A 57,671-nucleotide genomic window follows, 5' to 3' on the forward strand; every position below is an offset into this window, starting at 1 on the left:
TAATAGTCATTAATAAGCCACGCGGCATGGTAGTGCATCCGGCGGCCGGCAATTATCATGGCACACTTGTTAATGCTCTTCTCAAACATTGCGGAGATTTATCGGGCATAAACGGTGTGATTAGGCCTGGTATCGTACATCGCTTAGATAAGGATACTTCAGGTGTTATGGTTGCCGCAAAAAATGATCAGGCTCATGTAAGCTTAGCTCAGCAAATAAAGAACCGTACGGCGAGTAGACGCTATATTGCAATCGTTCATGGAAATGTTCAAGCCGATGATGGAGTAATTAATGCTCCGATTGGCCGTCATCCAATTGATCGCAAAAAAATGGCAGTAACCTTTAGTAATAGTAAGGACGCCATTACTAAATTTCATGTGCTAAAAAGGTTTGGCGACTATACTTTAATTGAATGTAAGCTTTTAACGGGAAGAACGCATCAGATTAGAGTACATATGACTCACATTGGCCACCCTCTAGTAGGCGATCCAAAGTACGGGCCTAATCGTTCGCATTTTAATATTAGCGGCCAAGCGCTGCATTCAGCCGATTTAACCTTAGAGCATCCTGAAACTAGTCAACAAATGACCTTTTCAGCGACTTTACCTAAAGATATGAAGGATATTCTTAAGGTTTTAAATAATAAATCCAGATAATATAAATACCTGAGGAGGTTTATATGGTTACATTATTTGAAAAAACATTATTAATGGATGCGCAAGCGATAAAACGCGCCTTAACACGTATCGCCCATGAGATTATTGAAAAAAACAAAGGAATAGAGAACATTGTTATAGTTGGTATTAGGACGCGTGGAGTTCCACTAGCTGAAAGACTGGCAGATGCGATTGAAAAAATCGAGGAACATAAGCTGCCTGTTGGATTTCTCGACATTACTTTGTATCGTGATGATCTGTCTACGCTAAGCTATCAACCTATCGTACACCAAACCCAAATTCCAATTGATATAAACGGTAAGACAGTAGTATTAGTTGATGATGTTCTTTACACCGGAAGAACAGTGAGAGCAGCTCTAGATGCACTAATTGATATTGGCCGCCCTAAAGCTGTTCAGTTGGCAGTATTAGTTGACAGGGGGCATCGTGAATTGCCAATACGAGCAGACTACGTAGGTAAAAATGTACCTACCTCTAGTAAAGAAGTAGTCGCAGTGCAAATTCTGCCTATCGATAAATACGAACAAGTAATCATTAAAGAAATATCCGAATAATAAACCGGAGGTTGAGATCAACCTCCGGTTTATTATTAAGGCTAGGGGGATATGCGAACCGACAGCTATTCTTTACCTATTAATGAATTAATAAACTCTTCAACAGGTGTTACATTTATAGTTTTTTGATTTGTATATATTACAAAACCAGGCTTTGCACCAGCCGGTTTCTTTACGTATCTACGTCTGGTATAATCAACTGGCACATTAGCAGAATTCTTTGCTTTACTAAAATAAGCTGCAAGCTGTGCTGCTACTAGTAAATCGGACTCTAATGGGTGCTCTTGATTAATATGCATTATAACGTGGGATCCCGGAATATTTTTTGTATGCAGCCAAAGATCGTCTGGTCCTGCCTGCTTGAAAGTAACATAATCATTCTGCTGGTTATTCTTTCCAATAAGTATGGTAACACCTTCAGGAGTGATCACTTTTAGCGGTTGAGACTTCGTACCGACTTTCATACGTTTCTTGCGTGTTTCTTTTATATAACTCTGAGAAATAAGTTCTTGACGTATTTCATTAATTTCAATCGAGGATTCAGCATTGTTTATAGAAACAAGGATACCCTCTAGATAGTCAATTTCGCTGTTGCAATAGTCGAGCTGCTCTAGAAGCATTTCGCTAGCTCTTTTTAGTTTGGCATATTTGTTGTAATAGGCTTGAACGTTTTCCACCGGAGTCCGCAGAGGATCCAATTCGATTGTGATATTTGGGCGGTTCTCACAATATAAGTCTTCAATAATAATCTGATTAGCCCGCTCTGGGATTTTATATAAGTTCGTCATTAACAAATCACCATACTTGCGAGCTACATCGGCTTTTTTTGCCTCTTCCAATTCATTGTTAAGCATTTTTCGCTTGCGGGTTAGCCGAGCGATTAATGACTCAACAAGTTTTGCAATTATTACTTTATCAGGTGGAGCAATTGGTTCTTGACATTGTTTATTAATGAACTCCATTACTTCGTTCATTGTACTAAAAACTCTTATATCATTATCTTGGCTGGCAAGATGTTCTAGTTTTATAGCAGATACTGCTATTAAGCGAGCATACTTATCTAGCACTATATTGGGCTCTATTGAACCAGTACACAGCGTACTTTTTATGGTCTCAATGCTTTTCCCAACTGATAAAAAACTGGCCTCATCCATTGAATCTACTTCAATGTTAGTCGGCAATCCTGCACGCCATATAATTTCTGATGCAATTACGGACCCAATACCTGCTGCAGTATTAATGATAGCCTTTGATAGCAGACAGTTATTTTGACTTTGGAGTACATTCAAGAAATCCTCTGTCGATATCGAAAGTATATTTAGTCGCTGTTGGCCTGGTGGTAACTGATACTTTAATCCCGGCATTATTTGTCTAAAACGACTAATATTAACTCCAACCCGTTTTATGGCATCAACTATAGTATCATTTTGGGCAAAAATGATATTGCTGCGCTTGCCCATGATTTCGATAATAAGTGCTTTTGTTGCTATCGTACCGCGTTCTTCGCGAATGTCGATCTCGATAGAAATGATTCTATCCAAGCTATGTTGATAAATTCGTGCTATTCGACCTTCCTCGAAGTGTTTACGCAAAAGCATACAAAAGGCGGGAGGAACTGCTGGGTTTTCGGGTGCTTTATCGGTAATATAAATACCAGGATTCTCAGGGTTAGCCGATATTATTAAGCAATAATCTTCTTGCATCTGACGAATCCACATAATTAATGTTGTTTTATCAACCTGATATATTTTGTCGATTCGGCCACCTGATAGTTTTTTATGCAATTCAATAACCAGTGCTGATAAAGATATTCCGTCAATCCCCATCATAACCTCCGAATTAACTTCCTAGAAATTTTTCATAAGTATACCACTATTACCAGTTCCGGTCAAACGAGGTCTAATAATGAAACTTTAAGAATACGATGGAAGAGAAGCACATATTAGCGAGGTGTCCGTCCATGAACAGTAACAAGTGGCATGCGCGTGGGTTTGAGGAAATATTGCAATTTTGGGTAACTGATGAAGTAAACGGCTTGTCTTCAAATGAAGTACAAAACCGGTTGCATAAGTTCGGTTTTAATGAAATGAAAGAAAAAAAGACTTCTCCTTGGTGGCAGAGATTTTTCGCTCAATTTCAGGACTTCATGGTCTTGGTGCTTTTAGCAGCAACGTTAATTTCCGCTTGTCTGGGAGAATATGCAGATGCAATAACCATCTTAGCTATAGTTTTTATTAATGCAATTTTAGGATTTGTTCAAGAATATCGCGCCGAGCAATCAATGCACGCATTAAAAAAGCTGGCAGCGCCAACTGCTCATGTTATTCGAAATGGAAATCTGCAGCAAGTACCGGCGCGTGAGCTAGTTCCTGGTGATATATTAGTACTTGAAGCAGGGGATAAGCTAGCTGCCGATGGCCGATTATTTGATGCCCATAATCTCGAAATCGAAGAGGCTACTTTGACAGGCGAGTCCCTACCTGTTCGAAAGGTAGCAAACCGAAAGTTTAATGAAGAAGCTCCACTGGGTGACCGAAAAAATATGGTTTATTCCGGAACAAGCGTTACACGGGGCAGAGGTAAAGCAGTAGTCTGTGCAACTGGTATGACTACCGAGGTAGGGCATATTGCAGGAATGATTCAATCCGACGAGCATGAGCCTACGCCTTTAGAGAAACGGCTTGAGCATCTTGGACGTTGGTTAGTGTGGGGTTGTTTAGTAATTTGTTTAATAGTAGTTATTACCGGTGTCGCAAAAGGCGAATCACTCTACTTAATGTGTATGTCTGGAATTAGCTTAGCTGTAGCTGCTATTCCCGAAGGTTTACCGGCGATAGTTACGGTAGCACTTGCAATCGGCGTACAAAGAATGATTAAACGAAATGCTATTGTGCGAAAACTTCCTGCCGTTGAAACACTAGGCTGCACTACTGTTATTTGTTCTGATAAGACGGGTACCTTAACTCAAAATGAAATGACAGTACGAAAAGTTTTTACTGGCTCCGCGACTTATGATATAACTGGTACTGGCTATGATATTAAAGGTAATTTTCTATCCAGTAATCAAACAGTCAACCCCTCTAACGATACTTGTCTTTATAACTGCTTATTAGTTAGCTCATTGTGCAACAATAGTGTACTAAAACGTAACAATGTCGGAATAACAGGCCTATGGCGCCGCAAAAGTAGTAATGCATGGTCAATCGAGGGGGATCCGACAGAAGGAGCATTATTGGTCGCCGCAGCTAAAGCAGGTATTTGGCGAGATGAAGTTGAGAAAATGCAGCGCCGTATTGCTGAAATTCCCTTTGAATCAGAGCGACGCCGTATGTCAGTTATTTACGAACGGAGTGACGGTACATCAGTAATGTATGTTAAAGGCGCACCCGATACAATATTAGAATTGTGTACGCACTATTTCGATACAAATAAAGAGACTCCTCTGACACCAGAAAAGCTGTCATCAATTTTCGATGCTAACGATCAAATGACGAGTGACGCTTTGCGCGTACTTGCTTTGGCTTACCGTCGAATACCTAAGGAAGATGCCTATAACCCTTCGGAGGAAACTGAAAATGGTCTAGTTTTTGTCGGCCTTATTGGTATGATTGATCCTCCACGTGAAGAAGTAAAGCCAGCAATTGCAACTTGCCGACAGGCGGGAATTAAAACTGTAATGATAACTGGCGATCATCGTAATACAGCCGTAGCCATTGCTAAGGAATTAAAAATTTATGTAGAAGGAGAACATAAGGCGCTGACCGGTTCAGAACTTGACAATTTAAGCGATACAGAACTTGCCCAAGTTGTGAATAAAACCACAGTTTATGCGCGAGTATCTCCTGCTCATAAACTAAGGATTGTAAAAGCTCTAAAACGTCATGGTCACATCGTAGCTATGACCGGTGACGGTGTAAACGATGCACCGGCTATAAAAGAGGCGGACATTGGGGTCGCTATGGGTGTTACCGGAACAGAGGTTACAAAAGAAGCTTCATCTATGATTCTAGCCGATGATAATTTCGCGACCATCGTTGCCGCAGTTGAGGAAGGTCGCGGAATTTATGATAACATTCGTAAATTTATCCGTTATCTGCTGTCTTGTAATTTAGGTGAGGTTCTTACAATGTTTATAGCAGCCTTAGCAGGCTTGCCTATACCTTTATTGCCTGTACAGATTTTGTGGGTTAACTTGGTTACCGATGGATTGCCTGCCATGGCTTTAGGCGTTGATCCAAATGATCGGGATATTATGAATCGACCTCCACGTAATCCTAGAGAGAGTGTTTTTTCACGAGGCTTAAGCCGGAAGATAATAACAAGAGGCATCCAAATTGGTTTTTCAACAGTTCTTGTCTTTGCCGCAGTCTATTTACTTAAAAATGACTTGGCTTTAGCACGAACCATGGCTTTTTGCACCTTAGTTTTTTCTCAAATGTTTCATGTGTTTGACTGCCGTTCAGAAATCTTTACTGTATTCGAAGCTGGTTTCTTCCGTAACAAGTTCTTAATCGTAGCAGCATCGATTTCAGTATGTATGCAGCTTGCAGTTATCTATTTACCGTTTTTACAGGAAATATTTGAAACTGTTCCCCTTGGTATTTATGATTGGTTAGTTATTTTAACAGTGGCGGGTTGGACCTCTATTTTGAATCTATTGCGTCATATTTTTTTACATCGTAGTATTGCACGCCCAACACTTCGCAGAGTACAATAAAATAAATTGTTATTAATGGCTTGCTGGAGGTATTTTCGTGGAATTTAAATTTAGCAAATGGCATGGTTTAGGAAATGATTTTGTAATTGTGAATGGTTTTACTGAAAACATCGAAGATTTGGCGACAGCTGCAATCAAAGTTTGCGATCGTCACTTTGGTGTTGGCGCTGATGGCTTAGTTTTGGTTCTCCCTTCCGAAATAGCAGATTTTCGCATGCGAATATTAAATTCGGACGGAAGTGAGGCTGAAATGTGCGGCAATGTTACCCGGTGCGTCGCCAGGTATGTTTACGAATCCGCCATGACAGACAAGACAAAACTTACAATCGAAACCCAAGCCGGACTTATTAGGCCGGAGTTATTGTTCGATAACGGTATTTTAAAAACAGTCCGTGTCGACATGGGCGAACCAAAATTAAAGCCATCACAGATTCCTGTATTAAGTGAATACGACTCATCTATTGTAAATTCCCCATTATGTATTGATAACCATACTTTTTATATAACCTGTGTTTCCATGGGTAACCCACATTGTGTCACATTTGTAGACGATATAGACACTATAGATTTACCGAAATTCGGCCCCCTAATTGAATCAAATTCAATGTTCCCCCGCAAAACAAATGTAGAGTTTGTTCAGGTACTCGACCCGAAAACACTAAGAATGCGTGTCTGGGAGCGTGGTGCCGGAATAACGCTGGCTTGTGGGACCGGCGCTTGTGCCACACTCGTAGCAGCAGCTATTAATGGAAAGGCCGACAAAGCAGCTACAGTTAAGCTAGACGGCGGAGACTTGTTTATCGAGTGGGGCGAAGATAACCATGTATACATGTCCGGTCCGGCAACCGAAGTCTTCTGCGGTCACTATCAGGAAAAATAAAACTTGATTGAAAAAAGGTTATGCAGTTCAAAAAAGTGTATAACCTTTTTTTGCTACAACAAAAGTGCTATATTATATAACAGGATTTTCATAATTATCAGAGAATTAGATATGTGTGATCATGGTAGGTAAGGAGGTAATGAAGTTTTGAAAACACTTTTAATTACATTAGGGTTATTGCTCTTAAACAGCAGCTTTTGCTCGGCTATTGCGCCTATAAATGATGATATCATTAAAGAGGCTCAGAGTTACGGCAAAATCAACAGCGTCAGCACTTTTACCGATTTTATATCACCATGGACTTCGTATGAAGAAAATGCACAAAAGCTTGATGATAGCACTGAATATGCTAATATATATACACCATTTTTACTGGTAGCAGCCGATGCAAGAGAAAAATCTCTTAACGGTCAAACTATTAGCCTTGTTGATAGTCAAAAAGCATTACAGCCGTATCTAGGCTATCTTACTTTTCGTGTGGTGCTATTCGGATCTACACCCCATTTTTCTGAATCGATTAAGTGCGTACTAAAAACAAACCAAAATACAATCGATTTTTACCAATCATCGCCTGCTGAGGTTACCAAAACCCCTTGGTATCCTAACCAGCCTCTATATATGTCTAAGCAGTATTTTTATTTTCTCGACAATCAAATGGACCTAGACGCTCCATCGACACTAATAGTAAATACTGCAGATAAACGTGAACATAAATTTTATTTTAACCTTCCTGACATTAGCTAGGGCTGAAAAAGCCCTTTTTAATATTGGTGAAAAAGGATTTATAGCTAGAAAGTAGAAAGTAATTTTAAATAATCGGATTAATTGTTTTTTTTCCAGTCAATAATACATACACAAAGGAAGGTGCTAAATATTGTGCTCAAAAGCATGACTGGGTTTGGACGAGGAGAATTTCTTGACAGTACGCATCGTTTAATTGTCGAAATAAAGGCTGTAAATCACCGTTTTAATGAGATTGTACTACGCATGCCTAAAAATTTAGGCTCGCTCGAAGATAAAATTCGTCGTGCTGTAGCATCGGCTCTAGCAAGAGGTCGGATAGATGTCTTTATTACGGTTGACGAATACGGTCAAAATAACAAAAAGGTAAGGGTTGACAAAGAATTAGCAATCGCTTACCATAGTGCAATGAAGGAATTGGCAGCATTATTTTCAATGCCGCTACGGGAAGATGTTTATCACATTGCTAAATATCCCGATGTTGTAAAAGTAGAAGAAGTTTCCCCTGATGTTAGTTTACTATGGCCTAAACTTGCCCAAGCTATAAATTCGGCCATAGAGAATTTAATGGCAATGCGAATAACTGAAGGTGAAAATATTCAGCATGATTTGTTATCAAGAATTCAAAAGCTCGAATACAATATAACCGAAATAGAGAAACGAGCCCCACAAATACTTGTTGAATATCGGGAAAAGCTGTTAAATCGTATGAGAGAGCTATTAGCCGCTGTTAATGTTGAGCCCGATGAGACTAGGCTGCTGCAAGAGACAGCCATCTTCGCCGATCGGACAAATTTTACTGAAGAGTTAGTTCGCCTGCGCAGCCATTTAGCTCAGTTCAGGTCTACGTTGTTTTCCGAAGATGCGGTTGGACGAAAACTTGACTTTATTGTACAGGAAATTAATCGCGAAACGAATACCATCGCATCAAAAGCAAATGACTATACTGTAGCCAATATTGTTGTTGAAATTAAAAGTGAAATAGAGAAGGTCAGAGAGCAAATCCAAAACATAGAGTAATATAGAGAATAGATTCAGATTAGCCTCTTAGAATTCGGAAGTCACTATAATAGGGGGATTGAATGTGGAAATAAAGCTTATTAATATCGGTTTCGGAAATATTGTTTCAGCAAATCGGATAGTTTCGATTGTAAGTCCGGAATCGGCGCCAATTAAAAGAATCATTCAAGAAGCGCGGGATAGAGGTATGCTAATCGATGCTACCTATGGCAGAAGAACCCGTGCAGTTATTATTGCCGACAGCGATCATGTAATTTTATCGGCTGTTCAGCCAGAAACAGTCGCGCACAGACTTATTAATAAAGAAACAAGCGATGATTCAGCAGAGTAGCAATGCAGAAAGGAGTAATAATATGACGCAGCCGGGAATTTTAATTGTCTTATCTGGTCCGTCTGGAACCGGTAAGGGAACAATTTGCCGGGAATTACTGCGCAACTATCCCAACCTTCACTATTCCATTTCAGCCACTACCCGTCAGCCTCGCGCGGGTGAGGTCAATGGTTCAAACTACTGGTTTATTAGTCACGATAAATTTAAAGAGATGATAAATGAGAACGATTTCTTAGAATGGGCTGAGGTTTACGGTAATTATTACGGAACCCCACGCACATATGTAATGGAATTATTAAATAGTGGCAAAGATGTAATTCTAGAAATTGATACTCAAGGCGCTATGCAGGTAAAGAATAAATTTCCTCAAGGGGTTTTTATCTACATTATGCCGCCATCTCTCGAAGAACTAGCAAATCGTATTCATAAACGCGGTACTGAATCTCTAGAAGCAATTAAGAATCGGTTAGGATGCGTACGTAACGAATTTTCATATGTTAACCACTATAACTACATTGTCGTTAATGACGAGGTTAATGATGCCGTTAGCAAAATTGAAAAAATAATTGGCGCCGAAAAATGCCATGTGTCCCGTAATATTCAGCTAATAGATCAGATTTATAATCTGAGTTCTCAGTAATATAGCCGAAGGAGGCATTCTATGATACACCCGTCTTTAGATGTACTGGTAAAGAAGGTTGATAGTAAGTATACTTTGGTTGTGCTTGCTGCCAAAAGAGCCCGTGAAATACTTGATGGTAATACGCCAACTGTAGAAAGCAAATCAAACAAGCAAGTGACGATTGCCCTAGAAGAAATAGCGAGTAATAATATTTCTTACGAAAGGACTAAGACAGGAATTAAGTAGGTGGCAATAAATGCTTAAAGGACGAAAAATTGTCGTAGGTGTAACTGGCGGCATCGCCTCTTATAAATCGCTTGAAGTTATTAGTCGTTTAAAAAAGGCCGGCGCCACAATCAAGGTAATAATGACAGAGTCAGCAACTAAATTTGTCACTCCGCTAACCTTTCGAGAGATTAGCGGTAACCCAACAGTTACCAGTATGTGGGGCGAACCGGCTAATTGGAATGTAGAACATATTGCATTGGCTAACTGGGCTGATTTATTTTTAATTGCGCCTGCTACCGCTAACATCATTGGAAAAATTGCAAATGGTATCGCCGACGATATGCTTTCTACTACCATCATGGCTACGAAAGCTCCGATTATTCTCGCACCAGCAATGAATTCTAACATGTATGTTAATCCCATTACTAAACAAAATATTCATAAACTAAATGCCCTCGGCTACCACTTTATTGAACCAACGTATGGAATGCTAGCTTGCGGCGTCCAAGGTCAAGGGCGACTACCTGAACCCGAGGTAATTACCGAAAAGGTTTTTTCTTTTTTTTCTAATGCTAAATCACTATGCGGGAAAAAAATTATTATAACAGCGGGCGGAACACGTGAACCTATTGATCCAGTCCGATATATTGGCAATCGATCAAGCGGTAAGATGGGGTACGCTCTAGCAGAGCAAGCTGCTATGAGGGGAGCAGAGGTTGTTCTCATTTCTGGCCCGAGCAGTCTGCCAGTGCCTAATCGGGTAGAAATTATTAAAGTTGAAACAGCACTGCAGATGAAAGAGTCAGTTCTTGAACATTTTAATGGTGCCGATATTGTTATAAAAGCAGCAGCTGTGGCTGATTACCGACCGCAGCAGGCAGCCAATCATAAAATAAAAAAGTCGGCCGACTCATTAACTATCGTATTAGAAAAGAATCCTGATATATTGCTTGAGCTTGGCAAACTAAAATCCCATCAATTTTTGGTAGGATTTGCAGCTGAAACCCAAGACTTAATTAATAATGCTAAAGAGAAGCTAACCAAGAAAAATCTAGATATGATTGTAGCTAATGACGTTACTGCGCCAGGCGCTGGTTTTAATACGGATACGAACATAGTAAAACTGCTATATCGCAGCGGACACATAGAAGATCTCCAACAAATGACAAAAATCAGCCTAGCCCAACTCATTTTAGACAAAATTAGTGAACAACTCCAAAAATAGGTTGCTTTTTTTTATTTTTTAAATTAAAATCTACAAGTAAAATAACATATACTACTCATCAAGAGTTGGTGGAGGGACTGGCCCGATGAAACCGCGGCAACCATTGGCGAGCCAAAACGGTGCCAATTCCTGCAGCAATGCTGTAAGATGGGAGAGTGAATCATACCTCCCATTAGGGAGTTTTTTTATTATTCGTTTTAGGAGGCATGCCAAAATGCAAAAAAAACGTGTTCTTTTCACGTCCGAATCGGTTACAGAAGGCCATCCTGATAAGATTGCCGACCAAATCTCAGATAGCGTACTTGATTCCATTCTAGCACAAGACCCGACCGCTAGGGTAGCTTGTGAAACCCTTGTGACTACAGGCTTAGTTCATGTTGTTGGTGAAATTACTACTAGCTGTTACGTCGATATTCCCAAAACAGTGCGTGATACTATTCGTGAAATTGGCTATACCCGTGCCAAGTACGGTTTTGATTGCGACACCTGCGGAGTAATGGTATCTATTGACGAACAATCCCCTGATATCGCTTTGGGTGTTAACAAGGCCCTCGAAGCGAAAAAAGGCGAAATGGATGAAATTGAGGCGATCGGTGCCGGCGACCAAGGCATGATGTTCGGTTATGCTACAAACGAAACACCAGAATATATGCCTTTGCCGATTTCCCTTGCTCATAAGCTTTCACGCCGCCTAAGCGAAGTAAGGAAGACCAATGAGCTTGACTACCTTCGTCCGGACGGTAAGACCCAAGTAACTGTTGAATATGAGGCTGGCAGGCCTGTACGCGTTGATACAATTGTTATCTCTACGCAACACGGCCCGGATGTAGAGCTATCTACGATTGAGAAAGATCTTATCGCCAAAGTAATAACTCCGGTTGTTCCGGCGGAGCTGCTCGACGATAAGACAAAATACTACATTAACCCAACTGGAAGGTTCGTCGTTGGCGGTCCTCAAGGAGACGCCGGCTTAACCGGCCGTAAAATTATCGTTGACACTTACGGCGGCATGGCCCGCCATGGCGGTGGCGCTTTCTCAGGTAAAGACCCAACAAAGGTTGACCGCTCAGCAGCTTATGCAGCCCGTTATGTTGCTAAAAATGTCGTTGCTGCTGGTCTTGCCGATAAATGTGAAATACAGCTTGCCTATGCAATTGGTATTGCCCGCCCAGTCTCGATATTGGTAGAAACCTTTGGTACAGCTAAAATTGACGAGACCATTATTGCTGATCTAGTAGACAAACATTTCGACCTTAGACCGGCAGGAATCATAAAAACACTGGATTTACGTCGTCCAATCTACCGCCAAACAGCTGCTTATGGGCATTTTGGCCGTACCGACATTGACCTGCCGTGGGAGCGCACAGATAAGGCTGAAATTTTACGCAAGGAAGCTAACCTCTAATTAAATAAATGGGAATGGTAATACTAACTTAGGAAAACAAATTGTCCAAGGAGGTTAGTATTACATGGCAGATCCGAATAAAGGTATTCAAAAAGCTACCTACCGGGTTGGCGGTTTAAAGGGTAACCATTGCCGGGACCGCATCGAACATACTTTGTCACATCTTCCCGGAATTTCAGCAGTTGATGTAAGTGTCAGCAGTAAGCAGGTGAGTGTCAACTATGACCCCGACGTCATTGCCAGCGGATATATCGAAGAAACTCTGCAATCCTTGGGATATTCGATACAAGGTTAATGTCATGAAGATCCGTTACCAACCTAGACGCCGGGTAATGCGCTTTTTTAAACGCCTGCCTATGGATACAGGGTTTCAATTAGACTTTATTACCAATCGAGACATTTAATCACTGCCTAGCAGGTAATTTGATAAAACTAATCGAATTCAAAAATATGAATCTTAGACGTTATTCTGAACGGCTAAATATAAAGGGGAGAATAAATATCTCCTCTTTTCTTTATTAGTAATCATGCTGGCGGTGGTAGTATGGGTAATATCGCCCAAATTATTGTTAATGTAACGGCAAAGGCTATAAATAAATCTTTTTCGTATTATATACCTGATGAATTAAGCTTTTTGGAAAAAGGTTATCGTGTTTTAGTTCCATTCGGCCCACAAAAGGTTGAAGGCTTTGTAATCGATATTATTGATGGAAATGCTTCAAACTTGAAGCCAATCATTTCGGCCTTAGACGACTACGCTTGGTTTGACGATAATATGTTAAAAACAGCCGACTGGGTCGCAAAATTTTATCTTTGCACTCAGGCTGAAGCATTGCGGCTATTTGTTCCCGGTAAAAGTGGTATAAAGACCGAATTCTCATATTCAATTCCAGACAGTTTAGACATCCAGAATGCCGCAGCATTTCTGTCTGCTAAACCGGACCTTTATTTGGAGGTTCTAGCTTTTATTGCTAAAAATGTAAATGTAAAGCTTGCCCAACTCAACAAGCAATTTGGGCAAGCTGCTTTAAAAGCGTTAAAGTATTTAGAAGCAAACAAGCTGGTATATAAGGAGATGATTGCACATTCAACAAAACGGATAAAATATCAAAATAATATTGCCCTGGCTGTACAAAAGTCGGTTGGCTTATTAAAAATGGCTGAGCTAAATCGAAGCCCTGCACAACAGCGCCTATTGACAGTGTTGCTCGAAAAAGCAAGTCTTACTCCTCAAGAGTTAAAAGAGCTTCATATTGCGCCAAACACTGTCAAAAAGCTAGTTGATGCAGGAATTGCAAAAATCATTAAAACCCAAATTCTAAGAGACAGCTATTCACACACCAATTGTAATTCACCTATATTGAGACTAACACCAGAGCAGCAAAACTGCTTAGTTTCTATAAACAGTGCACTTCATTCTGGAGATTATCAGTCATGTCTAATTCATGGTATTACTGGTAGTGGAAAAACACAAGTTTATATTGAGGCAGTAGCTGAAACAAGGCGAAATAACCGCCAAGCCATTGTACTAGTTCCCGAAATAGCCTTAACAAGCCAGATTGTAGCTCGTTTTAAAGCTTACTTCGGTGATGATGTTGTTGTAATCCATAGTAAATTATCAATTGCCGAACGTTACGACGCTTGGCAAAAGCTTCGCACAAATCAGGCTGGAATAGCTATTGGTGCACGCTCCGCCATTTTTGCCCCATTAACCAATTTGGGCCTAATAATTATTGATGAGGAACATGAGTTTACCTATAAACAGGAAGAGAGCCCTAGATACCACGCTCGACAAGTAGCGGAAATACGCTCGCGTCTTGCAAAGGCATTACTAATTTTAGGAAGCGCAACGCCCTCAATTGAAACATATTATAAATCATTGTTGGGTAAACATACCCTGCTGACAATCAACGAAAGAATCGACGGTGCAGCCTTACCTCATGTTACTGTTGTAGATATGCGTGAAGAGCTCCGGCTAGGAAGAAGAACGGTGCTATCACAACCGCTCCAACAGCTCTTAAGCGAGACTATTGAGAATGGCGAACAAGCCGTTCTGCTACTTAACCGGAGGGGTTATGCAACTTTTGTCTTATGCCGGGAATGTGGCTACGTTATGGAATGTGAACATTGTTCATCAACTTTAGTTTATCATACCTCAGGTAACACTCTGCGGTGTCATTATTGCCAATCCTCGCAAGTCCCACCTGATACCTGTCCTAATTGCAGCAGTCGTTATATTCGATATTTTGGGACAGGAACACAAAAATTAGAGGAGGAGTTATTCAAGCTCTGGCCTAATATACGTGTTATTCGAATGGATCAAGATACAACTAGTAGAAAAATGGCATACTCCCGAATTTTATCTGATTTTGCTGCTGGTCGTTATGATATACTTCTTGGAACACAGATGGTTGCAAAGGGACATGACATAAAAAATGTTACTGCTGTCGGAATCATCGCGGCAGATACAACTCTCAACCTGCCTGACTTCCGCGCTGCCGAGCGAACATTTTCGCTAATAACACAGGCAGCAGGCCGGGCGGGGCGGGGAAATAAGCCCGGTAAAGTTGTCATTCAGACTTACAACCCGGATCACTATGCGTTGCAAGCAGGCGCTAACCAAGATTACTTTTCGTTTTATCAAACAGAAATTTCTCATCGAAAAGAACTATTCTATCCCCCGTTTAGTCATATTGTTAAACTTACGATAACTAATAATGATGAAAGACAAATTCGTATACAAGCCGAAAATATAGCATCGCAACTTCGAAAGGCGCTAGCATCAGAGCCATATACTGAAGTAATCGGCCCGTTTAATGCTGCTATTTTTAAGGTAAAAGATACATTCAGAGTTAATCTTATGATTAAAACAGTTCGTTTAGCGACAATCAGACACCATATTAACAATTTAGGTTTAAGCAATGTAGCTAATATTTACATAGACATTGAACCTGTGAATGTAATGTAATAGAATTGGGTTAAGCATAACCAGCATAAGAGGAGGATAAAGTCATGGCAGTCCTAGAAATCAAAAAAGCTGGGGACGAAGTATTAAAGAAGGTTTGTACCCCAGTCACTAAAATTGACCGCAAAATAAAAAAACTTATTGAAGATATGGCAGAAACTATGTACGCCGCTAACGGTGTAGGATTAGCAGCTCCGCAAATCGGTTTACCAATCAGAGTAGTTGTTATTGATACAGGTGATGGATTAATTGAGCTAATCAATCCGGTTATTACCGAAAAAGAAGGGTGTGATAAAGACACCGAAGGATGCTTGAGTATCCCCTTCGTCTTTGGTGAAGTAGAGCGTTACAGCAAAGTTACTGTCGAAGCTCTAAATCGTAATGGTAAGACAGTAAAAGTAACCGGTACAGGCCTTCTAGCAAGAGCGCTGCAGCATGAGCTAGACCACCTTGATGGCGTACTTTTCATTGAACGGGCAAATACATTATACAAGGAGAAAGCCTAATGTCATACCCCAGAGTAATCTTTATGGGTACGCCTGACTTTGCTGTCCCATGCTTAGATATGCTTGTTGAAGAAGGCTATGAAGTTGTTGCTGCAATAACACAGCCTGACCGACCAAAAGGACGCGGTCATAAACTTACCCCATCACCGGTTAAAGCGCGAGCCTTAGAATACGGAATTGATATTCTGCAGCCTGAGAAAATTAAAAATCCTGAATTCGTAACACAATTAACCGCTCTAAAACCTGATATTATAATTGTCGTTGCATTTGGCCAGTTTTTACCAAAAAATATACTTGATTTACCGCCGCTCGGTTGTATCAATGTCCACGCCTCGTTGTTGCCTTACTACCGGGGCGCTGCCCCGATTCATTGGGCTATCATCAATGGCGAAACAAAGACCGGAGTCACGACAATGTATATGGATATTGGGATGGATACCGGCGACATGATACTGATGGCAGAAACTCCTATCGACGCAGCTGACACTACCGGCTGTCTTCATGATAAATTATCTGTATTAGGAGCTAAGGTGTTAAAAGATACAGTCCAATTAATACTAAAAGGCAATGCTCCGCGAATACCACAGCCTAACGAAGAGGCCACTTATGCACCACTATTAACAAGAGACCTGGAGAAAATTAATTGGGATTGTTCAGCTGACAAGATTCATAATCTTGTCCGTGGACTAACCCCATGGCCTGGTTCTTATTGTAAGTTCAAAGACAAGCATCTCAAAGTTTGGGAGACAAAAGTTGTGAATGCATGTGCACTTGGTCAGCCTGGGAGAATTAACCAAATAACACAAACGAGCATTATAGTTGAAACTGCCAGTGGCCTTATTGAACTCTTGACAGTCCAGCCGGAAAATAAACGTCGGATGAGCGCCCGGGATTATGCTTCCGGTTATGGGTTAAGGACCGGGGATTTTTTTAAATGAGGTGATACTGTGATTGAAGTAGCATTCAGACCTAAAAAACGCCTCTTTGTATCTTTGATTATAGCTAGCTTATGTTTAGCAATGCTCTCTATATATGGCATTTGGATTGTCAGCTTTCCTGGACTTAAAAGTATAAGTTCCTTTCTTCCGTTAATCTTAGGAACACTACTTGGATTGGTAGTAATCGCAATAGCCAGTGGTGTTGTTGGAATCATTCTAGCTATACTAGGCTTTCCAACGCCAAAGTTTTTTCAAAGCTTAGCTTGGTCGGCTATTAATCTTTTATTTCCATTAGCTACCCGTATTGGAAGACTATTTGATGTCGAAAAGGAACGTGTCGAACGCTCATTTATTGAAATGAGCAACCACCTTATTAAGCAGAAACATATCAAAGTATCTCCGGAAAAACTGTTGATACTTAGTCCGCATTGTATCCAGCAAGAATCATGCCCCCATAAGATAACCCGTGACATTAATAATTGTCGATGCTGTGGCGGCTGCCAGGTAGGGGATTTGCTAAAATTATCACGTAGCCTAGGAGTTAACGTTACTCTAGTTACCGGCGGAACCTTAGCGCGAAAAGTTATCAAAACTATTCGGCCGCATGTAGTTATTGCAATCGCATGTGAGCGCGATCTAACCAGCGGTATTCAAGATACTTTTCCATTACCAGTTATTGGTGTGCTAAATGAACGCCCGTATGGACCTTGTTGCAATACCAGAGTTAGCATTAAACAAGTTGAGAGTACTGTCAGAGAATTAATCAATATAAAACAAGGTGATGCAAATGAATGCCCGCGAGATTGCTCTGAAAATTATAAATGACGTTACAACTAACGATGCTTACGCCAATATTGCCCTAACACGTGAACTCAACAAGCATAAACTCACAGATCAGGACCGTCGTTTCGTTACAGAGTTGGTATACGGAACAATTAAGGCTGGTAAGACCCTTGATTATATAGTTAGTCACTACATAAATCGGCCAATGAAAAAAGTTCCACAAATAATTCAAGACATACTAAGAATGGGTGTATATCAAATATTTTTCCTGTCAAAAGTTCCGGTTTCCGCCGCATGTAATCAAGCAGTTGAGCTTACAAAGAAGTATGGCCATTCTGGAACGGTTAAGTTTGTCAACGCTGTACTAAGAAGCGCTGGTCGCAACCCAGATAAGGTTGCCTACCCTGATGTGAACACTAATCCTGTACAATACCTTTCTCTAAAGTACATGCATCCAGAATGGATTATCAGCAGATGGATAAAACGATTCGGTCTTGAGGCTACAGAATCTTTATGCCAAATTAATAATGTCACTCCACCATTATCGATTCGTACCAATACTTTAAAAATTACTAGATCTGCTTTGATCAACGTTTTAGAAGAAGAGGGTGTTGTCTGCGAGCCGTCTAAACTAACGCCGGAAGGAATTATCTGTCATCAGTATCCTTCACTTGGAACATTAAGACCGCTTCAGCAGGGATTTTTTCAAGTTCAGGATGAAAGCTCAATGCTGGTTGCACATATATTAAATCCTCAGCCCGGCGAATATATTATTGATGCCTGTGGAGCTCCCGGCGGAAAAAGCACTCATATTGCTGCACTTATGGAAAATAAGGGAACGGTAATCTCTACCGACATTTATGATCATAAGCTAGCATTAACAAGGGAAAATGCTGAGCGCTTAGGAATAAAAATTATTGAAACTTTAGCTATCGATGCTACAAAATTAAGCAGCCATTACTCTCTTAAAGCAGACAAGGTTCTTGTAGATGCACCATGCTCTGGTTTAGGGGTGTTAAGGAGAAAACCTGACTCACGTTGGCGCAAGACTGAATCAATGATTAATGATTTACCGAAACTCCAAAAAGCTATCTTGAATAGTGCAGCCGACTGTGTAAAACCAGGTGGTACTCTTGTATATAGCACGTGCACAATCGAACCAGAAGAAAATCAAAACGTCGTACATGCTTTTTTAAGCAGTCGAACTGATTTTAAATTGGACGACATTAGTGACTGCATTCCTGGAAAAAGTCTGTCATCAAAAATGATTCAATTGCTACCGCATGTCGACCACGTGGATGGGTTCTTTATTGCTAGGATGATTAAGAGTAGGTGATAGTTTGAAAGACAATTTGCTAGGTTTATTTGCGGATGAAATAGTTGAAAAACTTGCAGCTTATGGTTTTGAAAAGTATCGGGGACAACAAATTGCTAAGTGGATTTACCAACAGGGAGTTTTTGATTATGAACGAATGACAAATATTCCCAATGCTAAACGCCAAGTGCTAAAAAATCATTTTGAAATAAATATGCCTACCCTAACAGCTCATCAGCACTCTGGAGATAAAAAAACCAGTAAATTTTTACTCACCTTCAAAGATAATGCTTCAGTCGAAACTGTCCTTATGAAACAGCCTTACGGTAATAGTGCTTGTGTTTCCACTCAAGTTGGCTGTGGAATGGGGTGCCGATTCTGTGCATCTACCCTTCAGGGGGTAAAACGTAACTTGACGGGTGGGGAAATCCTCTCCCAAATACTCTATATAAATAGTATTCTTGCCAAGGAACGGTCTGCAGTAAATTCTATAGTAATTATGGGCTCTGGCGAGCCCCTGGCTAACTACGATAACGTACTTCGTTTTATCAGGCTATGCCATGAAAGTTACTCCTTGAACATGAGTTATCGCAATATTACTCTTTCTACTGCTGGGATTGTACCTGGTATAGAGAAACTAGCTACCGAGGGCATTCCTATAAATTTAGCCATTTCGCTCCATGCTCCCACGAACGCTATACGTTCAAGCATAATGCCAATCAATAAACAGTATGATATAGCTAGCGTTATCGATGCCGCTGATCGTTACGCTGAAAAAACTGGCCGCCGTGTCACCTATGAATACACATTAATTGAGAATATTAACGACAGTCCTGATCATGCAGCAATGTTGGCCAAATTGCTTAAAGGCAGATTAGCCAGTGTTAATTTGATCCCTGTAAATTCAGTACCCGAACGGGGATTACTGCGTCCTGCGAGAGATCAGATTCTGAAATTCCTACACATCCTGCAATCACTCCATATCGTCGTAACTCTCAGAAAGGAAATGGGTGCTGATATTCAGGCCGCCTGCGGTCAATTGAGAAGAAAAGTAATCGAAAAAGAAGAGAGTGCTTGTCTAGAGTAGATTGGCTTTAGCAAGTAACTCTCTTTTATAATGCATTGCATTTTTTTGTGTATATTGGTAATAATTAGGTAATGACTATGGTTTATTTTGACTCGATTTACAATTTAGACTATAATATTTTCATATACTCACGCGCATTGGAGTGCATAAGATGAAGATTGTTCGAAATCTTGAAAATTTCTTTGAAAAATATATAGAAGGTTTCTTTAATAAGAAATTTGAGAGCGGCCTTCAGCCTGTCGAAATAGCCAAACATTTACTGCGAGAAATGGAAGCAGAGCGGTTCGTGGGCGTTTCTCGCATTTATATACCTAATTTATATAATGTCTATCTAAACAAAGATGATTATGATCATCTATTGCCTTATAGCCAAGCTATCCGAGATGAATTAGCGCAATATGTTAACAATGAAGCACGTGAGCGAGGCTATACAATAGTAGGTAAGCCTATCATTGAGCTTCTTTCTGTTGGCGACCAAAATACTGAGAAAATTAGAGTAGACTGCAGTTTTACTGAACCACTGCCAATTGATCAATCTTCAGATAGCCCTCCTGAAGGACTTTCTGACACTAGAGTATTTAATAAAGTAACGTCAGAGCCTAACTGGCCGAAACAAAATATAGAAGCAGCTTTAACAGTAATAGAAGGTCTTGATGCTGGCGAGAAATATATTATTGGTAATAACCGAGTTAATATAGGACGTCGCAAGAGTAACGAGCTGCCTTTAGCAGATATGAATACCTCTAGGTTACATTCATATATAGTGATTGAGGACAATAATCATATTCTTTACGATGCCAAGAGCCTTAATGGTACATATGTTAACGGGCACCGTGTTGCTCGCTGGCGTCTAAGATCCGGCGATAAAATAAAGCTCGGTAACACCATAATTTTATACGAGGTGAAATAATTGCCGGCTAAAGTAATGGTGTTGAATATTATCAGTGTTATTCTTCAATATTGCTTAATCGCGTTGGTCTACTATTTTTTATTTATGATTATCAAAGCTATTTATCGCGATTTAGCCTCATCAAAGCATAATATCGAATTAACTAAAACCATTCATACTGAGTCCCAACCATTAGATGTTAGTAAATCACGCTTGGTAGTTATTGATAGTAAGCACATTGCTTTACAATCTAATAGCTTTAATCTTGATGAAACTACCTCCATAGGACGAGGTGGTACCAATGATATCGTTATTGATGATAAGTTTGTTTCCTACGAACATGCCTGTATAACTTACTATAAGAACGGCCACTGGCTAAGCGATCTGAATAGCACCAATCACACCTACCTAAACGGAAAGGCAATAGCTGGAGAAATTCTCCTCAAGGACGGGGATGTGCTAAAAATTGGTGCTGTTACTTTTAAATATGTGAGGTGATATGAATTGCTGGCTTACGTTAAATCAGATGTCGGACTAGTTCGCGAAACTAATGAAGACAGTTATGAATTTTTGCCCCCGCACCTATTCGTCGTAGCCGACGGAATGGGAGGGCATGCTGCAGGAGAAATTGCAAGCAATATAGCGGTACGGACTCTAAAAGAGTTTGTCACGCAAAACATGTTACCAACAGTAAATCCTAATAGTATTCTAGAACAAGCAATAGCTAGGGCAAATACGCTAGTATATGAAATGGCTATGTCTAAAACTGAATGTACTGGCATGGGCACAACGCTAACGGCTGTTTATGTAACTGACACCGAAATATATTGGGGTCATGTAGGCGACAGTCGTATTTACTTGATCCATGAAAATAGACTGCGCCAGCTTACCAGTGACCACTCATTAGTTTGGGAATTGGTCCAAAATGGAAATATTACAAAAGAAGAAGCCAACACGCACCCTCAGCGCAATTTGCTTACTCGCGCAGTGGGTACCAGTAGTAGTATTAAAATTGATACCGGGATCACTAGCTGGAATACTGGTGATATTCTATTGCTATGTACAGACGGATTAACAAATATGGTGAGTGAGCAAGACATTTTTACTCTAATAAGTATGGAACCTTTAGGAAATTCGGTAACTGATATGCTTGTTGAGCAAGCTAAGCAGGCTGGCGGCCTAGATAATATTACTGTTATCTTAGTACGAAATGGAGATTGAATAGGTCTATGGCTGAAGCTCGCTGCGAGTTTAAATTACTTATAATTGCTAGCTTAATCGGTTGTTTGGGAATATTGGCTGTCAGTACAGCAACGCTGACTTTAAACATAACTATTCTAATTGTTGCTGCCGGCATGCTTATCCTACCGCCGATTGCTTTTAGACTCCGAAACCAAGCAAACTGCATTACCACCGATCCGCTTTTACTACCTCTAGCCATTGCTTTAACCGGGCTTGGATTGGTAATAATTCTTCGCCTTAAACCTAACTTATTTCCATTGCAAGCTACTTGGGCGGCTATTGGATTGCTATGTTTTGTTGGATCGACCAAGTTGTTTCGTAATTTAGAAAAAATTGCACAATATAAATATCTCTGTGGGATAATTGGCATCGGTCTGTTATTTACAGCTATTATTTTTGGGGTCGACATTGGCGGAAATAAAAATTGGGTTATCATTGGACCGGTAAGATTTCAGCCCTCCGAATTCGCTAAAATTTTCATTGTTCTCTTTTTAGCTGCCTATCTAGCTGAGCGGCATGATCTACTTGCGTTGACAACTAACCGTTACGGCCCACTTGAACTTCCTCATCCGCGTTTTATCGCGCCGTTACTAGCAATTTGGGGACTAGCTATGGTAATGTTAGTACTTCAGCGAGATCTAGGCTCCGCGCTGCTTTTTTTTGGGGTAACTATATTAATGACTTATATGGCGAGCGGGAGATTTAGTTATGTTGTATTAGGCCTAACCCTTTTTTTACTCGGCTCGATAATATGTTATCAGCTTTACCCTCATGTTAGGGTTAGAGTAGATATTTGGCTTAATCCTTGGAGTGACCCTAGCGGTAAGGCCTTTCAAATTGTTCAATCACTATTTGCTTTAGGCTCTGGAGGGGTTCTCGGAAGCGGCCTTACCTATGGATTCCCGCACTTAATACCTGAAGTTCATACTGACTTTGTATTTGCAGCTATTGGTGAAGAACTAGGTTTACTTGGTACTGCTGCTGTCCTACTTTTGTATATAACGCTTATTTATCGGTCGTTCAAGATAGCCCTAACATGCCGAAAACCATTTAGTACCTTAGTTGCTGCCGGATTGGCTATAGCAACCGGCTTACAAGTGTTTATTATTATCGGCGGGGTAACAAAATTCTTCCCTCTTACCGGAATAACTTTGCCATTCATAAGTTATGGCGGCAGTTCTATGATAGCTAACTTTATCTTACTGGGAATACTGTCGGCAGTATCTGAAATGAGGGCTAAAAATGCATAAAGGTGATTCGAATAAGTTTAATTTATCTATACGTCGAGTTGCCTTTTCAATAATATTCCTACTGCTTCTGCTATTTGTACATGTTTCCTATATACAAACATTTCAAAGCAATGCTTTGGCAACTCATGCTCTCAACCGTCGTAACATAGAGGCAGCACACAAAGTGGAACAGGGCCAAATATTAGATAGAAACAACAATAAACTGGCACTCAGTGTGCCCGACGATGATGGTGTTTATAATAGGCAGTATCCATATGGAGCTATAACTTCCCATGTTATAGGATACTCGAGTATCGAGTATGGCAAAAGTGGTCTAGAGAGTCGTTATACAAGCTATCTTACCGGCAGCGGTAATCCAGAAAGAAACCTTGGCCCGATTGCACATCTCTGGGATACAAAAAAGGGTAATAATCTTGTAACAACACTTGACGCAGATTTGCAAGAGATAGCTTATAAAGCCTTGGGTAATCGACGTGGCGCGGTTGTAGCCCTATCGCCCCGTACCGGTGAGATTATTATCATGGCCAGCAAGCCTGGTTTCGACCCTAATAATATTGAAAAAGACTGGCAAACAATTTCACAATCTGATGATAGTCCATTGCTTAACCGATCGGTTCAGGGGCTTTATCCTCCGGGGTCGATAATAAAAGTAATGATTGCTGAGGCGGCACTAACTGAAAAGACAGTTAAGCTTAATAACATATATTCCTGCGAAGGGGCACTAAAAATTGGACCAGATTATACGCTTTATGAAAGCAATAGTGTAGCCCATGGTAAAGTTGATTTGGAAGATGCTTTAGCTGTGTCCTGTAATGTCACCTTTGGGAAATTAGCCCTTCAGCTAGGCAGCAAGAAGATGGAGAAAACGTTTGCCCGTTATGGTTACTCTCAAAATGTTGACGATGTACTGGCTGAGTCCTCCTGCCACATACCAGATTTCCGAAAGCTATCTGATGGCGACATTGCACAAGCAGGCATTGGACAAGGGAGTTTACTGGTAACACCTCTCAGGATGGCTATGTTAGCTAGTTGTTTCGCAAATAGTGGAACGATGATGAAACCCTATTTGATCAGCAAAATAATTTCACCAGACGGTGCAATTATCGAACAGACTAGTCCTCAAGAATGGCTACGTCCTGTAAGTCCAGAAGTTGCGAATGAAATTAGAAAGATGATGATTTCCGTTGTTAATAATGGTACAGGAAATTCAGCTAAAATATCTGGATTACCTGTAGCAGGAAAGACTGGAACAGCAGAAAATCCTAGTGGTTCTCCTCATGCTTGGTTTATAGGATTTGCCCCTGCAGATGACCCACAAATTGCGATAGCAGTTATTGTAGAAAATGGCGGGTCAGGCGGTCAAGTTGCAGCACCTATAGCTCGTTCGATATTCCAACGGGCACTACGTTAAGGAGGTGATTTTATAATGATAAATAGAACACTAGATAGACGTTATACGATTTTAGAACATATCGGCGGCGGCGGCATGGCCGATGTATATCGCGCCCACGACCAACTACTTGATCGTTCTGTTGCAGTAAAGGTTTTACGGTCACAATTTACCAACGACGAGGATTTTATTTCTCGTTTTTGGCGCGAGGCTCAAGCAGCTGCCCGTTTATCACATCCAAACATTGTCAATATATATGATGTTGGTAATGATGACGGTACATATTATATCGTTATGGAATACATATCGGGTGAAACCCTTAAGGACCGTATCGTACGAGACAAAGTATTACCGGTCGAAGTTGCTTCGAGAATAGCATTAGAAATTGCCGAGGCTCTTGAACACGCCCATCAAAACAACCTAGTTCACTGTGATATTAAGCCTCATAATATTCTAATCACTAGCTCTGGCCGTATTAAAGTTACTGACTTTGGTATTGCCCGGGCTGTAACAACAGCCACAATGACGCATACAGGTACAGTACTCGGTTCAGTGCATTATTTTTCTCCCGAACAGGCCAAGGGCGGAGCTATTAGTGCTAAATCAGACATTTATTCTTTAGGCGTTGTTCTATATGAGCTACTTACCGGGCAACTTCCTTTTAACGGTGAAACACCTATTAGTATTGCTCTAAAACATTTACAAGAGCATCCCCGGTCAGTTCGTGAACTTAACCCAGAAATCCCGCCTTTAGTAGAGGCAATTGTCATGAAAGCAATGGCAAAAGACATTTCGGCACGCTTTGATAGCATTACCGATTTGATTAAAGACCTAAGGCATGCGCAAAACTATCTTCGCGATGATCATACCCGACGCCTGTCACGTGATGACTTTCCTACACAGATACTACCACGCTTGGATGACCCGACGGTGGGAACCGATAAGGACGATAATTTTGATTATCAAGACCCACCACGTAAATCCAAGCGTTGGATATGGGGATTATTACTAATCCTCTTACTGGGTTTTTTAACCGGGGCATTTTTGGCATTCGGTAAGTTCTGGAGCTCAAATGAGGTAAGCGTTCCAAATGTTGTCGGCAAGCCCCAAGATACCGCCCAGAATATTATTGAAAGTCAAAATTTACGGGTTAGTATATCAGATACCTTCAATGATAAAGTTCCATCTGGGTATGTTATTTCACAATATCCAGAGCCAGGTTCAATAGTTAAAGAACAAAGAACAATCACGCTTGTAGTAAGCAAGGGTAGCGAGATAACAGTAGTACCAAATCTAAAAGGGCTCAGCCGGCGAGATGCTGAGCTAACACTTAAAAACGCTGGCTTGGCAATTGGCAATATTGAGGAACAATATACCACTGATGCAGCCGCTGACATTGTCATAAGTCAAAATCCTCGGCCGCCTGCTCAGGTTAATAAAAACACACCTATTGATTTTGTTGTTAGTAAAGGGGCAGGACCTAAGAAACTTCCATTACCTGATTTCCGCGGCACACCTCTTAGTACAGTTAATTCACAAATTGAAAGTCTTAAATTGAAGGTTGGCAAAGTAACTGAAGAAATCAATGATAAATATCCGTCAGGCATAATCAGCGGTCAAAATCCAGCTCCTGGTTATGAAGTAGCAGAGGGGACTGTAATAGATTTGACTGTTTCAAAAGGAACAATATCTGCCGTTAAACGGGCTGTGGTTCAAGTAAACGTTCCGGAAGGACCTTCTCGTCAAGCTGTCCAAATTGTGGTTACCGATTCGGCGGGGCGCAATATAATATATGAAAACGTCCATAAGCCTGGTGATAAGATTGAAAAGCCAGTTGAAGGAGTAGGACAAGTTAGAATACAGGTCTATATTAATGGCGCGTTGCTACAAGAGCAAACACTATAGCGGGAGGCATAGTTGTGCTGCATGGAGTTGTCATAAAGGCGTACAATAGCTACTACTATGTACAGACAGATAGTAAACTAACTATGTGTACACTACGCGGGAGATTTAAGAAAGAACGTTATTCCCTATTAGTTGGAGACGAGGTAGAGTACGAGCTATCCGGGCAGCAGAAGGGCGTTATTGAGAAGATATTGCCAAGACGCACTATGCTCAAACGCCCTATGGTTGCTAATGTCGATCAGGTCATTTTAACTTTCGCTGCCGTCAATCCTGATTTTAATTCGGTACTGGTTGATCGGTTTTTAGTATTAGCTGAGTTATCCAATCTCGATATAGTAATCTGTATTAATAAGATTGATTTAGCAAATATTGATGATCTACAACCTACCATTGATCTTTACCGTCAGATTGGGTATATTGTTATCCCCATCTCGGCCAAAACCGAGCTTGGAATTGAAGAGTTTCGTAATCTACTGCATAACAAAATAACGGTTTTTGCAGGTCCTTCCGGGGTAGGCAAATCTACCATCCTTAATTCATTAGAACCTAAGCTTGAACTCGTTACTGGCCAAGTCAGCGATAAGATTGGAAGGGGGAAACATACTACGAGGTTTGCCCAGCTACTTCCGCTTTCAGGAGGTGGTTTTGTCGTTGACACCCCAGGATTCAGCGCAACTGATTTTTCTGATATACAGGAAAGTCAATTGATGGATTGCTTTCCTGAAATCTCGAGATTAGTTTCTGATTGTAAATATAATACCTGCCTACATTATAAGGAGCCTCAATGTGCTGTAAAACAAGCTGTTGCTGAACAAACAATCAACGAAAAAAGATATAATTCCTATATCGAAATACTTGAGGATATTAGGGAAAAAAGGAAAGGATTTTATAATGGTTAAAATTGCACCTTCAATTTTATCAGCTGATTTTTCCATGCTAGCCGATGAAATTCGAAAAGTAGAACAAGCTGAAGCAGACATGATTCATATCGATGTTATGGACGGCCACTTTGTTCCTAATCTGACATTTGGCCCCCCGGTAGTCGCTGCTATTCGTAAGGTTACCAAGCTACCGTTTGATGTTCATCTTATGGTTACCAATCCACAAGATTTAATCGATTCATTTATAAATGCCGGTGCTGATATTATTACAATTCATGCTGAAACAGCACCTCACCTTCACCGTCTGCTGCAGACTATTAAAGATAAGGGAGTAAAGACTGGGGTTTCATTGAACCCATCAACCCCTTTATGTTGCGTAAAGGAAGTTCTGAGCAATACTGATATGGTTCTCCTGATGAGCGTAAATCCAGGCTTCGGTGGCCAAAAGTTCATTCCTGAGACGGTTGATAAAATTAAACGGCTAAAGCAAATAATAGATCAACATAACTATCGAGTAGATATTGAAATTGATGGCGGTATAAATCAAACCACAGCTGCTGAGGTTATTGCCGCCGGAGCTAATATTCTAGTAGCCGGTTCAGCTGTTTATGGCGCACCTGATATTGCCGAAGCAATACGAACAATCCGCAGGGCTTGATTATTTCTGCGATTAGTGCTAAATTATATGTAGACCAATTTGAATATTGTAGCCTTTGGGGTAAGGTGAAAAAGAGCAATCTTTTAATTCCTGACCGGCGGTATAGCCCGCGAGCTTAACAGCTGATCTGGTGAAATTCCGGAGCCGACAGTACAGTCTGGATGGGAAAAGGCTGGTTAAGAGGACATTTAAGTGTACTCTATGCCTCTTATTGCCATCCTTAGGCTGTTATAAGCATTGCTTAAAACAGCCTTTTTTGTTCTACGGAATTATAAGTATATAATTACGATAGCATAAAGCATCATTTTCTTTAATATTCGCCAAAGGCTCGGCGTAAGCCGGGTTTTCTCATTTTTTTATTGCCGGGGGTATATACATATGGACACGTTTTATATGCGTCAAGCCCTTATGCTGGCCAAAAATTCGCTGGGACGAACAAGCCCTAATCCATTAGTTGGCGCGGTGATTATCCGCGATGGTGAGGTTGTCGGTACTGGTTGGCACAAAAAGGCAGGTACTCCACATGCTGAAATTCATGCGCTAAATCAGGCAGGTAGCTTAGCAAAGGACGCTACAATTTATGTTACACTTGAACCTTGCTGCCATCATGGACGAACAGGACCTTGTACAGAGGCTTTAATAAAGGCTGGCATCAAAAAAGCTGTTATTGCAATGACCGACCCAAATCCAAAAGTCGCAGGGTGCGGCATTGCCAAACTCCGCGAATCAGGTATAGAAGTAGTGGAAGGGGTCTTAGCGGCAGAGGCAGCAAAACTAAACGAAGTGTTTATTAAGTGGATAGCCACTAAAATGCCCTTTGGTGTTCTAAAAACTGCCATGACTCTTGATGGAAAAATTGCAACATATACTGGTCATTCTAAGTGGATTACCGGTAGCCAAGCCCGCTTAAGAGTTCATGAGCTAAGGAATACTTATGATGCCATCATGGTTGGCATAGGAACAGTCTTAGCTGATAATCCTGAATTGACGACTCGTCTCCCTAATGGCGGAAGAAATCCGGTACGTATAGTGGTTGATAGCATGGCACGCACTCCGCTATCGTCTAAAATTATTACCGATGGCCTAGCTAGAACAATTATCTGTGTATCTGAGAATGCTCCAGTTGATAAAATAGCATCACTAAAATCCTGCGGAGCTGAAATTCTTATTATTCACCGTAATGAACTAGGTCTTGATTTGCGTGAACTTTTTATCGAATTAGGCAATAAGAACATTACCAGTGTTTTGATTGAAGGCGGTGCTAGCATTAATGGATCGGCTTTACAGGCTAACATTGTTGATAAGATCGAATGGTTTATTGCCCCGAAAATTGTTGGTGGAATAGGAGCGCCTGGATCTGTCGGAAGTATCGGCGCAGCTACCCTAGACAACGCGCATCTTTTGGAAGATATAAACACTAATTTTATTGGAGAAGATATACTAATAAGTGCGTATTTACGCAATCGGGAGGGTAGAGATGTTTACAGGACTTGTGGAAGAATTGGGTAAGGTCAAAGCTATTAACCGTGGTCCTAAATCGGTTCGCCTGACATTAGCAGCAAAAAAAGTCCTTTCTGACGTCAAAATAGGTGATAGCATTGCTGTAAATGGCACCTGCCTAACCGTAGTCGATTTTGGCGATGACTGGTTTACAGCAGATGTTATGCCGGAAACCGTTGAACGAACGGTGCTAGCTAAATTTAAGCTAGGTGATATTGTTAATTTAGAGCGAACATTAGCACTTGGCGACCGTTTCGGCGGCCATATTGTCAGCGGCCATATCGATGGCGTAGGCGTTATTCGCAGTATGCAAAGAGATGATAACGCTGTTATAATAAGGATCGAAACTGGTCCGGAAGTTATGCGCTACATTATAAAGAAAGGTTCTATTGCTATTGATGGGATTAGTCTCACGGTGGTGGACTATGGTGAAGACTGGTTTACTGTATCATTAATTCCGCACACTGCCGCCATGACAACTCTTGGTATTAAGTCAACCGGGTCATTAGTTAATTTAGAAACTGACATTATAGGAAAATATGTTGAAAAGATGCTTGGTCTCGCCACAAAAGAACCGCAAAATACTTCTAAAATTACAGCAGACTTTTTGCGTAATTATGGCTTTGATTTATAAAATTTATTAAATGGAGGTCCATTATGAAATTCAATACAATACCTGAGGCTATTGAGGATATTAAAAGCGGTAAAATGATTGTCGTAGTAGATGATGAGGATCGCGAAAATGAAGGCGACTTGCTAATGGCAGCTGAGAAAGTAACACCCGAAGCGATTAATTTTATGGCAACATATGCTCGCGGTTTAATTTGTATGCCCGTAATCGGTTCAAGACTTGATGAGCTCAATATTGGTGCAATGGTTGAAAAGAACACTGATAACCATTGTACAGCATTTACCGTTTCAATCGATGCTGTTTCTACGACAACAGGTATTTCGGCTCATGAACGTTCCGAAACTATCCAAGCAGTATTAGCACCTCAAACCAAACCTGAGGATTTAAGACGGCCTGGTCATATATTCCCGCTGCGGTATGTTGAGGGCGGTGTACTGCGCCGTGCCGGTCATACTGAAACTGCCGTAGATATGGCTAAATTAGCTGGACTATATCCTGCCGGCGTAATATGTGAAATTATGAATGACGATGGTACTATGGCTAGAGTACCACAATTGATGGAGTTTGCAGCCAAGCACAATCTAAAAATTGTTACTGTTGCTGATCTTATAAAATTTCGCAAAAGCACTGAGAAGTACATAACACGGGCTGCAGAAACAAAGCTCCCCACTAAATATGGCGAATTTCGTCTTATTGCGTACGAAAATAGTCTCGATAAAAAATGTCATGTTGCCCTTGTAAAAGGTGATGTAGCAGGCAAAGAAAACATCCTCGTCCGTGTACACTCGGAATGCCTTACCGGCGATGTTCTAGGCTCATTACGCTGTGACTGCGGTGAACAGTTAGCCACCGCACTCAAACGAATTGAAGCCGAGGGTACTGGTGTTTTACTTTACATGCGCCAAGAAGGTCGAGGAATCGGATTAGCGAATAAAATTCGTGCATACGCTTTGCAGGACAATGGTAAAGATACCGTTGAGGCCAATGAATTACTCGGTTTCGCTCCAGATCTAAGAGATTACGGTATTGGAGCGCAAATCCTCTCGGATTTAGGTTTGTCGAGTATCAGACTTCTAACTAATAATCCCCGCAAACGGGCAGGATTGGAAGGCTACGGTTTAACAATTACTGAGCGTATCCCGCTTGAGATGAAGGCTAACCGTTTCAATAAACGTTACCTTTCGGCCAAAAAGGCTAAACTAGGCCACATGCTAAAACAACAATATGAGGAGGCAAAATAATGGCTAAAACATTAGAAGGTCAACTAATTGCAGAAGGTTTAAAATTTGGGTTAGTAGTAGCAAGATTTAATGAATTTATCACAAATAAATTATTAAGCGGTGCACTTGACGCCCTAAAGCGTCACGGCGCTAATGATGATGATATTGAAATAGCATGGGTACCTGGCGCTTTTGAAATTCCGCTTGTTGCCCAAAAAATGGCTTTCAGTAAAAAATATGACGCAATTATATGCTTAGGTACTGTAATTCGCGGCAGTACTTCTCATTATGATTTCGTATGCGCTGAAGTTTCAAAAGGTGTTGCACATGTTGGTCTGGATAGTGGTATTCCTACAATGTTCGGGGTTTTAACGACAGAAACTATTGAACAAGCCATAGAACGAGCTGGCACTAAAGCAGGCAACAAAGGTTTTGATTCTGCAATGTCCGCCATTGAAATGGCAAATCTGCTTAGAAATATCTAATGTAAATTATTTCCAGGGAAATAATCGAGGTGAGTAATGAAAATTGGGATAGTAAGCGATACACATGGCTGTACAGCTACTTGGCAAAAAATCTACAATAAATTTTTAATTGATACTGACTTAATAATCCACGCAGGCGATGTGCTGTATCACGGCCCGCGAAACAATATACCAGCTGAATACAACCCCAAACTGTTAGCTGAACTTATTAACAGCTGCCCAACTCCCATTGTTATAGCCCGCGGAAATTGTGATGCCGAAGTCGACAGTATGGTGCTTGATTTGCCAATTCAAGCACCATATGCTTACGTTCAGCTTGAAAAGCTACGGATAATTGTTACTCATGGCCATAACTTAACAAGCGAATTTAAAAAAATACTTGCTGCTAAATATAAGGCTGATTTATTTATTACTGGTCATACTCATATTGCAGAACTTGAGAAGCAGGGTGATGTGATATTTGTTAACCCGGGATCACCGTCAATGTCGAAACGACAAGATGAGCGTAATACCCTAGCATTGCTGTTCGACAATAAAGTATCAATATACGATGCTGACACAGAAGAAGAAATTATAACGGTTAATCTTAAGTAATAAATACAGTATATTTAGGAGTGTGTACCATGTCAGATAATTTGATCCGTGCTACAGTACCAGGGGTGAGAGTTTTTGCAGCCGTCACAACTGAGTTGGTGGAGGACGCTAGACAGCGGCATGATTGCTATCCGGTTGCAAGTGCCGCACTGGGCAGAACTATGACGGCTGCATTACTATTAGCTGCCAATCTTAAATCTGATGAAAGTTTGACCATCCGTTTTTCTGGCGACGGACCACTTGGAGAAATCATCGCTGATGCACATTCAACTGGAATTGTTCGCGGTTATGTTAGGAACCCGCATGTTGAATTGCCACTTCGCGGTAATAAGCTTGATGTAGGCAAGGCTGTAGGGCAGCAGGGGCATATTTATGTTACAAGGTTTACAGGCTTAAAACAGCCTTTTACAGGAAGTGCACCTTTAGTCAGCGGAGAGATTGCTGAAGATATAACAAACTATTTAATGGTCTCTGAGCAAACGCCATCAAGTGTAGGTCTCGGCGTCCTAGTCAACCCTGATTTAACTGTACAGGCCGCAGGAGGATTTTTAATTCAGGCTCTTCCAAACTGTGATGATGATGTACTCGATAAGATTGAACACAACCTTGCAACGTTACCGCCTGTATCACAGCTGATTAGTGACGGCAAGGACGCAGCCGGCATCATTGAAATGATTTTTAACGGACTTCCCATATCGTTCTACGATGCTATGCCGCTGAAATTCAGCTGTCCTTGCTCAGTTGAAAGGGTTAGCAATATGCTAATAAGCCTTGGCGCAAGTGAGTTAAATGAGATGATTGAAGAAGGTAAAGCCGAAGTTTGCTGCCACTTTTGTGCAGAAAAGTATCAGTTTTCAAGAAAAGAACTGCAAGCACTTCTGCATACAATAAATCGAAACTAAAAAAAATAAAAAGGACTTGATATCAAGTCCTTTTTATTACGATAACAAACTAATTAAATTGCGCGCTGAATTTTACCAGAACGCAGGCAACGGGTGCAAACATTGATTCTCTTAACTTCGCCGTTTACTAATGCCCTTACACGTTGGATGTTTGGTTTCCAAGTGCGCTTTGTTTTTAAGTGGGAGTGGCTGACATTAAAGCCGCTAGTTTCACCTTTAGCACAAATATCACATACATTTGCCATCTATTCCACCTCCTTTGATGAAGGACAAAATCCTAAGTACAATAACATTACTATTTTAACACAAATAGCTAATAATGTGCAAGAGAAACGCATAAACATTATATCGAATCCATATGAAGGGATTTTCTTTTCCAATATTGAATATTCAATTACAACCATTTGGGGAGGGGACAACATGATTAACAAGAACACCCCAATAATTGTAGCGCTTAGGTCTCATCCAGACGCCCGCGAAATTTTTATGAAGCATGGCATGGGCTGCATCGGCTGCATGGGCTCCACTAGCGAAACCATAGAAAATGGCGCTAAAATGCATGGCATTGACGTTGAATCGTTAGTAAAGGAATTAAACTCTTTAAGGTTTAAAGAATAGGCAAAGATTTTCTTTGCCTATTTCTATGAGGTGATCTTTTGCACGAGTTTTGGTCTAAAAACATCCAATTTATAAAGGGAGTAGGCCCAACTAAAGCTGCATTATTAAACAAGTTAGGTATATTTACCATATCTGATTTGATTGAGCATTATCCACGACGCTACGAAGATCGCAGCCAATTGAAACTAATAAGTCTACTTAACGACGGCTTAGTTGAAACATTTCAAGCCAAAGTAGTCAGCTTCGCCGATTCAAAGCCACGGCCAAATCTTATTATTACAAAGGCTGTAGTCCAAGATACCTCTGGTATTGCAAATTTAGTTTGGTTTAATCAACCCTACAAGAAAAAAGCTTTACGAATCGGCATGAATTTATTTGTTTCCGGAAAAATTCAGCGAAAGTTTTATCAATGTGAAGTATTAAATCCTGATATTGAAACAGTCGATGCCGATGATCATATAAATACCGGCCGCATTGTTCCTATATATCCCGCTAATGAAAGTATAAGCCAAAAGTGGCTCCGTTTACTGCTTTGGCAAGTTCTTACCGGCGATCATTATAACAGACCTATTGAAACACTTCCACAAGCAATTATTGAACAGTATAATTTAATGGATCGTTACGATTCTATTTTGAATATACATTTTCCAAAGGATCAAATTTCCTTGGCAAAGGCCAGACATCGTTTAGCCTTTGAAGAGCTTTACCTGCTGCAATGCGGCTTGTCTTATCTAAAACAGAAAAATAAGCAGAAGTGCCTTGGTATAAAGCATGCTGCAGACGGCGAGCTTGTAAAAAAGATATTGCATTCTCTCCCTTTTGACCTTACCAATGACCAAAGACGAGTACTAGCAGAAATCACAGCTGACATGGAAGATACCCTTTCTATGCAAAGGCTAGTTCAAGGTGATGTTGGTTCAGGAAAAACAATAATTGCGGCCTTAGCATTAGCAAAAACTGTCGAGAATGGGTTTCAAGGAGCTATGATGGCTCCGACCGAAATTCTTGCTGAACAACATTATCAAACTCTTAATAGTATTTTTATACCTTGCGGAGTAAAAACTGCACTACTGACCGGCAAACTTTCCCGACGCAAACGTCAAGATATTTTGCTGCAAATTAAAACAGGACAAGTTGATATTATCATCGGCACACATGCTCTAATTCAAGATGATGTAGAGTTTAATAGACTAGGCCTAGTTGTGACTGATGAACAGCATCGTTTTGGAGTATTACAGAGAGCTCGGCTTCAACTAAAAGGCACTATGCCGGACGTCTTGGTTATGACAGCTACGCCAATACCTCGAACTTTAGCACTAACGGTATATGGGGATTTGGATGTATCTAGTATAAGACAGTTACCTCCAGGTCGAAAACCGATTAGAACCTTTATCCGCGGAAGTGCAGGAAGAAAACGCGTTTATGATTTTGTGGCAGCTGAAACTGCAAAAGGCCGTCAAGCTTATGTAGTTTGTCCACTTGTTGAAGAGTCTGAAAAAATCCAAGCACAGGCTGCAACTACACTATACGAAGAACTTACGCAGGGTTACTTGAGAAATATTCCTTGTGGATTACTGCATGGTAAGCTGGCCAATAAAGATAAAGAGGCTATAATGGCTGAATTTTATAGCGGACGCATCAAAGTTTTGATTGCTACAACAGTCATCGAAGTCGGGGTCAATGTCCCGAATGCCACTATAATGGTAATCGAAGGCGCTGAAAGATTTGGTCTTGCCCAGCTTCATCAGCTGCGTGGGCGTATAGGCCGAGGCACAAAGCTTTCATATTGTATTTTGCTCTCTGATACTAAAAATGATGATACAAGAGAACGTTTAACTATACTTACCGAAACAAATGATGGTTTTGCCATATCCGAAGAGGATCTCAAGTTGAGAGGCCCAGGACAATTTTGGGGAACTAGACAGCATGGAATGCCTGACTTAAAAATTGCTAGTATTTTAAGGGATACCCCAATTTTACTTGAAGCTAGAAAGGCTGCGGAGTGGACATTTGCATCACCAGAACGCCTTGAACTGATCCGGCCAGCGGTGTCGAAATGGTTTGGAGAATCCTATTTGATGGCCTTCCAAGGTTAAAAAAAAAGAGGCGGTTTTTAAACCGCCAATTATGGGAGAGGAGAAAATTTACACTACTAATTTGCTCAATATGCACGTAGTTTATACACTCTTTAAATAAATTTTTTTCAATTATTTTAGAATTATAAGCGCACACTACAATAAAAGAGTAGTGGAGGTGCTTTGAATGAAAAATAATTATACTGATGAAATGCTAAGTAGTATAGCTGAGGAATGCCGTGAATTTGAACATATCATCAACGCAATGGGATATGGCTATTCACTCCTTAACGTATCTCCAGATAAGTTCACGAGAAACTGTTCTGATTGTGTTAACTGGCTAGGTGGTTCATGTGACATCTTCCACAATGAGCTCGACGAGCGATAGCACTGCACCGCAGTGCCTTTTCTTTGTAGAAAAAACCCTTTAACCAGTGTTAATTATTTCAATCATAAATTTTGATTGATATTTCCATTATTGTTTAATATACTCTAATAGTATAAATTCTAAGAAGAATTTGGGGTTTGTATGAATAAGTTATTTAGTTGGCTTTTTATACTTATTTTTATTTCATTGCTTTATTTTTGGCAGCCAGAGTTTTTTTATCAAATTTATGCCATAATTAAGAATGGCGATATTGCTGCTCTTGCAGGCTATTTACGTTCATTTGGTCATTGGACAATTGTAGCAATTATTGTTTTGTTCGTAATAATGACCTTTACCATTGTTTTCCCTTTTATGATTTTATCAGGTGCAACCGGAATTATTTATGGGTTATTTTGGGGCACAATTATTTCATGGTTGGGCGAAGTAACTGGCGCATTAGTAATGTATGTTTTTGTCCGATATTTTTTCCGTAGTGCTACTGAAAAATGGATTATAAAAAGTCCTTACCTAAAGAAAGTTGATGATTATAGTGCAGATAACGGCTTCAAAGTTCTATTGATAGCAAGATTATTGCCACTCGCTCCCTCAGGTATAATAACTGCAGTTGCCGCTATTAGCAGAATGTCATTTAAAGATTTCTTTACGGCGACCTTTCTTGGTAAACTTCCACCAGTGGTAATCAAAGTTATTCTTGGTCATGATATCGTCTTTGCTAGTGAGAACATGACCCGCCTGATTATTATTGTCGCTCTCGTTATTTTAATATACGCAGCCTTGTGGTGGCATAAACGAAAAAAAGTAAGAAACGAAATAGACTAAAATACGAAATTTTACATTTTAGTCTATTTCGCAAAATTAATCGTTCTTTATTTCTAGATAGAAGGAGCAAAAATGAGAATCAAATTTACGCTCAAAACTAAAATTATCTTTCTAGTTTTAAGCGTTGTTGCAATAATATTAATTGTAACTAGCCTTTTAATATCCAGAAGTATTGCCTATGAAGTAAAGGATAGTATCGGCCGCCAAGCCTTAAGTATAGCCCGAATTATAGCCCACTCCCCGATCGTAATTGAGGGCTTAGCTGGCAAGCGCGATATTCCTGAGATTCAGCATTATGCAAATGATGCTAAATTGATGGCAAATGTTCAGTTTATTGTCGTTCTTGATATGAACGGTATCCGTCTTTCACATCCGCTGCCTAGCCTGATTGGTCAACATCTGGTAGGTGGCGATGAACTCGAAGCTTTGAAAGGCAATGAGTACTTATCCGAAGCAGTTGGAACCATGGGCTATTCCCTACGAGCCTTTACACCCGTTTATGGACCAGACGGAAAGCAGATTGGGGTCGTTCTAGTTGGTATTCTTATGAAGTATGTTCATGATGCTGTAACAAAGGCCCAGATGATTTTATTTTTAACTATGCTAATTGGCATGATTATCGGAATATTAGGCGCACTGTATCTAGCGAGAGATATAAAGGCAACACTCCACGGCTTAGAACCTGAAGTCATTGCTAAAAAACTAGAAGAGCGTAATGTAATACTTCAATCGGTTCGAGAGGCCATTATTGCAATAGATATTTCTGGTAGAATTACATTAATTAACGAAGAGGGTAGTAGACTCCTTCGGTTTAGTGGTGTTACAACCGACCCATTGGGACGGCATATAACAGAATTTATACCGAGTACACGCTTAATTGAAGTCGTGAAAACTGGAAACCTTGAGCTAAATCAAGAAGTGAATTTTTTTGGGTCATCAATACTCGTGAATAACGTTCCACTGGTTGTTGACGGTATTATTGTCGGTGCCGTTGCTACCTTCCGCGATAAGACAGAAGTCAAGCAATTAGCAGAAGAATTAACCGGTGTTCGCGACTATGTTGACGCGTTGCGTGCACAATCTCATGAATTTATGAATCAACTTCATGTCATTTTAGGTTTGGTTCAGCTTGAAAACTATGATTTATTGGCATCATATATTCACCGTATTGCTGGTGAACATCAAGCGGAAGTAACCTATGTAGGAAGGCGTATTCGTAACCCAGTAATAGCTGGGTTTATCCTCAGCAAGCTGAGTATGGCCCGCGAAAAAAATATAACGATTAAATTACACGAAGACAGTTTTTTACCTGAGGTTAATAACGAAGAAATAACACATGAACTTGTTACTATTATTGGAAACTTGGTTGAAAATGCTTTTGATTCCGTATTGCAAAATCCTAAAAAGGAAGTGGAACTATTTATTAATTATAATGCAAACCTGATATCTATTGAGGTAAGTGATAGCGGATGTGGTATTAATCCAGAATTAGGCGAACATATCTATAATTTTGGTGTTTCAACCAAATCAGCTCAACGTGGTATTGGGTTACATCTAGTTAAGCTTAGTTTAGGCCGCTTAAACGGCAATATTGATTATGTTAGAAAAAATGGCCGAACAATTTTTAAAGTTTTGATACCTTATGAAAGTGTGGGGTAAATTACATGATTAAAGTACTTATTGTCGAAGATGACCCAATGGTTGCAGAATTAAACCGCCGATACCTGGAGAGGTTAAATGGATTTACACTGGCTGCCGTAGCCAGCAGTGGTGACCAAGCATTGTCGTATCTTGCTAGTAATGACGTTGATTTGATTTTACTTGATATTTTTATGCCGAATATTAATGGCTTAGATTTCTTGTCATCCCTTCGCGCTCAGCATTACGGAATTGACGTTATCTTAGTTACAGCAGCAAGGGACAAGCAATCCTTGCAGGAGGCTTTGCGACATGGGGCAGTCGATTATTTAATAAAACCGTTCGAATTTGAAAGATTTAAATCGGCATTGGTGGCCTTTAAACAAAGGCATGACTTTATCGAACATCAGTCACATATTGATCAAACATTACTTGATAAGCACTTATTTAACCAGCATAGCCGGGATAAAAGCAACGAATTCCCCAAAGGACTCGATCAACAAACTATGCAGAAAGTCTGTAAATGCATTTCTGAGTACCACGATGATTTTACAGCAGAAACAATGGCTGATATAGTTGGCATATCTCAGGTATCAATGCGAAAATATTTAAAATACTTAACATCGGTTGATCTGTTAAGTGTTAATGTATATTACGGCTCAGTAGGTCGACCAATATCTAAATATCGCTGCACTAGCAAGAAAATAATGCCTTTTTCTGGTAAGTGACGGTAACTTACTCCCTAATCTCATTTATTTTAATTAAAAAATCTTAAATTAATTTAACTATTTGTTCTACCAAATTATCTTTAGATATAATTAGGAGGTAGTATTAATTTTTTTGAGCAGGGGAGGAAGGTTTTATGATTTCTTTGCAAATTTTAGTTATATTGGGTTGCTTACTACTTGGCACTCGGTACGGAGGTATGGGGCTAGGTCTAATTGGCGGTATTGGTCTTTTTATACTTACTTTTGTTTTTGGTTTACAGCCGGGAAAACCGCCCATCGATGTTATGTTAACCATCCTGGCGGTAATCGGCTGTGCTTCTGTATTGCAAACGGCTGGTGGACTTAACGTAATGATGCAATTTGCTGAACGTCTTCTCCGCAAGCATCCAGCCTATGTAACTATACTGGCTCCTATAACAACTTGGTCACTGACTTTCTTATGTGGTACTGGTCATGTTGTATACACTATGTTCCCTATAATTTATGATATCGCAATCAAGCAAAACATTCGCCCAGAACGCCCTATGGCAGTCGCATCTGTATCGGCCCAAATGGGAATTTGTGCATCGCCGGTGTCAGTTGCCGTTGTTTCCATGGTATCAATGCTGGGAGCAGCTCATGGCATAGGTAAACCGATCGGAATTATTGAATTGTTGTCAGTTGCTATTCCGGCCTCATTTCTAGGTGTTCTAGCTGCCGCTGCTTGGAGCCTTCGCCGCGGTAAAGATCTCGATAAAGATGAAGAATTTCAAGCAAAAATTAATGATCCTAAACAAAAGTCATATGTGTATGGTGAATCTCAAACTCTGTTAAACCAAAAATTTCCTAAAGAAGCTTATTGGGCGACATGGATTTTCTTTGCCGCAATTGCTATAGTAGTTGCTTTCGGCGCATTTCCCGAATTACGTCCCTCGTTTGGAGTCCCTGGAAAAATGAAGCCACTTTCTATGAATTTAGTTATCCAGATGTTGATGCTGATTGCTGGTGCGATAATATTGATCACTTGCAAAGTTGATTCCCGAGATGTTTCTAATGGTACAGTATTTAAGGCTGGGGCAGTCGCTATTATCTCTGTCTTTGGCGTAGCTTGGATGGCCGACACATTTTTTGGAGCCCATTTTACACTGTTAAAAGCCGCTCTAGCCGGAGTTGTTGTTAGTCACCCTTGGACATATGCTATCGTATTGTTTTTAACTTCAAAACTAGTTAACAGCCAAGCAGCCGCACTAGCAGCAATTGCTCCGCTAGGAATTAGCCTTGGTGTAGATCCTAAGATGATGATAGCGTTCTTCCCCGCGGCATATGGCTATTTTGTATTGCCAACTTACCCAAGCGACTTAGCTTGTATTGGTTTTGATCGCTCAGGAACAACCCGTATTGGAAAATACATCGTTAATCATAGCTTTTTAATGCCTGGCTTTATCGGTGTCGGCACAGGCTGTATTATCGGATATCTCCTTGTAGCTTTATTTATGTAATTGCAAAGTAGCCTTATCTACAAAATGCTTGATAGAGCCGTTATATTTTTCATATAGTGGTTAAAATAATAACAAGATATGGCTATGAAGGAATCTAAATACAAATGGCGAATTTAAACTTTATAACCACAAAACAAGGAGGCGCAATACCTGAATGCCAATAGTTCAAATTGATATGTTAGAGGGACGCACTGTCGATCAAAGAAGAGAGTTAGTAAAAAGAGTTACCGAGGCAATATCTGAATCTGCTAATTGTCCACCCAGTGCCGTTACCATAATAATCCGCGAAATGGATAAAGAACATCTTGGTCAGGGCGGCGTACTACGTGCTGACCAATAGCCACACTGCAGTTAAGAACTCTCACAGCCCATTTCAAATTGAAATGGGCTGTTGTTTAACTATAACGAGGTGATTATATGGATACATGCCGTTATGCGTTAATAATGGAAAATTCAATAAAACAAGAAGTTATGCTTCGCTTGCAAAGTGGCCCTCTGCAATTGAAATCTCTTTTAGAAATGATTTCAACCTGCCAAGAAGCATTTATAGATATTCTTCAGAAAACATTTGATAAAAATAATTTAAGTACATATTTTCAACAAGATGCTATACAAACATTATTTGAAACTATTAGGCTGGAGAACAAGTTTGAGCTAAATAGTAACGATACAACTGAATTGGCAATGAACCTCTATATGACTCTTTCAACATTATCGAGCATTATCGAAAGGTCACTGCAATTTTATCGTCAAGCCGCCAATAACAGTGCTTATGAATATGAAAAAATATTTTACAATTCGCTTGCTGAGCAAAAAAAAGTCCTTAAACGCCGGATTGATTCAGCGTTACGAATAGTTTACAACAGTCTCTGGTCACAAGTTGGTTTTGCGCCTTTTTTATTTGGAAAAGAATGATTGCTCAATGTCCGATAATATATATTATGTATACAAAAGTTATAGCCAAGCTACATTGGTCATCCGTAGAGTAGTAGAAAGGATCGGTTTTAAGCTGCAATATTTTCAACAATGTTGCAGCGCGACATCAACACAGTTATTTTTATAGACACAATAAACTACGAAATGAAGATTCTAGAAAATAGATAATTCGATTGAGTATCTAGCAAAGTGGAATACTAAAGCAAATCTGTATAATAATCTGGATATTAAATGAAAATAAAACCTTACGACTGGAACATTCGCAAGTATCTACACCAGCTAAAAGAGTATAATTCTATTAAAAAAGTATACTTTGTAACTAGCGATAATTTATAGTTATCACTAGTTGAGAGGAAAATTTGAGATAGGAGTCTATATTTATGAGTAGCAATGACAAGTCTTTCGTTTTACGCAAAAATAATTTTATTCAAAACAACAATAAGCTTTCGATAAAGAGTAAAAAGCGTTTACAAAAATCTAAAGCTGATAATACATTGCGTGCATATGAATCAGACTGGTTGGACTTTTATGACTGGTGCTCACACCATAATTTGCAATCGTTACCAGCGGAACCAGAAACGATTATTAATTATATTAATGATCTAGCCGACCATGCCAAAGCTAATACTATATCTCGACGGCTAAGCGCGATATCAGAAAATCATAAAGCTGCCGGGTATGTTGACGATAATCCATGTCGTGGCGGTCTCGTTAGAAATGCACTTGATGCAATTAAGCGCGAAAAAGGCACTATGCAACGTGGTAAAGCGCCTATCTTAATGGAAGATTTACAAAATATTGTTTCATTCTTTGATAGCACGGATATTGCTGGAATCCGGGATAAAGCCCTACTACTTACCGGTTTCATGGGAGCTTTTCGACGGTCTGAACTAGTCAAAATTGATATTGAAGACCTAACTTTCACTCGGGAAGGAGTAATCATTCTCGTTGAAAAATCTAAAGGCGATCAGGAAGGTCAAGGCGAACAAGTTGCTATTCCTTATAGCTCAGATCCTAATATATGTGCAGTCACCGCGTTAAAATATTGGATACACAGCGCTTTCTTAGATTCAGGCCCTCTATTCCGCCCAGTTAATAAATATAAACAGGTTAGAGATAGACGATTAAGCAATCAATCTGTAGCGCTAATAGTAAAGAAATATGCCGCGCTTGCTGGTTTTAATGCAGATAATTTCGCTGGACATAGTTTACGACGTGGTTTTGCAACAACTGCCGCTCAGTATGATGTTGACGAGCGCTCCATAATGCAACAAACGCGTCATAAATCAGAAAAAATGGTGCGTAGATACATAGAACAAGGTAATTTATTCAAAAATAATGCTTTGAATAAAATGTTTTAATTGAAAGCAGCGTTCCATTCATTCCTCCCCCACCACCCTTATAAGCAATTTAGGAATCGACCTCCTCCGCTCTATTAACAAACACACTCATAGTGGCTGTAATATTTCTAATATATAAACTTATTCAACGTTAGGATATTACTGACTAATTGTCACATACTATTAAATGCGTAAACTATTTAGGAGGTGTTTTAATCTTGGTACATAGGGCCTTAACACAAAAAGAGCAGTCCTACCTGCAAGATGCATTAGAAATGGAAAACCTATGCATCGCAAAATATAATGTCTATTCCGATCAATGTCAAGATGAAGCGCTAAAAGAAATGTTATTTAATATCTCCAAAAATAAACGCGACCATGCCAATGCAATTAAGGATTTATTAAACCATTCGCAGCAAGGCTATCAATAATATACCAATACGAGGTGAAATCATGGTATACACTAAACGATATATGGGTACAAGTAAAAACCGTTTGTCGGATCGCGACATTTTGCTAGATGTACTTATGACAGAAAAACACATGTCGCAAGTATATGATACAGCAATTATGGAATCGACGAATAATCCTATTCTCGAATTGTTTGAAAGAATGCAGCATGATGAACACGAAAATGCGCGGACAATATTTAATGCTATGCAAGAACGCCGCTGGTATAGTGCCAATCAAAGCAACGAAAAGCACAACCCTCGACAGAAGACACCTTATACAAACAAATTTAGTAGTGATTACGCAGTAACTAGCGGATCACAAAATTTTGGAAGTAGGCTGCATCAATAACATTCAATAGCATAAAAAGTTAACTTGAGGTGGGATATTAATAACCCCACCTATTCTAATTATCTATCTAATAATCGTCTAATCTCGCTTAGTTTCTCTATAGTCGCCCTTTCTCCAAGCTTTATACAAGTTGGCGCTTTAACAACAAAATCCTTAAAGTTGATATCGTCAACAGCTGGCCTAATAATAACATCGGCATACTGCTCAGCCTTCAGAAGCGTAACCTCTCTCCCCATTATTTCTATACATTGAATAAGTATTTCGCCTACTGATTTTATATTATAAGTTTCCTGGCCAGCATATCCTAAATCTACCGCTATTATTATTTCAGCCCCCATATGCTTGAGAATATCGGTTGGCAGATTGTTCTTTACTGCTCCATCAACTAAGGTCATCCCACGATATTTTTTAGGAAAAAAAATGCCTGGTATTGAAATACTTGATCGAACTGCTTCTGTTAGCAAGGTATTATGATAATATCTTGCATTTAGAATAGCACGACTGCCTGGAATAGGTGTAGTAAAAAAAACAGTGTCAGCAGAATTGATATCAACGGCAGTTATTGCAATAGGAACCTGAGTATCACGGACTGTTCTATTTTTAAAAAACTGACCCAAGAAATGCTCAATTTTATCACCTTTTATCAAGCCTGCAGGCAAGACTGACCAAAATCTAAACATACCGCTCATCATCCATTTAGCGCCATGTTTTATTAAGTCTGGTATAGTAACTTTCAAATCAATTAATTTTTGAATATCTATTTGCTCAATTATATTTTCCATCTGGCGGGGTGTATATCCGCATGCATACATCGCTGCTACTATTGAACCAGCACTAGTTCCCGAAATAAAATTAATTGGAATCTTATTTTCTATTAGTGCTTTAATAACACCGATATGAGCTGTTCCTCTTATTCCGCCACCACTAAGCGCTAAGCCGACTTTATTTCTGTTGGATTGCTTTCCATTTATTTTGACCCGCATATTATCCCCCCCTTAGTGCAGTGCTTCTGTAATATGTTATGACGCACTAAGCTGGTACGGTGCAAAAAAATAAACTATCGGAATATCCTTCCAATAGTTTATTTTAATATGTTAAGAATAATCATCAGTATTGGCAATACTTAGTTGCTAGCTAATTATAGGCGCATATTGTATTACGGAAAACTTTAGCCTGATATAGAGCTGAATCAGCATGGTCAATTAATTCGAGAGCTGTAACAGCGTCATGGGGATAGCCGGCAACTCCAACGCTAATCGTTAATTTTCCGTTAGGCTGGGTTTCTTCATTTTTAAAATAGTGTTCAGCAATTGATTTGCGTAATCTTTCAGCCAGAACTTCAGCCTCTCCTATTTTGGTCTCAGGTAATAAAATCGCAAATTCTTCTCCACCGTATCTAACGGCAAAATCAACATCACGGCAGCAGTTACGAATAAGTGATGCTACAATACATAAAGCTTCATCTCCAGCCCGGTGACCGTTATTATCGTTATAGTGTTTAAAATAATCAATATCTACCATAATTAAAGATAGCGGACGATTGTACCTAATAGTTCTTTTCAACTCTTGATCTAAGATAGCTCTAAAGTAACGGTAGTCATAAAGTCCTGTCAACCCATCAGTTATAGCTTGTAATTCTACTGTGGCAACATGATTGGCATGAGCAATCGTCATGGCAATTTGACTAGCTAATGATCTTAGCAAGTCTAAATAATAAGGTTGCAATGTCCTGCCGTCATTAATATCAATATTTAAAACGCCAACAACCTTATCTTGAACAATTAACGGTACTGCCACTTCACTTATGCAATTATTTCCACCATCAATATATCTAGGATCATTTTTAACATTATCTACATAAATCAATTCACGTGATTGGACGGCAGATCCTGTAATTCCCTTTCCTACTGGTACTTTAATTGAAGCATCTAGGTGCCCACGAAAAGCAGTTATCCTTAACTCATTAGTGTATTCGTCTAGCAACAATAAGGAAACATTATCAAAATTAAGCTCGCGAGTTATACCATCTAAGATTTCTTCCAGAACTTCTCGCTCATTTACAGTCCTTTGAACAATAGAAGTAATTCGATATAATGCTGCAACCTTTTTGTGAGCCTGCTCTATGTCCATAAGATGAAAGTCCAAGTTCGATACAGCGATACATAGCTCACGATTAAGCGACTCGTATTGTTCTGACATAGAAGTAAATTCTTCTTCAATAAGTACACTTTCGGTGATATTATGAATAAATGCAACTGTGCCACTGTCTTCAGCAATAGGAACAAATTTCAATTCAAAATATTCTACAAGGCCATGAACAGTTATATGCTTAATCCTCAAAGCACCCGGTGAGCCTTCTGATTCTTGACAGCTATAATAAGCTGCAAATACAGCGTTAGCTGTTTCAGCAGAAAACAGAAAATTTAAACACCTCTTAAAGTCCTGATTTATGCAATGCTTTAATACAGGTCTTGATGGGTCGGAAGTATATGCATAAACTATCCTACCCTCATTAGTAATAACAATTATGGCTCCCTGGACAACGCTCATAACAGCTTTGAACATTGCTGCAGGAATTAGTGTTTCTATCATTTGATCTACCCACCCTAAATTTAGCTTTTATAGTAATTCGCTGATAGTGACAATAATCCTGCCAATAAATGTATTATAATAAAACAATGTACCTCAGTTGCAAGGGTACATTGTTTTTTTATGTTATCAACAATTTTTCTTAATATAATTCGCCCCGCGATAAAGCGCTTTTTCATTTATCTCCAATAATTTTGGCTTCTTAGCAAACATTTTGGCAAAGGCTTTCAGGACGGAATCAATTTCAACTGCAGATGTTGCAGCTACAATAGCGCCTAAAACAACCATATTTGTTACTTTAGTATTGCCAAGTTCATTAGCAATATCATTAGCCGGTATTTTACACACCTTTATGTCCGTTCTCTTTGCATCTCTTCCAATTAAAGAGCTATTAATTATTAAGGTACCACCTGGACGCAGCACAGGCTCAAATTTGTCCAAAGAAGGCAAATTCATAGCTACTACAATATTAGGCTCGGATACCATCGGAGCGCCAATGGGCTCGCCAGATACTATTACCGAGCAGTACGCTGTTCCTCCGCGCATCTCAGGGCCATAAGAAGGTATCCATGAAACATTCTTTTCTTCAATCATGCCTGCATATGTCATTAGTTGCCCCATAAGCATAATACCTTGGCCGCCAAATCCCGACATGATCATTTCGTATGTCATTTTGCTACCTCCTCTGGTGATTTGAGTACACCCAACGGGTAATACGGAATCATTTTGTCCTCCAGCCATTGAACGGCTTCTAATGGGCTCATACCCCAGTTAGTCGGACATATTGATAAAACCTCAACCAGAGAGAATCCTAAACCTTTTAATTGAATTTCAAACGCCTGTTTAATTGCCTTTTTGGCTCTGGTCATATTGGCCGGGTTGTTTACTGCTACTCGCGCAATATATTTTGCCCCATCAAGCGTAGCCAGCAATTCAGACATTTTTATTGGTTGGCCAGCGAAATCCGGATTACGGCCATAAGGCGATGTTGTAGTAACTTGATCAACAAGAGTAGTCGGCGCCATTTGGCCACCTGTCATACCATAGATAGCGTTGTTTACAAACACTGTAGTGATCCTTTCACCTCGTGCAGCAGCATGAACAATTTCAGCCGTTCCGATTGCAGCAAGATCTCCATCTCCTTGATAAGAAAAAACAACGGCATCAGGGTGTACCCGCTTCACACCAGTAGCAGTGGCAGGCGCCCTTCCATGGGCAGCCTCGAGCATGTCAAAATTAAAATAGTCGTAACATAAAACTGAACAACCGACAGGCGCTACACCTATTGCTTTTTCTTGCACGTTAAGCTCATCAATAACCTCTGCAACTAAACGATGAATAATACCATGGTGACAACCAGGACAATAATGGGTTGATACATCAGCTAAAGATTTAGGCCTGGCAAATAGTTTTTCAGTCATTTTATTTGCCCCCCCTAGCATTTATGATTTTTACAATTTGTTGATAAATTTCTTGTGGGTTAGGCATCACGCCGCCAGTACGTCCATAGAAATGAACCGGCTTAACACCGCCGACAGCCAATCTAACATCCTCAATCATTTGACCAGCACTCAATTCTAAAGTCAAGAGCTCAGACGCATTTTTTGAGGCCTCTGCCAACTGCTGTTCAGGGAATGGCCACAACGATATAGGCCGGAATAGACCAACTTTTATTCCTTCCGAGCGCGCTTTTTCCATCGCAGATCTAGCAATGCGTGAGGTAATCCCATAGGCGACAAGGACCAGTTCAGCATCTTCAGTTCTGATAGTTTCATAGCGAATTTCATTCGCTTTTATTAAAGAATATTTTTGTTGTAAATGGATATTATGTTGCTCTAAAGCTTCCGGTTTTAGATATAAGGAATTAATAATGTTAGGTTTATTACGTCCTCTAAGCCCAGTAGCGGCCCAAGGTTTATCGATTTTTTTAGTTTTAGCTGGAGTGAACTCTGCCGGCTCCATCATTTGCCCTAATGCGCCGTCTCCTAAAACTATTACTGGGTTACGATATTGGTCAGCTAAATCAAATGCTAATATCGTTATATCAACAAGTTCTTGAACTGAATTAGGTGCGAGTACTATGCTATGATAATCACCATGTCCGCCGCCTTTAGTTGCTTGAAAATAATCACCTTGGGCGGGCTGAATGCTTCCCAGGCCAGGTCCCCCTCGCATCATATTTACGATGACACAGGGAAGTTCAGCTCCGGCAATATAAGATATCCCTTCTTGTTTTAAGCTAATTCCAGGGCTGGAAGAAGAAGTCATAACCCTAGCCCCAGCTCCAGCAGCGCCATATACCATATTGATAGCTGCAACTTCACTTTCAGCTTGTACGAATACACCATCAATTTGGGGCATACGTCTCGACATATACTCGGTCAATTCTGTTTGCGGCGTAATGGGATAACCAAAATAATGGCGACACCCAGCAACTATAGCTGCTTCCCCAATGGCCTCATTGCCTTTCATTAATACCTTTTCTGCCACGATATTTCCTCCCCCCAACTGTTTATTTATGAATCTCAATCACAAGGTCTGGACAAGCCTTAGCGCACAGTAAACAGCCAATACATTTAGACTCATCAGAGCAACTGGCAGGACGATAGCCTTTACTGTTAAATTTATTAGATATTACAACAATCTTTTTTGCACAAACCTTAGTGCACAGTCCACAACCTTTACATCTTTCCTCATTAAACACAGGTCTCGGCATCTTATCTCCTCCCATTCCTTTTGATTATTAGAAAATTTGGGGAAAGTATTATCTTTTACATTTTTATTAAATTATTAATTTTAGTTGATAACTTCGTAATTCTAAAAAAGAACTCCTTTAATTGCTAAATGAATACAAAAGGAATACCCATGTCCATAACGGGTATTCCTTTTATATCTATTTAACCAATTCTAATGTAACATTGTTACTTAGCAGAGCAGCATTTCCTTCATCTGTATCAACATGCATCTCTAATTTATACTGATCATTAACACGGATTAATACTTTATCAAATACTAATGCGCGCTCACCTTCGCACTTAACCTTAACAATCTCTTTGTCCTTTACACCGAATGCCTCAGCATCTGCAGGAGTCATATGAATATGACGACATGCAACAATAACGCCTTCTTCAATCTTAACTGATCCTTGAGGTCCTACGATAGTTAGGCCAGGAGAGCCTTTGATATCGCCCGAGTCGCGAACCGGCGCCTTTAACCTTAATTTCATAGCATCAGTCATTGATAATTCTACCTGGGTTTCCTTACGCTCTGGGCCTAAAATTCGCACATTTTTAAATGTACTCTTTTCAGTGACTAAATCTACTGTTTCATTACTAGCAAATTGTCCAGGTTGGGATAAGTCTTTCTTAACAGTGAGTTGATAATCTTTACCATATAGAATATCAAGATGTTCACGTGATACATGTACGTGACGGGCAGAAATACCTACTGGAACTAGTTTTTCAGACATAGCAAACACTCCTTCTAGGATAAATATAGATATAGATTGGCTTCCTATTCAATAATCTCCGAGAAATAGACGACCGTTACTAGATCAGTCGGCGTAAAAGTTTTCTCATATATAGATTTTAGGAAAACCACTAAATCATCAATATTAGTAATATCTGGGTTCTCGCCTTGTAAATCCTCTTTAGTAAGCTGAGAAACTTGTTTAACTAATACCCTATCGATAACAGCAGTGAATATTTTCTTCCTTTGGGCAAACCTCTTACCAACCGTAACCCATACAATATCGCCTTCCTGATATTTTTCTGATTTGTCACCCCGACGGATTGTACAAGTCTTACGACGACACACAAGTTGATTGTGATAATTAGATGAGTAAAAGTTCAATGCGCGCATGTCATCCCCCCGTTAAGTCATAATTTAGTTTTAATTAGGAGGTTTCATATAAACCAGCTTGATATTATATAATTCTCTTTTAGGGGATAGACTCCTTGTAAAAAATGTGATTTTTTCGTTGTAACTAGATTTTAGCTAAAAATTTGTCAGTCTTAAGCCTCTTGTCTGCACTTCATATTTTAACTGTTCCTCATCTATAGTTGTTAGTTTACGGTTTTCCATTAGTACATTCCCATCAACAAGGACAGTATCTACATCGCTTAGTCCTGCTGAATATGTTAATAACGATAGCAAATCATAGCATGGGCACCAATGCAATCCACTCATATCAAGCAATACTATATCAGCCTTGAGGCCAACTGAAAGAGCGCCAGTGATATCCCCAATCCCTAGAACTCGCGCCCCATTGCTGGTAGCCATTTTCACGGCCTCAATAGCAGGCACGACTAGCGGATCAAAGGTATTCACCTTATGAAGCGTTGCCGCAAGCCGAAGTTCTTCAAACATATCCAGATTATTGTTGCTGGCTGCCCCATCAGTACCTAATCCCACTGACAATCCCGCTTTAAGCATTTTGGGAACCGGCGCAATACCACTTGCCAGTTTCATATTGCTGCCGGGATTGTGAGCAACACGTACATTTTTAGTCTTCATAATATTTATATCATCTTCTGTAACATGAACGCAATGTGCTGCTAGCACACCACAGTCTAATATGCCTAGTTGATCCATTAATTTAATTGGAGACACTTTATACTGTTGCTCACAGTTTTTTACTTCATCGGCAGTCTCTGCTAAATGTATATGTATTTCAGCGCCTAGACGGTGTGCCAATGAAACGACCTTTCTCAAATAATCCGGCGGACAAGTGTATGGAGCATGCGGCCCTAGCATAACTTTTATCCGTCCGTCAGCTGCATTATTATACTGGGTAAAAAAGTCTTCACTTTCTTTCAATGCAGCTTCAGCCGTCGGTGAAACACCAGCTATACCACGCGCCAAAACGGCCCGGATACCGCTCTCTGCAACTGCTTTCGCCACCTCTGGCATGAAAATATACATATCGGCAAATGCAGTAGTACCAGACTTTAGCATTTCCGCAATTGCTAACATACTGCCCCAATACACATCATCTGCTGTTAACTTGGCTTCTGCCGGCCATATTTTGTTTTGAAGCCAGTCCATCAAAAGCATATCATCAGCAAAACTGCGGAAGAGTGTCATAGCTGCATGAGTATGGGTGTTAACTAAGCCCGGTATTGCCAATTTACCGCTGCAGTCAATAACCTTGTCTGGTTTGCAGTCTTCAGATATATTTCCGACTGCAGTGATAATACTGCCTTCAATGAAAATATCACCTTTTTCAACCATATAGTTATCCCTAAGTATGTCAGCGTTTTTTAGTAAGGTTTTAGTCATATTAATCCTCCTTTCTGACGCTTCCGGTAATGCTGCAAATAAAAATTATGCATTGTTTCTATATCATTAGTACTAAGATCAATTGCTCCGCCTATTTGGCTAGCATAAATAAATATCTGCGCCGCCCGCTCTACCAATTCACAGGCTAATAAAGCTTCCCTTAAATTTGCACCACAACAAACAACACCATGGTTAGCCAATAGAGCTGCACCTTTATGCCCGAGTGCCGCTACAACATTTTCCGCCAATTCATTCGTGCCAGGCAAAGCATATTTTGCTACATCTACACTGCCCCCAATTACTTGTACCAAATCTTCAATAATTGGCGGAATAGACTTATTTGCAACGGCACAACTGCTAGCAAAAATACTGTGAGTATGGATTATTGCCATAATATCAGTACGGGCTCTATATATGGCCAAGTGCATTTGTAATTCTGATGAAGGCTTAAGACCTCCATCAATAACATTGCCATCTATATCTGTTAGAACTATATCTGTTTCTTGAAGATCACGATAATTTCTTCCTGACGGGGTTACGGCTATTGTACCCGTTCCAGGCACTCGCGCGCTAACGTTTCCCCAAGTACCCGCCACTAATTTTTTATCTAGTAAGGCACAACCAATCTTGAGAATACCTGAACGAGCTTCCATAGCAGTATCCAAAACAACCTCTCCTTTACAGAGTTACACTAAGCCAATGTACTCTTTTTGCTCGTCTGTTAAGGTATCGATTCTGATACCTATTGACTGAAGTTTTAAGGATGCAACTCGTTCGTTTAGCTCATGCGGCAAGGTAAAAACGTCGTTTGCCATTTCTTTGTGATGGTTAAGAATATAAAGTGCAGCAAGGGCCTGCATAGCAAATGACAGATCCATAATTTCCGTTGGGTGACCATCACCAGCCGCAAGATTTACTAGTCGTCCCTCTGCCAGAAGATAGATTTTGCGATCGTCGGGCATCACAAATTCTTCGATATTTTTTCGGACCCTACGCTGCGATTTCGCACAATCTGCCAGCTGTTTCTTATTAATTTCAACATCAAAATGCCCGGCATTTGCCATTATCGCACCTGATTTCATTTTTGCAAAGTGCCGTCCTTCAATTACATCTTTACAGCCAGTCAATGTTACAAAAATATCACCATGTTCTGCTGCTTCTTCCATCGGCATAACCTTGAAACCGTCGAATACAGCCTCTATAGCTTTTATAGGGTCTATTTCAGTGACAATCACATTTGCCCCTAGGCCTTTCGCACGCATTGCGACCCCTTTACCACACCAGCCATAGCCGGCCACTACCACTGTTTTTCCGGTTACCGTTAGATTTGTTGTCCGCATAATTCCATCCCAAGTAGATTGTCCAGTGCCGTATCTATTATCAAATAGATACTTGCAATAAGCATCATTTACTGAAATCATGGGAAACTTCAGTTTTCGCTGAGCTGCAAGAGTCTTGAGCCGAATTACTCCAGTTGTTGTTTCCTCAGATCCCCCTAATATACCCTTAAGTAATTCTGTTCTCTCATTATGCAACAATGAGACTAAGTCACCGCCATCGTCAATAATTATATCAGGCTTTGTATCCAGTGCCTTATGAAGGAAATTGTTATATTCGGTTTCAGTAGCACCATACCACGCAAATACCTTTACACCAAGATCTGCTAAAGCAGCGGCCACATCATCCTGTGTTGATAAAGGATTGCTACCTGTGACGGCTACATTTGCACCCGCATTTTTTAAGACCAGTGCTAAATAGGCGGTTTTCGCCTCCAAATGCATGGTAACAACAATATTTTTCCCTGTGAATGGCTTGGTTTCAGATAATTCATCATTTAATATATTAAGAACAGGCATAAACTCCCGCACCCAATTAATTTTATCGTGGCCTTGCGGTGCTAAGTTCATATCACGAACTATTGATTCCAAATTAAATACCGCCTTTCAAGTCCTTAAGCTTAGTAATGGCTATATTAAACGGCTGTTTCATTACGCCAAACTCAGTAATGATCGCCGAAACTAACGTATTGGGAGTGACATCAAACGCTGGATTAAACACTTTTACGCCTTCAGGTGCAACACAGCAGCCGGCGAAACTAGTAACTTCACTTGGATCTCGCTCCTCGATAGGGATCTCGTCACCGCTTGCCATGGAAAAGTCGAAAGTTGAAGTTGGAGCTGCCACATAAAAGGGGATACCATGCTCTTTTGCAAGCACTGCGACACTATAAGTACCAATTTTGTTAGCTACATCACCATTTAAAGTTATGCGGTCAGCTCCGACTATGACAGCCTGCACTAGTCCCTTTTTCATAACCCACCCGGCCATATTGTCAGTTATTATCGTAACAGGTATTTTTTCTTGCGAAAGCTCCCAAGCAGTTAGCCGAGCTCCTTGAAGCAACGGTCTAGTTTCATCGGCAAATACACCACTAATCTTCCCATTTACCCAAGCCTCACGAATGATACCAAGGGCAGTTCCTTGAGCTGCAGTGGCAAGCGCACCAGCATTGCAGTGCGTTAAAACAGTTATCGGTTCTGTTTGTGAAAATAATTGCGCTCCATATTTTGAAATTTTCAAGTTGATTCTTTTATCTTCATCAAAGATATCAACAGCTTCTTGTTCAAGTCGAGCTATGGTCTCTTCGATCTCCATACCTTGATGTTTACTTGCATGTACAACTCCTAACATACGGTCTACTGCCCAGAATAAGTTTACGGCGGTAGGCCGCGTCAACTTAAGTTCATGAGCAACATCCAATACTTTGTTCCAAAACTCTTCTTGCTTATTTGCAGCTTGACGAGCACCTAGAACAAAAGCAAAGGCAGCCGCAGCACCTATCGCGGGTGCACCGCGCACTTCAAGCCGTCTAATTGCGTCGGCTACAACCTGGTAATTGTTACATTTGATATATTCGACGCGATTAGGTAAAAGAGTTTGGTTCAGAAGAGTCAAATAAGTCCCGTCCCATTTAATAGCTTGCATCTAAACCACCCCTTAAAGTTTGAATCCACCATATTCGGCCAGAGCATTATGGCAAGAGCAGCTTGCTTCTATATCGACGGAAAATTCTTCTATGGCAGTCATAATTAACTTTTTGATATTATTAGTGTTTGCTTTCATAGTATCAACAACTTCACTATGGGTCAGTGAAGTTGCTGATATTCCTGCCCCAAAATTAGTTACCATTGATACAGTTGCATAACACATTTCCGCCTCACGTGCTAATACGGCCTCCGGTACATTGGTCATTCCTACTAAATCGCCACCTATTTGGGCAAACATTTTTATCTCGGCCGCTGTTTCAAACCTCGGACCTTCAGTACAAACATATGTACCATTTGAATGAATGTTGATATTAGCCTTTTGAGCAGCTATTTGTATTTTGTCCCGCAAAGTAGGGCAATACGGATTTGTTAAATCTACATGCACGACACCTCGTGCCCCTCCATCATAAAAAGTATTAACCCGACTCTTTGTAAAGTCCAAAAACTGATCTACCAAAACAAAGTCCCCGGGCTTCATAGCTAAATTCAAAGATCCAACTGCGGTTGTTGCAATGATACGCTTGACTCCTACTTTCTTCATTGCCCAAATATTGGCTCGATAATTTATAAGATGAGGTGGAATAGCATGAGCACTTCCGTGTCGGGGAATAAATGCGACCTTAGCACCAGCATACTCACCCACCTTAAATTTAACATCGCCGTATGGCGTTACGATTTCTTCTTGATAAATATTATTAAGAATGTTCGGATCATAAACACCCGTACCACCAATAATAGCAATCTTAATCATTACATCACCCTATCATAAATTTTGTTTTGGATAAAGTTAATATATTTCGCTTTATATGGGAAATAGTCCTGCTTAGTTAAGTTAGCTTTTGTACTTCTAACATTAAATTGTCCATAATTCTAGGTATTTATAAAATGAAAAACGAGACCTCGTAGGTCTCGCCTTTTGCGCAATTCTATAAATTTACACCGACTAATCCTCCAAGAGCGCCCGCTGCTAGTCCAGCGATACATTTATTAACTAATCCCCAAAATACTATCGGCTCATGACTAAGTTCAAGCCCTATTCCTATCGAACAGAGTACATAGATAATTCCGATTGCCATTCCGATTATAAGTCCCTTTGATTCAGCCTTCTGAGTTGCGTACACACTGCCGACGAATATACTTATCATGGTCACCCCTACCATTATATATTGCATGTATTTGTCTATCAATGTATTTTCAGTTACAAGGCTTATTATTGAAAGAAACATAACACACGCTATAGATACAAGTAAACTTGCAAAAACTCCTTTAAATATGAGTATTACGACTCCTGTATTCTCTGGTTGCCGTTTGGGGGTTAAACGTGCTCGTCTTGTAATTTTAGTCATATAATTCCCTCCTCAGGAGTTTTACTGTAAATTTATGCAGAATTCATCGAAATATACCAAACAAAAAAAGCTACTAGAAACATTTAGGTTTCTAGTAGCTAATTTTCCAACCTTCAAGCATATTCATAATCGCATAATTGGTTAGATCAAAATGAACAGGAGTTACAGAAATCATTCCTCGTTTTATTGCCGCTATATCAGTATCTTCGTCATTGTTTGAATCAACGACCTTACCAGCCATCCAGTAATAGCTGCGTCCGCGCGGATCAGTCCGTTTATCAAAAGTATTATCATACTGGCGTATACCTAGTTTTGTGATTTGAACTCCATTAATTTTTTCTTTCGCTGCAGGAACATTAACGTTAAGCAGAGTGTCTGGCGGTAATGAATTATTTTCTACATAACCTACTAGTTTTTTTGTAAAGCAGGCGGCTGGCTGAAAATCTGAATCTCCCCATGAATCAAGCGAGACAGCTATTGCTGATATTCCATGTAATGCAGCTTCAATCGCGGCACTTACAGTTCCTGAATATAACACGTCAGTCCCTAAATTCGGACCTTGATTTATACCCGACACAACAATATCAGGACGTTTATCAAGCAACGATTCAATTGCAATTTTAACACAATCTGTGGGTGTACCGCCTATCCGCCATCCGCAAATATTAGGATTTTCAATACAATGTCGATCAACCCTAATAGGATGATGAACAGTTATTGCTTGGCTAGTTGCACTTCTTTCACTATCAGGAGCAACTACCACAACTTCTGCAATTGTAGCTAATTCAGTCCATAAAGCTCTTATACCAGGTGCATTAATACCATCATCATTGGTTAATAATATCCGCAAACTATCCCCCCTAGATATTTAATATTTACATCTGCCCTATGTATTTATGAGTTTGTGGTATTACTCTTAAGTCATTCAGTTGTACAGAAGCCTTATCATGCAAAAATAGCACTCTCTCAGGGGCCACACTTTTACAGCTATTAATCGGTGTAACAGGCTGTAAGATAACTGGTATATTATTATCAATTTCTGCAATC

62 protein-coding genes and 2 riboswitches (2 of these 64 cut by a window edge) are annotated in these 57,671 nt (G+C 40.1%); of the genes, 44 read left to right on the forward strand and 18 right to left on the reverse strand.

Translation table 11 applies throughout. The annotated features are described in order from the left end of the window. Together GX348_08605 and pyrR are read left to right on the forward strand one after the other, a co-directional pair. Nucleotides 1-656 carry the 3' portion of an RluA family pseudouridine synthase gene (locus GX348_08605; GenBank protein NLP42239.1) on the forward strand. It extends 268 nt beyond the left edge of the window, so only the last 656 of its 924 coding nucleotides appear in the window; the start codon falls outside the window, past its left edge; it ends in the stop codon at nt 654-656. 23 nt (nt 657-679) lie between these two features. Then, a complete protein-coding gene (pyrR, locus tag GX348_08610; protein ID NLP42240.1) occupies nt 680-1,231 on the forward strand; it encodes a bifunctional pyr operon transcriptional regulator/uracil phosphoribosyltransferase PyrR in 552 nt (183 codons plus the stop codon). Between the two features lie 65 nt (nt 1,232-1,296). On the opposite strand, the gene GX348_08615 is transcribed toward pyrR, so the two are convergent. Further along, nucleotides 1,297-3,057 carry a fibronectin/fibrinogen-binding protein gene (locus GX348_08615; protein ID NLP42241.1) on the reverse strand — a complete coding sequence of 587 codons (1,761 nt, stop codon included), beginning with the start codon at nt 3,055-3,057 and terminating at the stop codon, nt 1,297-1,299. A gap of 134 nt (nt 3,058-3,191) precedes the next feature. Here GX348_08615 and GX348_08620 point away from each other — a divergent pair, with 134 nt between their 5' ends. The 30 genes from GX348_08620 (at nt 3,192) to hslO (ending at nt 33,541) form a co-directional block, all read left to right on the forward strand. Further along, complete coding sequence (locus tag GX348_08620; protein ID NLP42242.1) at nt 3,192-5,948, forward strand: calcium-transporting P-type ATPase, PMR1-type; 2,757 nt, start codon at nt 3,192-3,194, stop codon at nt 5,946-5,948. Nucleotides 5,949-5,985: 37 nt separating this feature from the next. Next, the gene (locus GX348_08625; GenBank protein NLP42243.1) at nt 5,986-6,828 is read left to right on the forward strand and encodes a diaminopimelate epimerase; all 843 of its coding nucleotides are present in this window, start codon (nt 5,986-5,988) and stop codon (nt 6,826-6,828) included. A gap of 147 nt (nt 6,829-6,975) precedes the next feature. Beyond that, nucleotides 6,976-7,572, forward strand: a complete 597-nt coding sequence (locus GX348_08630) for a hypothetical protein (protein NLP42244.1) — start codon at nt 6,976-6,978, stop codon at nt 7,570-7,572. Nucleotides 7,573-7,704: 132 nt separating this feature from the next. After that, on the forward strand, nt 7,705-8,589 hold the full coding sequence (locus GX348_08635) for a YicC family protein (protein ID NLP42245.1): 885 nt from the start codon (nt 7,705-7,707) through the stop codon (nt 8,587-8,589). Nucleotides 8,590-8,653: 64 nt separating this feature from the next. Then, entirely contained in the window at nt 8,654-8,920 is a 267-nt protein-coding gene (locus GX348_08640; GenBank protein NLP42246.1) for a DUF370 domain-containing protein, read from the forward strand. Between the two features lie 22 nt (nt 8,921-8,942). Next, nucleotides 8,943-9,560 (forward strand): guanylate kinase, encoded by a 618-nt coding sequence (gene gmk, locus GX348_08645; protein ID NLP42247.1) that lies wholly within the window; start codon nt 8,943-8,945, stop codon nt 9,558-9,560. A gap of 21 nt (nt 9,561-9,581) precedes the next feature. After that, nucleotides 9,582-9,788, forward strand: coding sequence for a DNA-directed RNA polymerase subunit omega (locus GX348_08650; protein NLP42248.1), 207 nt, complete (start codon nt 9,582-9,584; stop codon nt 9,786-9,788). A gap of 10 nt (nt 9,789-9,798) precedes the next feature. Then, nucleotides 9,799-10,995, forward strand: coding sequence for a bifunctional phosphopantothenoylcysteine decarboxylase/phosphopantothenate--cysteine ligase CoaBC (gene coaBC / locus GX348_08655; protein NLP42249.1), 1,197 nt, complete (start codon nt 9,799-9,801; stop codon nt 10,993-10,995). A 52-nt stretch (nt 10,996-11,047) separates the two neighbouring features. Next, nucleotides 11,048-11,149, forward strand: a riboswitch (SAM riboswitch). Nucleotides 11,150-11,209: 60 nt separating this feature from the next. Beyond that, nucleotides 11,210-12,400: a methionine adenosyltransferase gene (locus tag GX348_08660; protein ID NLP42250.1), complete on the forward strand. Its 1,191-nt coding sequence runs from the start codon at nt 11,210-11,212 to the stop codon at nt 12,398-12,400. A 64-nt stretch (nt 12,401-12,464) separates the two neighbouring features. After that, entirely contained in the window at nt 12,465-12,695 is a 231-nt protein-coding gene (locus GX348_08665) for a hypothetical protein (protein ID NLP42251.1), read from the forward strand. 249 nt (nt 12,696-12,944) lie between these two features. Further along, nucleotides 12,945-15,368: a primosomal protein N' gene (gene priA / locus GX348_08670; protein NLP42252.1), complete on the forward strand. Its 2,424-nt coding sequence runs from the start codon at nt 12,945-12,947 to the stop codon at nt 15,366-15,368. A 44-nt stretch (nt 15,369-15,412) separates the two neighbouring features. Continuing rightward, nucleotides 15,413-15,871: a peptide deformylase gene (def, locus tag GX348_08675; protein NLP42253.1), complete on the forward strand. Its 459-nt coding sequence runs from the start codon at nt 15,413-15,415 to the stop codon at nt 15,869-15,871. Further along, complete coding sequence (locus GX348_08680) at nt 15,871-16,809, forward strand: methionyl-tRNA formyltransferase (GenBank protein ID NLP42254.1); 939 nt, start codon at nt 15,871-15,873, stop codon at nt 16,807-16,809. Before def ends, GX348_08680 begins: the two co-directional genes overlap by 1 nt. 9 nt (nt 16,810-16,818) lie before the next feature. Then, nucleotides 16,819-17,634, forward strand: a complete 816-nt coding sequence (locus GX348_08685) for a DUF116 domain-containing protein (protein ID NLP42255.1) — start codon at nt 16,819-16,821, stop codon at nt 17,632-17,634. Beyond that, on the forward strand, nt 17,597-18,928 hold the full coding sequence (rsmB, locus tag GX348_08690) for a 16S rRNA (cytosine(967)-C(5))-methyltransferase RsmB (protein NLP42256.1): 1,332 nt from the start codon (nt 17,597-17,599) through the stop codon (nt 18,926-18,928). Before GX348_08685 ends, rsmB begins: the two co-directional genes overlap by 38 nt. Before the next feature lie 4 nt (nt 18,929-18,932). Then, on the forward strand, nt 18,933-19,994 hold the full coding sequence (gene rlmN / locus GX348_08695; protein ID NLP42257.1) for a 23S rRNA (adenine(2503)-C(2))-methyltransferase RlmN: 1,062 nt from the start codon (nt 18,933-18,935) through the stop codon (nt 19,992-19,994). Between the two features lie 151 nt (nt 19,995-20,145). Then, a complete protein-coding gene (locus tag GX348_08700; protein ID NLP42258.1) occupies nt 20,146-20,904 on the forward strand; it encodes a DUF3662 and FHA domain-containing protein in 759 nt (252 codons plus the stop codon). A 15-nt stretch (nt 20,905-20,919) separates the two neighbouring features. Then, nucleotides 20,920-21,381, forward strand: a complete 462-nt coding sequence (locus GX348_08705) for an FHA domain-containing protein (protein NLP42259.1) — start codon at nt 20,920-20,922, stop codon at nt 21,379-21,381. Between the two features lie 6 nt (nt 21,382-21,387). Further along, on the forward strand, nt 21,388-22,104 hold the full coding sequence (locus GX348_08710) for a Stp1/IreP family PP2C-type Ser/Thr phosphatase (protein ID NLP42260.1): 717 nt from the start codon (nt 21,388-21,390) through the stop codon (nt 22,102-22,104). An 8-nt stretch (nt 22,105-22,112) separates the two neighbouring features. Continuing rightward, nucleotides 22,113-23,375: an FtsW/RodA/SpoVE family cell cycle protein gene (locus tag GX348_08715; protein ID NLP42261.1), complete on the forward strand. Its 1,263-nt coding sequence runs from the start codon at nt 22,113-22,115 to the stop codon at nt 23,373-23,375. Continuing rightward, the gene (locus GX348_08720; GenBank protein ID NLP42262.1) at nt 23,368-24,786 is read left to right on the forward strand and encodes a cell division protein FtsI; all 1,419 of its coding nucleotides are present in this window, start codon (nt 23,368-23,370) and stop codon (nt 24,784-24,786) included. Before GX348_08715 ends, GX348_08720 begins: the two co-directional genes overlap by 8 nt. 15 nt (nt 24,787-24,801) lie before the next feature. Continuing rightward, complete coding sequence (gene pknB, locus GX348_08725; GenBank protein NLP42263.1) at nt 24,802-26,670, forward strand: Stk1 family PASTA domain-containing Ser/Thr kinase; 1,869 nt, start codon at nt 24,802-24,804, stop codon at nt 26,668-26,670. Between the two features lie 14 nt (nt 26,671-26,684). After that, nucleotides 26,685-27,569 (forward strand): ribosome small subunit-dependent GTPase A, encoded by an 885-nt coding sequence (rsgA, locus tag GX348_08730; GenBank protein NLP42264.1) that lies wholly within the window; start codon nt 26,685-26,687, stop codon nt 27,567-27,569. After that, entirely contained in the window at nt 27,562-28,209 is a 648-nt protein-coding gene (locus GX348_08735; GenBank protein ID NLP42265.1) for a ribulose-phosphate 3-epimerase, read from the forward strand. The genes rsgA and GX348_08735 overlap by 8 nt, the downstream gene beginning before the upstream one ends. Before the next feature lie 47 nt (nt 28,210-28,256). Further along, nucleotides 28,257-28,386: riboswitch (FMN riboswitch) on the forward strand. A gap of 201 nt (nt 28,387-28,587) precedes the next feature. Continuing rightward, entirely contained in the window at nt 28,588-29,718 is a 1,131-nt protein-coding gene (gene ribD / locus GX348_08740; protein NLP42266.1) for a bifunctional diaminohydroxyphosphoribosylaminopyrimidine deaminase/5-amino-6-(5-phosphoribosylamino)uracil reductase RibD, read from the forward strand. Next, on the forward strand, nt 29,687-30,343 hold the full coding sequence (locus GX348_08745) for a riboflavin synthase (protein NLP42267.1): 657 nt from the start codon (nt 29,687-29,689) through the stop codon (nt 30,341-30,343). The genes ribD and GX348_08745 overlap by 32 nt, the downstream gene beginning before the upstream one ends. Nucleotides 30,344-30,366: 23 nt before the next feature. Then, entirely contained in the window at nt 30,367-31,581 is a 1,215-nt protein-coding gene (locus GX348_08750; GenBank protein NLP42268.1) for a bifunctional 3,4-dihydroxy-2-butanone-4-phosphate synthase/GTP cyclohydrolase II, read from the forward strand. After that, nucleotides 31,581-32,045, forward strand: coding sequence for a 6,7-dimethyl-8-ribityllumazine synthase (locus tag GX348_08755; GenBank protein ID NLP42269.1), 465 nt, complete (start codon nt 31,581-31,583; stop codon nt 32,043-32,045). The genes GX348_08750 and GX348_08755 overlap by 1 nt, the downstream gene beginning before the upstream one ends. 36 nt (nt 32,046-32,081) lie before the next feature. Further along, nucleotides 32,082-32,639 carry a phosphodiesterase gene (gene yfcE / locus GX348_08760; GenBank protein NLP42270.1) on the forward strand — a complete coding sequence of 186 codons (558 nt, stop codon included), beginning with the start codon at nt 32,082-32,084 and terminating at the stop codon, nt 32,637-32,639. A gap of 29 nt (nt 32,640-32,668) precedes the next feature. Next, complete coding sequence (gene hslO, locus GX348_08765; GenBank protein ID NLP42271.1) at nt 32,669-33,541, forward strand: Hsp33 family molecular chaperone HslO; 873 nt, start codon at nt 32,669-32,671, stop codon at nt 33,539-33,541. A 53-nt stretch (nt 33,542-33,594) separates the two neighbouring features. Here the strand turns inward: hslO and GX348_08770 are convergent, their stop codons facing one another. Further along, nucleotides 33,595-33,786 (reverse strand): 50S ribosomal protein L28, encoded by a 192-nt coding sequence (locus GX348_08770; GenBank protein ID NLP42272.1) that lies wholly within the window; start codon nt 33,784-33,786, stop codon nt 33,595-33,597. Between the two features lie 175 nt (nt 33,787-33,961). Here GX348_08770 and GX348_08775 point away from each other — a divergent pair, with 175 nt between their 5' ends. The 12 genes from GX348_08775 (at nt 33,962) to GX348_08830 (ending at nt 44,362) form a co-directional block, all read left to right on the forward strand. Further along, nucleotides 33,962-34,159, forward strand: coding sequence for a DUF1858 domain-containing protein (locus GX348_08775; GenBank protein NLP42273.1), 198 nt, complete (start codon nt 33,962-33,964; stop codon nt 34,157-34,159). Between the two features lie 38 nt (nt 34,160-34,197). After that, a complete protein-coding gene (gene recG / locus GX348_08780) occupies nt 34,198-36,255 on the forward strand; it encodes an ATP-dependent DNA helicase RecG (GenBank protein ID NLP42274.1) in 2,058 nt (685 codons plus the stop codon). A gap of 166 nt (nt 36,256-36,421) precedes the next feature. Next, nucleotides 36,422-36,622, forward strand: coding sequence for a hypothetical protein (locus tag GX348_08785; protein ID NLP42275.1), 201 nt, complete (start codon nt 36,422-36,424; stop codon nt 36,620-36,622). Nucleotides 36,623-36,763: 141 nt separating this feature from the next. Continuing rightward, on the forward strand, nt 36,764-37,441 hold the full coding sequence (locus GX348_08790) for a TVP38/TMEM64 family protein (GenBank protein ID NLP42276.1): 678 nt from the start codon (nt 36,764-36,766) through the stop codon (nt 37,439-37,441). A gap of 72 nt (nt 37,442-37,513) precedes the next feature. Continuing rightward, nucleotides 37,514-39,100 (forward strand): two-component system sensor histidine kinase DcuS, encoded by a 1,587-nt coding sequence (dcuS, locus tag GX348_08795; protein NLP42277.1) that lies wholly within the window; start codon nt 37,514-37,516, stop codon nt 39,098-39,100. Nucleotides 39,101-39,105: 5 nt separating this feature from the next. Then, complete coding sequence (locus GX348_08800; GenBank protein NLP42278.1) at nt 39,106-39,807, forward strand: response regulator; 702 nt, start codon at nt 39,106-39,108, stop codon at nt 39,805-39,807. Between the two features lie 134 nt (nt 39,808-39,941). Next, nucleotides 39,942-41,285, forward strand: coding sequence for an anaerobic C4-dicarboxylate transporter (locus GX348_08805; GenBank protein ID NLP42279.1), 1,344 nt, complete (start codon nt 39,942-39,944; stop codon nt 41,283-41,285). Between the two features lie 154 nt (nt 41,286-41,439). Continuing rightward, the gene (locus tag GX348_08810; protein ID NLP42280.1) at nt 41,440-41,625 is read left to right on the forward strand and encodes a 2-hydroxymuconate tautomerase family protein; all 186 of its coding nucleotides are present in this window, start codon (nt 41,440-41,442) and stop codon (nt 41,623-41,625) included. A 77-nt stretch (nt 41,626-41,702) separates the two neighbouring features. Continuing rightward, on the forward strand, nt 41,703-42,200 hold the full coding sequence (locus GX348_08815; GenBank protein ID NLP42281.1) for a hypothetical protein: 498 nt from the start codon (nt 41,703-41,705) through the stop codon (nt 42,198-42,200). Nucleotides 42,201-42,601: 401 nt separating this feature from the next. After that, a complete protein-coding gene (locus GX348_08820) occupies nt 42,602-43,582 on the forward strand; it encodes a tyrosine-type recombinase/integrase (protein NLP42282.1) in 981 nt (326 codons plus the stop codon). A gap of 197 nt (nt 43,583-43,779) precedes the next feature. Beyond that, nucleotides 43,780-43,992 (forward strand): ferritin-like domain-containing protein, encoded by a 213-nt coding sequence (locus GX348_08825; protein ID NLP42283.1) that lies wholly within the window; start codon nt 43,780-43,782, stop codon nt 43,990-43,992. Between the two features lie 22 nt (nt 43,993-44,014). Further along, entirely contained in the window at nt 44,015-44,362 is a 348-nt protein-coding gene (locus GX348_08830; GenBank protein ID NLP42284.1) for a spore coat protein, read from the forward strand. Nucleotides 44,363-44,421: 59 nt separating this feature from the next. Here the strand turns inward: GX348_08830 and GX348_08835 are convergent, their stop codons facing one another. The 16 genes from GX348_08835 to GX348_08910 all read right to left on the reverse strand — a co-directional run. Continuing rightward, on the reverse strand, nt 44,422-45,345 hold the full coding sequence (locus GX348_08835) for a patatin-like phospholipase family protein (GenBank protein NLP42285.1): 924 nt from the start codon (nt 45,343-45,345) through the stop codon (nt 44,422-44,424). 151 nt (nt 45,346-45,496) lie between these two features. Next, the gene (locus GX348_08840; protein ID NLP42286.1) at nt 45,497-46,954 is read right to left on the reverse strand and encodes a sensor domain-containing diguanylate cyclase; all 1,458 of its coding nucleotides are present in this window, start codon (nt 46,952-46,954) and stop codon (nt 45,497-45,499) included. Nucleotides 46,955-47,080: 126 nt separating this feature from the next. Further along, entirely contained in the window at nt 47,081-47,623 is a 543-nt protein-coding gene (locus GX348_08845) for a 2-oxoacid:ferredoxin oxidoreductase subunit gamma (GenBank protein ID NLP42287.1), read from the reverse strand. Beyond that, nucleotides 47,620-48,372 (reverse strand): 2-oxoglutarate oxidoreductase, encoded by a 753-nt coding sequence (locus GX348_08850; GenBank protein ID NLP42288.1) that lies wholly within the window; start codon nt 48,370-48,372, stop codon nt 47,620-47,622. The genes GX348_08845 and GX348_08850 overlap by 4 nt, the downstream gene beginning before the upstream one ends. Nucleotide 48,373: 1 nt before the next feature. Continuing rightward, nucleotides 48,374-49,441 (reverse strand): 3-methyl-2-oxobutanoate dehydrogenase subunit VorB, encoded by a 1,068-nt coding sequence (locus GX348_08855; protein NLP42289.1) that lies wholly within the window; start codon nt 49,439-49,441, stop codon nt 48,374-48,376. A gap of 22 nt (nt 49,442-49,463) precedes the next feature. After that, nucleotides 49,464-49,667, reverse strand: coding sequence for a 4Fe-4S binding protein (locus GX348_08860; protein ID NLP42290.1), 204 nt, complete (start codon nt 49,665-49,667; stop codon nt 49,464-49,466). A 177-nt stretch (nt 49,668-49,844) separates the two neighbouring features. After that, nucleotides 49,845-50,420 (reverse strand): phosphate propanoyltransferase, encoded by a 576-nt coding sequence (locus tag GX348_08865; protein NLP42291.1) that lies wholly within the window; start codon nt 50,418-50,420, stop codon nt 49,845-49,847. A gap of 44 nt (nt 50,421-50,464) precedes the next feature. Then, on the reverse strand, nt 50,465-50,812 hold the full coding sequence (locus tag GX348_08870) for an ASCH domain-containing protein (protein ID NLP42292.1): 348 nt from the start codon (nt 50,810-50,812) through the stop codon (nt 50,465-50,467). A gap of 135 nt (nt 50,813-50,947) precedes the next feature. Then, complete coding sequence (locus GX348_08875; GenBank protein NLP42293.1) at nt 50,948-52,231, reverse strand: amidohydrolase; 1,284 nt, start codon at nt 52,229-52,231, stop codon at nt 50,948-50,950. Continuing rightward, nucleotides 52,228-52,884 (reverse strand): class II aldolase/adducin family protein, encoded by a 657-nt coding sequence (locus GX348_08880; protein NLP42294.1) that lies wholly within the window; start codon nt 52,882-52,884, stop codon nt 52,228-52,230. The genes GX348_08875 and GX348_08880 overlap by 4 nt, the downstream gene beginning before the upstream one ends. Before the next feature lie 33 nt (nt 52,885-52,917). Beyond that, entirely contained in the window at nt 52,918-54,159 is a 1,242-nt protein-coding gene (locus tag GX348_08885; GenBank protein ID NLP42295.1) for an adenosylhomocysteinase, read from the reverse strand. Between the two features lies 1 nt (nt 54,160). Then, a complete protein-coding gene (gene mtnA / locus GX348_08890; GenBank protein ID NLP42296.1) occupies nt 54,161-55,216 on the reverse strand; it encodes an S-methyl-5-thioribose-1-phosphate isomerase in 1,056 nt (351 codons plus the stop codon). Between the two features lie 12 nt (nt 55,217-55,228). Beyond that, nucleotides 55,229-56,029 (reverse strand): S-methyl-5'-thioadenosine phosphorylase, encoded by an 801-nt coding sequence (gene mtnP, locus GX348_08895; protein NLP42297.1) that lies wholly within the window; start codon nt 56,027-56,029, stop codon nt 55,229-55,231. Between the two features lie 175 nt (nt 56,030-56,204). Next, entirely contained in the window at nt 56,205-56,624 is a 420-nt protein-coding gene (locus tag GX348_08900; GenBank protein NLP42298.1) for a TIGR04086 family membrane protein, read from the reverse strand. A 91-nt stretch (nt 56,625-56,715) separates the two neighbouring features. Then, nucleotides 56,716-57,474 carry a 5'/3'-nucleotidase SurE gene (gene surE / locus GX348_08905; protein ID NLP42299.1) on the reverse strand — a complete coding sequence of 253 codons (759 nt, stop codon included), beginning with the start codon at nt 57,472-57,474 and terminating at the stop codon, nt 56,716-56,718. Between the two features lie 25 nt (nt 57,475-57,499). Next, on the reverse strand, nt 57,500-57,671 hold the final stretch of the coding sequence (locus GX348_08910; protein ID NLP42300.1) for a 7-carboxy-7-deazaguanine synthase QueE. The gene runs 569 nt beyond the window's last position; only the last 172 of its 741 coding nucleotides appear in the window; the start codon falls outside the window, past its right edge; its stop codon occupies nt 57,500-57,502.

The sequence above is a fragment of the Veillonellaceae bacterium genome (assembly GCA_012523975.1).
Taxonomy (GTDB): Bacteria; Bacillota; Negativicutes; order JAAYSF01; family JAAYSF01; genus JAAYSF01.

What these genes read in the sequence shown, in the direction of transcription:
- pyrR (NLP42240.1), top strand. Translation starts at nt 680, where the DNA reads ATGGTTACATTATTTGAAAAAACATTATTAATGGATGCGCAAGCGATA.
- GX348_08615 (NLP42241.1), bottom strand. Translation starts at nt 3,057, where the DNA reads ATGGGGATTGACGGAATATCTTTATCAGCACTGGTTATTGAATTGCAT.
- GX348_08620 (NLP42242.1), top strand. Translation starts at nt 3,192, where the DNA reads ATGAACAGTAACAAGTGGCATGCGCGTGGGTTTGAGGAAATATTGCAA.
- gmk (NLP42247.1), top strand. Translation starts at nt 8,943, where the DNA reads ATGACGCAGCCGGGAATTTTAATTGTCTTATCTGGTCCGTCTGGAACC.
- GX348_08650 (NLP42248.1), top strand. Translation starts at nt 9,582, where the DNA reads ATGATACACCCGTCTTTAGATGTACTGGTAAAGAAGGTTGATAGTAAG.
- coaBC (NLP42249.1), top strand. Translation starts at nt 9,799, where the DNA reads ATGCTTAAAGGACGAAAAATTGTCGTAGGTGTAACTGGCGGCATCGCC.
- GX348_08660 (NLP42250.1), top strand. Translation starts at nt 11,210, where the DNA reads ATGCAAAAAAAACGTGTTCTTTTCACGTCCGAATCGGTTACAGAAGGC.
- GX348_08665 (NLP42251.1), top strand. Translation starts at nt 12,465, where the DNA reads ATGGCAGATCCGAATAAAGGTATTCAAAAAGCTACCTACCGGGTTGGC.
- priA (NLP42252.1), top strand. Translation starts at nt 12,945, where the DNA reads ATGGGTAATATCGCCCAAATTATTGTTAATGTAACGGCAAAGGCTATA.
- def (NLP42253.1), top strand. Translation starts at nt 15,413, where the DNA reads ATGGCAGTCCTAGAAATCAAAAAAGCTGGGGACGAAGTATTAAAGAAG.
- GX348_08680 (NLP42254.1), top strand. Translation starts at nt 15,871, where the DNA reads ATGTCATACCCCAGAGTAATCTTTATGGGTACGCCTGACTTTGCTGTC.
- rsmB (NLP42256.1), top strand. Translation starts at nt 17,597, where the DNA reads ATGAATGCCCGCGAGATTGCTCTGAAAATTATAAATGACGTTACAACT.
- GX348_08700 (NLP42258.1), top strand. Translation starts at nt 20,146, where the DNA reads ATGAAGATTGTTCGAAATCTTGAAAATTTCTTTGAAAAATATATAGAA.
- GX348_08705 (NLP42259.1), top strand. Translation starts at nt 20,920, where the DNA reads ATGGTGTTGAATATTATCAGTGTTATTCTTCAATATTGCTTAATCGCG.
- GX348_08715 (NLP42261.1), top strand. Translation starts at nt 22,113, where the DNA reads ATGGCTGAAGCTCGCTGCGAGTTTAAATTACTTATAATTGCTAGCTTA.
- GX348_08720 (NLP42262.1), top strand. Translation starts at nt 23,368, where the DNA reads ATGCATAAAGGTGATTCGAATAAGTTTAATTTATCTATACGTCGAGTT.
- pknB (NLP42263.1), top strand. Translation starts at nt 24,802, where the DNA reads ATGATAAATAGAACACTAGATAGACGTTATACGATTTTAGAACATATC.
- GX348_08735 (NLP42265.1), top strand. Translation starts at nt 27,562, where the DNA reads ATGGTTAAAATTGCACCTTCAATTTTATCAGCTGATTTTTCCATGCTA.
- ribD (NLP42266.1), top strand. Translation starts at nt 28,588, where the DNA reads ATGGACACGTTTTATATGCGTCAAGCCCTTATGCTGGCCAAAAATTCG.
- GX348_08745 (NLP42267.1), top strand. Translation starts at nt 29,687, where the DNA reads ATGTTTACAGGACTTGTGGAAGAATTGGGTAAGGTCAAAGCTATTAAC.
- GX348_08750 (NLP42268.1), top strand. Translation starts at nt 30,367, where the DNA reads ATGAAATTCAATACAATACCTGAGGCTATTGAGGATATTAAAAGCGGT.
- GX348_08755 (NLP42269.1), top strand. Translation starts at nt 31,581, where the DNA reads ATGGCTAAAACATTAGAAGGTCAACTAATTGCAGAAGGTTTAAAATTT.
- yfcE (NLP42270.1), top strand. Translation starts at nt 32,082, where the DNA reads ATGAAAATTGGGATAGTAAGCGATACACATGGCTGTACAGCTACTTGG.
- hslO (NLP42271.1), top strand. Translation starts at nt 32,669, where the DNA reads ATGTCAGATAATTTGATCCGTGCTACAGTACCAGGGGTGAGAGTTTTT.
- GX348_08770 (NLP42272.1), bottom strand. Translation starts at nt 33,786, where the DNA reads ATGGCAAATGTATGTGATATTTGTGCTAAAGGTGAAACTAGCGGCTTT.
- GX348_08775 (NLP42273.1), top strand. Translation starts at nt 33,962, where the DNA reads ATGATTAACAAGAACACCCCAATAATTGTAGCGCTTAGGTCTCATCCA.
- GX348_08785 (NLP42275.1), top strand. Translation starts at nt 36,422, where the DNA reads ATGAAAAATAATTATACTGATGAAATGCTAAGTAGTATAGCTGAGGAA.
- GX348_08790 (NLP42276.1), top strand. Translation starts at nt 36,764, where the DNA reads ATGAATAAGTTATTTAGTTGGCTTTTTATACTTATTTTTATTTCATTG.
- dcuS (NLP42277.1), top strand. Translation starts at nt 37,514, where the DNA reads ATGAGAATCAAATTTACGCTCAAAACTAAAATTATCTTTCTAGTTTTA.
- GX348_08800 (NLP42278.1), top strand. Translation starts at nt 39,106, where the DNA reads ATGATTAAAGTACTTATTGTCGAAGATGACCCAATGGTTGCAGAATTA.
- GX348_08805 (NLP42279.1), top strand. Translation starts at nt 39,942, where the DNA reads ATGATTTCTTTGCAAATTTTAGTTATATTGGGTTGCTTACTACTTGGC.
- GX348_08810 (NLP42280.1), top strand. Translation starts at nt 41,440, where the DNA reads ATGCCAATAGTTCAAATTGATATGTTAGAGGGACGCACTGTCGATCAA.
- GX348_08815 (NLP42281.1), top strand. Translation starts at nt 41,703, where the DNA reads ATGGATACATGCCGTTATGCGTTAATAATGGAAAATTCAATAAAACAA.
- GX348_08820 (NLP42282.1), top strand. Translation starts at nt 42,602, where the DNA reads ATGAGTAGCAATGACAAGTCTTTCGTTTTACGCAAAAATAATTTTATT.
- GX348_08830 (NLP42284.1), top strand. Translation starts at nt 44,015, where the DNA reads ATGGTATACACTAAACGATATATGGGTACAAGTAAAAACCGTTTGTCG.
- GX348_08835 (NLP42285.1), bottom strand. Translation starts at nt 45,345, where the DNA reads ATGCGGGTCAAAATAAATGGAAAGCAATCCAACAGAAATAAAGTCGGC.
- GX348_08840 (NLP42286.1), bottom strand. Translation starts at nt 46,954, where the DNA reads ATGATAGAAACACTAATTCCTGCAGCAATGTTCAAAGCTGTTATGAGC.
- GX348_08845 (NLP42287.1), bottom strand. Translation starts at nt 47,623, where the DNA reads ATGACATACGAAATGATCATGTCGGGATTTGGCGGCCAAGGTATTATG.
- GX348_08850 (NLP42288.1), bottom strand. Translation starts at nt 48,372, where the DNA reads ATGACTGAAAAACTATTTGCCAGGCCTAAATCTTTAGCTGATGTATCA.
- GX348_08860 (NLP42290.1), bottom strand. Translation starts at nt 49,667, where the DNA reads ATGCCGAGACCTGTGTTTAATGAGGAAAGATGTAAAGGTTGTGGACTG.
- GX348_08865 (NLP42291.1), bottom strand. Translation starts at nt 50,420, where the DNA reads ATGTCTGAAAAACTAGTTCCAGTAGGTATTTCTGCCCGTCACGTACAT.
- GX348_08870 (NLP42292.1), bottom strand. Translation starts at nt 50,812, where the DNA reads ATGCGCGCATTGAACTTTTACTCATCTAATTATCACAATCAACTTGTG.
- GX348_08875 (NLP42293.1), bottom strand. Translation starts at nt 52,231, where the DNA reads ATGACTAAAACCTTACTAAAAAACGCTGACATACTTAGGGATAACTAT.
- GX348_08880 (NLP42294.1), bottom strand. Translation starts at nt 52,884, where the DNA reads ATGGAAGCTCGTTCAGGTATTCTCAAGATTGGTTGTGCCTTACTAGAT.
- mtnA (NLP42296.1), bottom strand. Translation starts at nt 55,216, where the DNA reads ATGCAAGCTATTAAATGGGACGGGACTTATTTGACTCTTCTGAACCAA.
- mtnP (NLP42297.1), bottom strand. Translation starts at nt 56,029, where the DNA reads ATGATTAAGATTGCTATTATTGGTGGTACGGGTGTTTATGATCCGAAC.
- GX348_08900 (NLP42298.1), bottom strand. Translation starts at nt 56,624, where the DNA reads ATGACTAAAATTACAAGACGAGCACGTTTAACCCCCAAACGGCAACCA.